Genomic DNA, 57,671 nt, shown 5'->3' on the forward strand with positions numbered 1-57,671 from the left:
TGTATGCCACAACTCGCTGGACGCCGTGTCCGATCGCGACTTCGCCATCGAATTCACCGCCGCCGCCAGCCTGGTGATGGTGCACCTGTCGCGCCTGTCCGAAGAACTGATCCTGTGGATGAGCCCGCGCGTCGGCTTCATCGACATCGCCGACCGCTTCTGCACCGGCAGCTCCATCATGCCGCAGAAGAAAAACCCGGACGTACCCGAGCTGGTGCGCGGCAAATCCGGTCGCGTGGTGGGCCACCTGATCGCCCTGGTCACCCTGATGAAGGCCCAGCCGCTGGCCTACAACAAGGACAATCAGGAAGACAAGGAGCCGCTGTTCGACACCGCGGACACCCTGATCGACACCCTGCGCATCTACGCCGACATGATGCGCGGCGTCACCGTCAAGCCGGCCGCCATGCGCGCCGCCGTGCTGCAGGGCTTCGCCACCGCCACCGATCTGGCCGACTATCTGGTGAAGAAGGGCCTGCCCTTCCGCGACAGCCATGAAGTGGTAGCGCTGGCGGTAAGGTTTGCCGAAGGCCGTCAGGTGGATCTGGCCGACCTGTCGCTGGCCGAGCTGCAACAGTTCAGCCCGCTGATCGCCGAGGACATCTATCAGGTGCTGACGCCGGAAGGCAGTCTGGCGCAGCGCGACCACGTCGGCGGCACCGCGCCCAAGCAGGTGCGCGCGCAGATCGCCCGCCACAAAGCGCGCCTTGGCTGACCACCGACCGATGCCGAACCTCCAGGCCCGCTGCTAGCGGGCCTTTTTCATGCTTGCGCCGAGCGGACAGCAAAGCGGCATGCCAGTCGTATATCATGTAATGTCGCCCAGCTCAGAGGCAGCCCATGCCAGCCACGCCCGCCATTCCTCCCCGACTACGCCACACGCGCTGGCTGCCCTGGCTAATGGCCTCTCTCGCCTTTCTGCTGGGCCTGTTTCTGGCTGCCGCCTTTTACCGCTCCATGCTGCTGGAAGACGCCGAGCACAATGTGCAGCAGCTGGTCGCCATGTCCGACGCCTTGCTGGACGAGGCCGACAACGTCAATCGCACCGTACTCAAGCTGGCGCCGCAGCCTTGCCACAAGCTGCGCCCCTTCCTGCTCAATCTGGCCATGACCTCGCCTTATGTACGCAGCATCAACCTGCGAGATCTGGACGGTCAGCTGTTGTGCTCTTCCTACCTGCAAGCCGACCTCCCCATCCGGCCTGACAACAGCCACCGCGCCGTCCGGCTGGAGATGCTGTCCGGCACCCGCCTCGCGCCCGATGTGCCTATCTTGGTGCTGCGCGAGCAGGCAGGGCCTTATCACGTATCGTCGGTGGTGGACCTGCGCTATCTGGCAGGCAGCATGCGGATGGCGGACAACTATCTGCCGGTTTACTTGCGCGTGGGCAAGCGCTGGGTGGGCATGGACTCACACGTTTACGAACAAGCCCCGGCGAAGCTCGGTCTTGTCCAGACCAGCGCGAACTCCGGTCGTTACGATGTCACCGTTGTCTCGGGTTTGCCGATGGGAGAAGGCCTGCGCCGGCTGCTGACCGATTACCCCCTCCTGCTGGCGCTGCTGGCCCTGATCGGCGCGCTGGCGGCGTACAGCAGCTACCAGATGCAGCGGCGGGCCGATCCAATGCAAAGCGAAATGCGCTTCGGGCTGGTGCACGCCGAGTTCGATCCCTGGCCGCAACCCTTGGTAGATGCGCAAACCGGCCACTGGATAGGCGCAGAGGTGCTGATGCGCTGGCGTCATCCGCAGCAGGGACTGGTGCCGCCCAATCTGTTCATCCCCGCGGCCGAAGACAACGGCCTTATCGTGCCGATGACCCGCATGCTGATGCAAAAAACCGCAGCGGCCTTGCGCCGCGCCGCACTGCCGCCAGCCTGTCACATCGGCTTCAATGTCTGCGCCCGCCATCTGGAAGAAGGAGACATCCTGCAGGACTGCCGTGATTTTCTCGAAGCTTTCCCGCCCGGCGCAGTGCGACTGGTGCTGGAGCTGACCGAGCGCCAACCGGTACCGGACACGCCCCGCATGGATGCCCTGTGGGACGAACTTCACCGTTTGGGCGTATGGATCGCCATCGACGACTTCGGCACCGGCCACTCCAGCCTCGCCTATCTGCAAACCCTGCATGTAGATGAGCTCAAGATCGACCAGAGCTTCGTCGCCGGCATCGGCACCGACAGCCTTACCCACAATATTCTCGACAGCGTGCTGGCGCTGGCGGTGAAGCTGGACATGACTATCGTCGCCGAAGGCGTGGAAACCGAAGCCCAGCAGCGCTACCTGAGCGATAATGGCGCCCATTTGCTGCAAGGCTATCTCTTCGCCAAACCCATGCCGCTGGCTGACTTTATCCAGCAGCTGCCGTCGCATGCCCCATCGGCCAAGCTGGCCGGCCACGCCACGGCCTGACGTTCAGGAGCGCTTCTTGTCCCATCCCACCGCCGTCATCGGCATCGCCGGCGTCACTGTGCCCGGCGCGCTCGACTGTCTGGCCCGCATGCATCGCCATGCCGGACAATGCTTCAACCACCACCACCATCCGCGTTTTGTACTGGATCAACCGGACTTCGGCATCGTGCATGCCGCACAAGTGGACAACCGCTGGGACATCGTCACGGACTCCATCGTTGGCTCGCTGCAACGGTTGGCCGAAGCCGGCGCGCAACTGGCGGTGATTCCGGCCAATACCGTGCACCGCTGCATCGACGACATCCGAGCCCGCTCGCCCTTGCCGGTATTGAGCATGCTGGACGTGGTGGCGGAGGCCTGCCGCCAGCGCGGCCTGGCCAAAGTAGGCATACTCGGCACCGCCTGGACCATGTCGGGCCATCTTTACCGCCAGCCGCTCTCGGCGCTGGGGCTGGAAGAAGCGATCCCCTCCCCGGCGGCGCAAGAGCGCATCCAGCGCGCCATTTTCGAGGAGCTGGTGCCCACCGGCGCTTGCAGCGCCCAGACGCTGGCCGATCTCTTGCGCATCGTACAAGACCTGCGCGATGCAGGTTGCGACGGCGTGGCGCTGGCGTGCACCGAGCTGCCGCTGGTGCTCGATGACGACAACTGCGGCCTGCCGGCCATCGACACCACCCGCCTGTTGGCCGAAGCGGCGGTGAATGCCGTCTGTGAGCGAAAATGAGCCGAAAGCGCACCGGTTTGTGTCGTATCAAGGCCGGCAGCCGTGTTGTATTTGCCCTATCTGCGGAAAATATGTTAGTAAACTAAACATGATTTTCGGAATCGAATCCCCATGAGCCGATCACCCCGACACGACAAAATCCTGCAGCTGGTTCGCGAAAACGGCTTCATGCCGATTGAAGAGCTGGCCCGCCTGCTGGACGTAACACCGCAAACTATCCGTCGCGACATCAACCAGCTCTGCGAAGAGAACCTGCTGCGTCGCTATCACGGCGGCGCCGCGCTGGGCAACAGCGTGGAAAACGAGGACTACTTCGCTCGCAAAGGCAAGTTCCAGAGCGAAAAGGCGCATATCGCCGACATGATTGCCGGCAGCATCCCCGACCACGCCTCGCTGTTCATGAGCATCGGCACCACCATTGAGGCGGTGGCGCAGGCGCTGACCAGCACCCACAAGGGTTTGCGCGTCATCACCAACAATATTCACGTGGCCTCCATCATGTCGGCCAATCCGGACTTCACCGTGATGATCACCTCGGGCGTGGTGCGCGCCTCCGACGGCGGCATCACCGGCGTGGCCACGCTGGACTTCATCAACCAGTTCAAGGTGGACTACGCCATCATTGGCGTCTCCGGCATAGAGACCGACGGCTCGCTGCTGGATTTCGACTACCGTGAAGTGCGCGTGGCGCAAGCCATGATGGCCAACGCCCGTCACCGCTATCTGGCTGCCGATCACAGCAAGTTCGGTCGCAATGCGCTGGTGCGCATGGGCCATATCAGCGAATTCCACACTGTGTTCACGGATGCGGAGCCGCCGGAATCGCTGGCCAAGCTGCTGGAAGAGCACAATGTGCGGCTGATTCTGGCCGACGCCGCCTGATCCGTCTCCCGCAATGAAAAAGCCCGCTTGCGCGGGCTTTTTCATTGCCTGCCGTCATCCTCAGGCATGGGCCAGGCCTCCACCCGATTGCGACCGTTCTTCTTCGCCTGATACAGCATGTCGTCCGACTGCTGTACCAGCGTGGCGGTATCTTCGGCCGATGCCAGCGAGCTGACGCCCACGCTGAAGGTTTGCCGAAAGGTCTGCCCGCCGCCGCGCTGATCGATGCGCGAAAAGGCCTGCCGCAGCGCTTCCATCACGCGCAAGGCGTCCTCTTGTCGAGTGCCCGGCAGCACAATGGCGAACTCCTCCCCGCCGTAGCGGCTGATGAGGTCGGAGCGGCGCAAACGCTCGCGCAGGAAGCGCGCGAGGTTCACCAGCACCTCGTCGCCGGCCGGGTGGCCGTAGGTATCGTTGATGGTTTTGAAGTGATCCAGATCCAGCATCACCAGCGACAGATGGCGACCGTCGCGGCGCGCTCGCAGCACTTCGTACTCCAGCTGGGCATACAGGTGAGAGTGGTTGAGCAGCCCGGTGAGACTGTCGTTGATCATGTAGGAGCGCAGCTTGCGATAGCGGCGTGCACGGTTGATGACCGTCACCGCCAGCTCATCCGGTGCCACCGGCTTGGTAAGAAAGCCGTCAATGCCCAGCGTCAGCGTATCCAGCTGGATGGACTGCCGTTTCTCCACCGACAGGAACAGGATGGGTATGCCGTCCATCAAGCGCTGCTGGCGGATGATGCGCGCCAGTTCCATGCCGTTGCAGTCCGGCATGTACATATCCATCAGGATCAGGTCTGGCCGGAACTGCACGATTGCTTCCAACACGCGCGCCGGCTCGGTGATCTGATAGGTGTCCACGCCGTGACTGCCCAGCACATTGGCGTACAGGCCGGCCAGAGAGGCCATGTCCTCCACCACCAGCACACGCAATGGGTCGCGCTTCTCGCCCAGATCTCCAAAGCTCAGGTTGTCGATGAGTTCGTGAGCCAACAACGGCCAGGACATGAAGCCGGAAGCGCCCGCGCGCACGGCGGTCAGCCGCGCTTCGAAGTCGTAACGGGTGGAGCACACCAGCAAAGGACACAGGGCGCAGATCGTGTCCGCCAGCGTAAGAATGGGATCGCCTTCGGCAAACTCGGTATAGGCCACCACCGCCGCCGGCGTGGCCGCCTGCAGCGCCTGCGCCAGTTTGGAGGCCTGATTCATGGTTTTCACCAGAAAACCATAGCAACTGAGTTGCTGCACCAGATTGGAAGTGTCCAGACTGTCCGGCACCCACAAGTACAACAGATGCGGGCCATCCCGACTGAGCGCCGATGCGTAGCTGTCGGACGGCAGCGGCTGTTCGGCCATCATGCCCAGCTGACTGACGATGCCCAGATGGTGGCGCAGCAGATCGTAGCGCTCGTTCTCGCTCGGGCTGTCGCTGTTTTGCAGCAACCATCCCTGCAACAGCGCAGACAGCGCCTGACACTCTCTTGCCAGCACTGCCTCCTGCCGCGCCGAGCTGTCTCGCTCAAGTTGCCCGATCAGGGACAGCAAGTGCGCGGCCAGCGAGCGGTCCCAGCGCGTTACCAGCATGTGGCCGAAGCGGTCGATCTCCCGCGCCATGTGTTCGCGGGCCTGAGAACTCTTTTCCATGTTTTGTGTACCCGTACCCATGAAGCCGTCATTCCCGCCTGCCCGGAAACGCGACTGATCCAGTTCAGGCGCAAACTGCGCTTGGGCCCGGATGCTCGATGTTATAATTGCAGATTAACGAATAATGCCCGGCGCGCAAATGAATGTTTTTTACGAAGAGAGCGGTTCTTTCAAGGTAGGCAGCATTGTCTCCCGCTCCGATGCCAGCTTGCAGGTGGACACCCAGCACGGCAAACGGGCGAAGATCAAATCCAGCAACGTATTCTTGGAATTTACTTCATCTCTGGCAGATTTTCTGCCGTCGGTTGAAAAACTGACGCAGGACATCGATCTGGACTTCCTCTGGGAATGTTCGCCCGACGATGAGTTCGGCCATGATGAGCTGGCAGCCGACTACTGGGGCCACACCCCGTCCTCGCTGGAGAGCGCCGCGATCATCATGCGTCTGTTCGGCGCGCCCATGTACTTCTACAAAAAGGGCAAGGGCCGCTACAAGAAAGCGCCGGAAGAGGCGCTGAAAGCCGCGCTGGCCGGCGTTGAGCGCAAAAAACGCGAGCAGGAGCAGATTGATGCCTGGGTGGCCGAGCTGAAAACCGGCGCGCTGCCGGAGGCCATCCGTTCCCAGCTGATGACGCTGCTGTGGAAGCCGGACAAGAACACACTGGAATTCAAAGCCTTCGACCAGGCCGCGCGCGAGCTGTCGCAGTCGCCGCTGAAGCTGGCGCAAGCAGTGGGCGGCATCCCCTCGGTGCCGGACTACCTGATGGCCGGCTTCCTGATGGAGTACTTCCCCAAAGGTACCGGCTTCGGCAAATACGCCGCGCCGGCCCTGCCTGACGACCTGCCGCTGTCCGCGGTGCGCGCCTTCTCCATCGACGACGCCAATACCACGGAAATCGACGATGCACTGTCGGTGGAAGTCCTGCCGGACGGCGGTCGCCGCGTGGGCATCCATATCGCCGCGCCGACGCTGGGCGCGGCATCCGGCTCCGATATCGAAAAACTGGTCTGGAGCCGTCTCTCCACCGTTTACTTCCCCGGCGACAAGATCACCATGCTGCCGGACGACGTGGTGGATGCCTTCACGCTGAAAGAAGGCCATGACTGCCCGGCCTTCAGCCTCTACGTGGACGTGAACGCCGACTTCGAACCGGTGGCTTACGAGAGCCGCATCGAACGCGTGCACGTGGCCGCCAACCTGCGTCACGCCGAACTCGAACAGCAGTTCAATGAAGACACCCTGCTCAACGACCCCGGCGTCGACTACCCGTTCAAGCAGGAACTGATCTGGCTGTGGCACTTCGCCAACGCGCTGGAGAAGCGCCGCGGCAAGTACGATCCCACCCGCCCGGTGCAGATGGACTACAACTTCAACGTGGTGGACGGCAAGGTGGCCATCACGCTGCGCAAGCGCGGCGCGCCGATGGACAAACTGGTGTCCGAGCTGATGATTCTCGCCAACAGCGAGTGGGGCCGCATGTTGGCCGAAGCCGACATCCCGGCCATGTACCGCGCCCAGAGCATGGGCAAGGTGCGCATGACCACCCGTCCCGAGCCGCACATCGGTCTGGGCGTGGCGCAGTACGCCTGGGCCACCTCGCCCCTGCGCCGCGCCACCGACTTCATCAACCAGCGTCAGCTGGAGGCGATGATTCGCGGCGAGAAGCCGGTGTTTACCCAAGGCGATGCGATGATGTTCGCCCTGCTGCGCGACTTTGACGCTACCTACTCGGCCTACTTGTCCTTCCAGGACCGCATGGAGCACTTCTGGTGCCTGCGCTGGTTCACGCAGGAAGGCGTTACCGACCCCACCGCCACCTACATCAAGGAAGATCTGGTTCGCATCGACGGCCTGCCCATGCGCGCGCGCATTCCGGGTCTGCCGGAGCTCAATCGCGGCGACCGCATCCAGCTGTCGGTGATCCGCATCGACGAACTGATGGCCGAAATCGAGTTCCGCTTTGTCGGCGTGGTGGGCCATGTCGAGGAAGCCTCCGAAGACGAAGGCAACTGACAACCCCGCCCTCTTCAACAGCAAAAAGCCCGCGCAAGCGGGCTTTTTCCATGCACATGAGCTTGGCCGAAAGCTCAGAACATCTCGTCCAGCTCGGTTGACGCCGTCTTCAACTCTCCAATGGCGGCTTTCATTTCCTCTTCGCCGATATTCAGGCGCTGCACCACTTTCCACGGCAGGGTGGCGATCATGTCGTCTTCGCTCATGCCGTGATTGAAACCGGCCACCAGATAGGCCGACAGGCCGATCAGCACGGCGAAGGCGGTCACGTCGCCCAGCAGGTCATGCTGGTCGCGAATGGCTTGCTGGATATCGTCGGGGAAGTTCCAGCGCCGCGCCAGCTCCGCGCCCACCTCGGTCAGATCAATACCCAGCAGCATACGCTCGGTGGCGACGCGATCCGCGCCGCCGGCGACGATCTTGTCGATCTGCACCGCCTGCTCCGGCATGGCCACATGCAGCACCAGCTCGCCGATATTGGACAGCAGCCCGCAGGTATAGCCCAGTTGGGCGTCCAGCTTGGCCAGCCGCGCCAGCCGCTTGGCGGTGTTGGCCATGGCGAAGCTGCGCTGCCAGAATCCTTTCATGTCGAAGCCGGGAATGCCCGCCGTGGCGCCGGTGATGCCGGAGGCGATCACCAGAATGCGCAGGTTATCAAAACCCAACAGGATTACCGCGTCATCCAGCGACCCCACCCGCCGACTGCCGCCGAAGCGGGCGGTATTGGCCAGCCGCAGCACGCGGGCCGTCAATACCTGATCGTGTCCCACCTTGTCGGTGATGTCGTCGATGCTGATGTCGGTTTTCTGGAAGCTTTCCACCAATTCCTGCACCACCTTGGGCACCATCGGCAGCCGCCCGGAAGCCCGCTCGAAAATTTCCGCTACTTGCATGTTTGTTGATCCCCTTTATTGTCGTTGTTCGGTCGACGTCTATTGAGCTTAGGCGAACGCCGACAGAAGGGAAGCGGAAAACCGCAGAGGTTTGATCTGACCGCCCGGCGGCGCAAAGCAACAGGGGTTTGTTAGCGGCGCTAAGCCACTTCCTGCCCGCGCGCGGCTTCCAGCAGGCGGAACCAGCTTTGCCGGTCCAGCCTGAGCGAAACGGCGGCATGCGCCTCGTCCAGCGATGCCAGGCGACGCGAGCCGATTACCGGCACCGGGCCGCAAGGCAAAGTCAGCAGCCAGGCCAGCGCCAGCGTGGAAACGGCCACGCCGCGCTCGACCGCCATCTCGCGCAGCAGGGCGGCCACGGGATGGCTAGCGGCCTGCAACAGACGGCCGCCGGCCAGCGGCGACCAGAACATGGGCCGGCAACGCTCTTGCTGGCACTGGTCCAGCGCACCGTCAAACAGCGGGGCGGTATGCAGCAGCGAGCACTCCAACTGGTTGGTGACCAGCGGGGTGCGCGCAGCCAGCAAGGCAAATTGCGCGGGCGTGAAATTGGACACGCCGAAGTGCAGCACCTTGCCCGCCTGCCGCAGTTGGCCGAAGGCTTCGGCCAACTCGTCCGCCTGCATCAGCGGGTCTGGGCGGTGAATCAGCAGCAGATCGAGATGATCGGTCCCCAACTCGGCCAGCGAGCGCTCCACCGAGGCGACGACATGGACCGCGCTGCTGTCGTAGTGCTTCACCTGCCAGCCGAACCCCGCATTGACGGGCTTGATGCCGCACTTGCTCACCAGCCGGATGGCGTCGCGTTGCGAAGGATGGGCTTTCAGCCAGCGGCCAAACAGCCCCTCGCAGGTAAAACCACCGTAGATGTCGGCATGATCGAATGTATTGATGCCCAGCGACAGCGCGTGCTCCACCCAGCCCTGCAGCTGCGCGGGCGTGAACGCCCACTCCGCCAGTCGCCACAGGCCGGCTGCCACCGGAGAGAAAGCCGGCCCCACCGGGGCCAGCGTCACGGGCGCGAGCGGCGTCATCAGGCGATGCGCTTTTCGCTGGCGGGATCGAACAGCACCGCCTTGGACACGTCGAACACCAGCTCCATGCTTTCGCCCGGGCGCTTGGCTTCGGTGGGGTGCGTACGGCAGCACACCTTGGTCTTGTTGAGCGAAACGAACACCAGCGTATCCGGGCCGGTGGGTTCGATCACGTCGATGTGGCAGCTCATCTCCGGCAAACCTTCGCGGTGCGCGGTGCGCGCGTCCGTGATCTGCTCCGGACGGATGCCGAAGATCACTTCCTTGCCCACCCAGGCCGCCAGCTTGTCGCGCTCATGCGGCAAAGGCAGCACTACGCAGCCGCGATCGTCGCAGATATTGACGCCCAGCTTGCCGCCGGACTCGACGATGGTGGCCGGAATGAAGTTCATCGACGGCGAGCCAATAAAGCTGGCCACGAACAGATTGGCCGGGTTGTCGTAGATGTCTTGCGGGCTGCCGAATTGCTGCACCACGCCGTCCTTCATCACCGCGATGCGGTCACCCAGCGTCATGGCTTCGATCTGGTCATGCGTCACATAGACGATGGTGGACTTCAGCCGCTGGTGCATCAGCTTGATTTCCGTGCGCATTTCCACCCGCAACTTGGCGTCCAGATTGGACAGCGGTTCGTCGAAGAGGAAGATGGAAGGGTTGCGCGCCAAGGCGCGCCCCATGGCCACGCGCTGACGCTGACCGCCGGACAGCTGGGAGGGTTTGCGATCCAGCAGGTGGGTGATTTGCAGCATGGTGGCCACCCGCTCCACCGTGGCGTCGATCTCGGCCTTGGGCAGCTTGCGGATTTCCAGCCCAAAGCTGATGTTCTGCCGCACGCTCATGGAGGGGTACAGCGCATAGCTCTGAAACACCATGGCGATGTCGCGATCCTTGGGTGACAGGTCGTTGACCCGTTCACCGCCAATGAGGATATCGCCGCTGCTGATGTCGTCCAGACCGGCGATCATGTTCAGCAGGGTGGATTTGCCGCAACCGGACGGCCCGACCAGAATCAGGAACTGGCCGTCTTCGATGGCGATATTGATGCCCTTGAGGACTTCCGTCCCGCCGGTGTAAGTCTTGCAGACGTTATTGATGGAAAGTGCAGCCATCGATCAACCTTTCACAGCGCCGGCCGTCAGACCGCGCACAAAGTAGCGGCCGGCAACCATATAAACGAACAGGGTGGGCAGGGCGGCGATGATGGCCGCGGCCATGTCCACGTTGTATTCCTTCACCCCGGTGGAGGTATTCACCAGATTGTTCAGCGCCACCGTGATGGGCTGCGACTCGCCGGCGGCGAACACCACGCCGAACAGGAAGTCGTTCCAGATCTGGGTGAACTGCCAGATCACGCACACCATGAAGATGGGGCCGGAGATCGGCATCAGGATGCGGAAGAAAATGGTCCAGAAACCGGCGCCGTCGATGCGCGCCGCCTTCACCAGTTCGTCCGGAATCGTCACGTAGAAATTACGGAAGAACAGCGTGGTGAAGGCCAGGCCGTACACCACGTGCACCACCACCAGACCGGTTGTGGTATTGGCGATGCCCAACTGGCCCAGCAGGGTGGCCATGGGCAGCAGCACCACCTGGAAGGGAATGAAGCAGCCCACCAGCACCATGGTGAACAGCGCGTCCGAACCCTTGAAGCGCCACATGGACACCACGTAGCCGTTGATCGCGCCAATCAGCGTGGACAGCAGCACCGAGGGCACCGCCATCTTCACCGAGTTCCAGAAAAACCCCTTCATGCCTTCGCACTGCACTCCGGTGCAGGCGCTGGACCAGGCCTTGCTCCAGGCGTCCAGCGTAATAGCGTGCGGCAGCGAGATGAGATTGCCGGCGCGGATGTCGTCCAGCGTTTTCACCGAGGTGGACAGCATCACGTACAGCGGCAGCAGATAGTAGGCGGCCATCAGCACCAGTGCGGCATAGAGCACGATGCGGCCGACGGACAAGTGTTTAGCCACGTTTGGCGCTCCTCGTTTCCATATACATCAGCGGCACCAGCACGGCGACGATGGTCATCAGCATCATCATGGCCGAGGCCGCGCCCAGGCCGAGCTGGCCGCGGGTAAAGGCGAACTGGTACATGAAGATGGCGGGCACGTCCGAAGAGGTGCCGGGGCCCCCGCCGGTCAGCGCCATCACCAGGTCGAAACTCTTGATGGCAATGTGCGACAGGATCAGCAGCACGCTGAAGAACACCGGACGCAAACTGGGAATGATGATGCGCCAGTAGATGACGGGCAGGCTGGCCCCGTCCACCTGGGCGGCCTTGATGATGGAGTCGTCAATGCCGCGCAAGCCGGCCAGGAACAGCGCCATCACGAAGCCGGACGACTGCCATACGCCGGCAATGGCCACGGTGTAGATGGCTTTGTCCGGGTCTACCAGCCAGTCGAAGGTGAAGTTGGGAAAGCCCCAGTCGTTTACCAGCTTCTGCAGGCCGAGATCGGGGTTGAGCATCCATTTCCAGGCGGTGCCGGTGACGATGAAGGACAAGGCCATCGGATACAGGTAAATGGTGCGCAAAGCTCCTTCGGCGCGGATTTTCTGGTCCAGCAACACGGCCAGCAAAAGGCCCACCGCCAGCGCGCAAAAGATGAAAAGCCCGCCGAAAATGCCGAGATTGGCCACGGCGGTCCACCAGCGGTCGTTATCGAACAGCTCGCGATACTGCACCAGACCGGAAAGGGTCATGTCCGGCAACAGGCGCGACTCGGTCAGCGACAGCCAGGCCGTCCAGGCGATGAAGCCGTAGACAAACAGCAAGCTGGCCGCCAGCGAGGGCGACAGCACCAGTTTGGGTAGCCAGCGGTCGGCCAGGGCCGACCAGCTGGAAGCTTTATTGGGAGAGGACATCACATCATCCTGGTTCCGCAGCCGGCGGCATCCGCGCAGGCGAAGCCCGTCCGGCGCGGGCCGGACGGCAGCTGAGAACGTATCAAACAGGGGAATGGAGCAGGCGGCGGCGCATGCCGCCGCCCATGCCGGCATCAGGCCCGCAAGGGCCGGATATCAGCCTCAGTGCACCTTGCCGGCCTTGGCCAGGCGCTCGGCGGCGGTCTTGGGCGTCATGCTGGAGTTCATGAACTGGGAGATCACGTCCACCATCGCGCCTTCGGTGGCCGAGGGCATGGCCATCTTGTGGGCAAAGCTCGGTACCAGGCCGCCGTTCTTGTTGGCGGTGGTCAGATCGGCCTTGGATTTCTTGGCGCAATCGTCGAACTTGTCCATCGGGGTGTCCAGACGAGCCGGGATGGAGCCCTTGTTCAGGTTGAACACTTCCTGGAAGTCCTTGCTCATTACGGTTTCAGCCAGATCGGACTGGGCCTTCTGAGCGGCAGGATTCTTCTGTTTGAACATCGCCAGGCTGTCGATGTTGAAGGTGAAGCTGTTGGCGGTGCCCGGAGCGGCTACGCAGAGGAAGTCCTTGCCCGGCTTCTTGCCGGCGGCAGTGAACTCGCCCTTGGCCCAGTCGCCCATGAACTGCATGCCGGCCTTGCCGTTGATCACCATGGCCGTGGCCAGGTTCCAGTCGCGACCCGCTGCGCCCTTGTCGATATAGCCCTTCACCTTCTGCAGGGTTTCAAACACCTTGACAGTGGTGGGGCCGGCCAGCGTGGCCTGATCCAGCTTCACGAAGGCCTTCTTGTAGTAATCCGCGCCGCCCACGCCGAGCGCGACGGATTCAAACAGGGTGGCGTCTTGCCACGGCTGACCGCCGTGCGCGATCGGCTGGATGCCGGCTTTTTGCAGCTTGTCGGCGGTTTCAAAGAATTCCGGCCAGGTGGTCGGCACCTTGGCGCCGGCCTTTTTCAACGCGTCCGGGTTGACCCACAGCCAGTTCACGCGGTGCACGTTGACCGGGGCGGCCACGTACTGGCCCTTGTATTTCATGACCTGGCTCACCACCGGCGGCAATTGCTTGTCCCAGCCTTCTGCCTTGGCTACTGCATCGATATTGGCCAGCACGCCTTCAGCGCCCCATTCCTGGATGGCCGGGCCCTTGATCTGGGCGGCGGTGGGCGGGTTGCCGGAAACGACGCGGGTCTTAAGCGCGGTCATGGCGTTGTCGCCGCCGCCGCCGGCCACGGCGAAGTCTTTCCAGGTATCGCCCTTGGCATTCATCATCTTCTTGAGTTCGGCCACGGATTTGGCCTCGCCGCCGGAAGTCCACCAATGCAGCACCTCCACTTCGCCGGCGAACACGGTGGCCGGCAGGATGGCGGTGGCGAGGAGTGCTGCGCTCAATTGCTTGAGTTTCATTGTCTAGTCTCCGTTCTCTGTAGCGTTGAATTTTTAGCTTTGTTATCGCCTGTGTCCGGGTTATAGCCCACGCGGATCAGCAGACGTGGGTGAACTATAACGACGAACTGTAAGTTTTGCGTAAGCTTTATGTTCGCGCACTGTAAGAAAACGACAAAAAGACAAAGCACCGCAACATGCCAAACAGATGAAATCTTTTGTTTTAAGCACTTGCCGCCATGCGGCAACGCAGCATTGCATTGCCGTGTAGTGTGTCAACTACGCTACGAAAACTACAACATCAGCCGCGCCGCACGGGCAGGCGCAGACTGGCGCACAAGCCTTGCGGGCTGTTGTCGGCCAGTTTCACGCTGCTGTGATGGCGGCGAGCAATCTCTTGCACGATGGCTAGCCCCAGCCCACAGCCTTTGCTGTTTTGCTGCGGATCCACCCGGTAAAAGCGCTGGAATACCTTGTCCCGCTCCGCCGGCGGAATGCCCGGCCCCGCGTCGCGCACCGCCAGCTCCGCCTCATCGCCGTCAAGCGCAAGCGTCACGGTGATTTCGCTGCCCGCCGGCGAATACTGGATAGCGTTGTCTACCAGATTGGCCAGCAATTCGCGCAGCAGGCCGGCGTGCCCGAGGATGGGTGCCGCGCCGTCCGGCCCTTCAAAACCCAGGTCTTGCTTGCGCGCCAGCGCGCGCGGTACGGCCTCGGCGGTGACTTCGCGCGCCAGCCGCGCCAGGTCCAGCGGCTCCAGCGAGAGTCCGGCCTCCGGTTCGGCGCGGGCCAGCGCCAGCAATTGGTTCACCAGATGGATGGTGCGCGCCACGCTGGCGTCCACCTGCCCCAACTGGCGCAAGGCGCGCGCCATGTCAGGCTGCTCGGCCTGCAATTCCGATCGCACCAGTTCGTTTTGCGATTTCAAGCCGGCCAGCGGCGTGCGCAACTGGTGGGCGGCGTCGGCGATGAAGCGCCGCTGCTGGGTGACCTGACCGTTCACTTCGGCCAACAGGGTGTTGATAGATGCCGCCAGCGCCCGCACCTCGGAGGGCGCATCGCTGGCCTCGATAGGCGCCATGTCTCGCGGGGAGCGGTTTTCCACCATGCGGCGCAAGCGCCGCAAGGGCGACAGCCCGCGCGTGATGCCGCCCCACACCAGCAAGCTGGTGAGCAGCATCAGACCCATCAGCGGCAGACCCATGTCCAGCATGATCTTGCGGGTGAGTTCGGCGCTCTGGGCGCGGCTTTTGGCCACTTGCACCAGCATCAGCTGCGGCGCGTCATGGGTGCCGGCTTGCAAGTACAAGGCTGCCACGCGCACGTCCACCCCTTTGATGGCGGCATTGTAGAAATAACTGTCTCCGGCGCGCGCCGGCAAGCCGGGCGGCACGGCCGGCATGGCCGGTTCGCCCAGAAGGAAAGCTTCCGGCGGCGAGCTGACGCGGTAGTAGACGCGGTCGGCGGGGTCTTCTTCCAGAATTTCGCGCGCCGCTTGTGGAAAATCCACATAAAAACCGTTGCCGAAGGGCTTCACCTGCCGCGCCAGCGCGCGGGTGGATTGCGCCAGCGTCTGGTCGATCACCTGGCTGGCGTAGCGCACCGCCATGGCGTGCGCCAGCAAGGCGGCCGCCAGCCACAGCACCAGCTGCGGCAGCAGCAGCCAGATGAGCAGCTGCCGCCGCAAAGAGAGTTTGCGTGCCTGCGACACTGCTCAATCGCCCTGTTCTTCGGCCAACAGGTAGCCCAGCCCGCGCACCGCGCGGATGCCCACGCCGCTGCCGTCCAGTTTCTTGCGCAGGCGGTGAACGTACACTTCCACCGCGTTGGCGCCCACCTCCTCGCCGTCGCTGGCCAGCTCACCGGCGATCTGCTCCTTGGTCAGCACTTTTTCGGCATGGCTCATCAGGATATACAGCAACTCCAGCTCGCGGGCGGACAGGTCCAGCGCCTGCGCGCCGCCCCAGGCGCGTTGAGCCGCGCGGTCCAGCCGCAGCGGGCCAAAGCGCAGTTCGTCCCGGCTGGGGTCGGCCGCGCGCTGACGACGCAGCAAGGCGCGGATGCGGGCTTCCAGCTCGGGGAATTCAAACGGCTTCACCAGATAATCGTCGGCGCCGGCGTCCAGACCAGCCACCCGGTCTTCCATGCTATCCAGCGCGGTGAGCAGCAGGATGGGCAAGGCCGGCTTGTGCACGCGCACATTGCGCAGCACCTTGAGGCCGTCCTGCCCGGGCAGGCCGATGTCCAGCACCACGGCATCGAAGGCTTCGGCCAACAGCCGGTCCTGCGCAGACAAACCGTCCGCGCAATGCGCGCAATCAAACCCCAACTGGGTGAAACGGGTCAGCAGGGCGTCGGCCAGCACTGCGTCGTCTTCGGCGAGCAGGATGCGCATATCGTCGGCTTTATCGGGAATGAGGAGCTGTGATGGTATGCCAAGTGCCCGCTTGCGCTCCAGCGGCACATCAAGCTTGGCCGAAGAAAAACCATGCCAGCGCCGACGGGAAGGCCGTCCAGCCAGGCTTGTGGCCGAAGACAGGCAACGCCCAAAGAAAAACCGCCCGGAGCGGGCGGTTTCGGCATAAGGGCGCAAGGCCTTGCGATCAGCGGGTCAGACCACTGGCCTGACGGGCCAGCTCGGTAATGCGCGCCCAATCACGATTGGCGATGGCGTCGTCCGGCGTCAGCCAGCTGCCGCCCACCGCCAGCACGTTGGGCAGGGCCAGGTAGTCGCTGGCCTTGACCAGATCAATACCGCCGGTAGGGCAGAAACGCAGATCCGGCAGCGGGCCGGCCAGCGATTTCAGCAGCTTGATGCCGCCCACGGCCTCGGCCGGGAACAGCTTGAGAATATCGAAGCCTTCGTCCTGCGCACGCATGGCTTCGGACGGCGTAGCCACACCCGGGATCAGCGTCATCTGGCTGTTGCGGGCGGCGGAGGCCAGTTCCGGGGTCAGGCCCGGGCTGACGCCGAACTGCGCGCCGGCGTCGATGGCGGCTTCCAGTTGGGCGCGATTGCGCAAGGTGCCCGCGCCGACGATGGCGTCCGGCACTTCGTCGCGCATGCGGCGCATGGCGGCCAGCGCGGCCTTGGTGCGCAGCGTCACTTCCAGCACGCGAATGCCGCCGTCCACCAGCGCGCGCGCCAGATCCACGGCAACAGCCGCGTCATTTACCACGATCACCGGCACCACCGGTCCTTGGCGCAACAGGGTCAATGCATCCATGGTCATTCTCTCCAAAGCGGGTGGTGGAAGCTCATGGCGCCGGCTTCCGCGGCGTTGGCCGACTCGCGGAAAACGGCGAAGAGCTCGCGGCCCACGCCAAACTGATTGTGTTCGAGGTTGGCGACGGCCTGGTCGCGTTGCGCCCATTCCTCCGCCGGTACTTTCACTTCCAGCGTGCCGGCCACGGCGTCCAGCCGCACGATATCACCATCGCGCACCTTGCCGATAGCGCCGCCGCTGACGGCTTCCGGGCTGACATGAATAGCGGCTGGCACCTTGCCGGACGCGCCGGACATGCGACCATCGGTCACCAGCGCCACGGCAAAGCCGCGCTCTTGCAGGATGCTCAGCGCCGGGGTCAGCTTGTGCAACTCCGGCATGCCGTTGGCGCGCGGGCCCTGGAAGCGGATCACCGCTACAAAGTCGCGCTCCAGCTCGCCGCGCTTGAAGGCGGCCAGCATGTCGTTCTGATCATGGAATACCACCGCCGGAGCTTCCACCACGCGGTGTTCCGGCTTGACCGCCGACACTTTGATGACGGCGCGACCCAGGTTGCCGCTCACCACGCGCAAGCCGCCGTCCGGCGAGAAAGCGTCGCTGGCCGGGCGCAGCACGTCGAGGTCGCCGCTGAGGGCCGGGGCCGGTCGCCACTTGAGCGCCGCGCCGTCCAGCCACGGCTCATTGGCATAGGCGGACAGCCCCTTGCCGACGATAGTGGCAACGTCCTCGTGCAACAGACCGGCGGACAGCAGTTCGCGAATCACGAAACCCATGCCGCCCGCGGCGTGGAAATGGTTCACATCGGCCTTGCCGTTGGGGTAGACGCGGGTCAGCAGCGGCACGGCGGCGGACAATTCATCAAAATCGTCCCAGTTGATGTCGATGCCGGCGGCGCGGGCAATGGCCACCAGATGCAGTGTGTGATTGGTGGAACCGCCAGTGGCCAAGAGGCCGACGATGGCGTTGACGATGGATTTTTCATCGATCATGCGCCCGACGGGAGTGAAATGCTCGCCCTGGGCGACAATCTTCACGGCTTGGCGCGCGGCCTCACGGGTGAGCGCCTGACGCAGCGGCGTGCCAGGGGTGACGAAGGCGGTGCCCGGCAGATGCAGGCCCATGATCTCCATCATCATCTGGTTGGAGTTGGCGGTACCGTAGAAGGTGCAGGTGCCGGGGCCGTGGTAAGACTGGCATTCCGATTCCAGCAAGGCGTCGCGGCCTACCTTGCCTTCGGCAAACAGTTGGCGCACCTTGGCTTTTTCATCATTGGCGATGCCGGTGGTCATCGGACCGGCCGGCACAAACACCGCCGGCAGATGGCCGAAGGTGAGCGCGCCGATCAGCAGGCCCGGCACGATCTTGTCGCACACGCCCAGATACAGGGCGGCGTCGAACATCTGGTGCGACAGCGCCACGGCGGTGCTCATGGCGATCACATCGCGGGAAAACAGCGACAGCTCCATGCCCGGCTGGCCTTGGGTCACGCCGTCGCACATGGCGGGCACGCCGCCTGCAAACTGGGCCGTGGCCCCAGCCGCCAGCGCGGCTTCCTTGATCCAGGCCGGATAGGCTTCCAGCGGCTGGTGGGCGGACAGCATGTCGTTGTAGGCCGAGACAATCGCCAGATTGGCGCGGCGATCTTCCTTGAGATGGATCTTGATGCTGTCGGGCATGGCCGCGAAAGCATGCGCCTGATTGGTACAGGACAGTTGCGAGCGCTCCACCCGGCCTTGCCGGATCTGCGCGTCCAGATGCGCCAGATACGCCGTGCGGCGCGCGCGGCTGCGGTCTATGATGCGCTCGGTGACACTGTGCAATACCGGATGCAAAGCCATGGTGAAATCCTGTGTTGAGTGTAGATAAATGGTAGTTTTACTACACATAAAATGCAAGGAAAGCGCCCTCCCTACAGTTGCTTCCACCTGACAATACCAGCCTGAAATCCACACCAGTTAAGCATATGGCCTGTTTTTTCCCATTTTTGTCACTGTTGCGTAATGCGGAATACACCGGTTTGACGCATGGACATGACAAAAGCGGGTGGTAATATAACTACATCTGCTACTGCATTGAGACGGAACATCATCATGGACAACCGTATCTCCTCCACCCCGGCCTTCGATATGGTGCTGTTTGGCGGCACCGGCGATCTGGTCATGCGCAAGCTGTTGCCTTCCCTGTACCAGGCGCACGCGGCGGGTCTGCTCAACACCGAAGGCCGCCTGCTGGCGCTGGGCCGCAAGGGCATCAGCCGCGACGATTACCTGCAACTGGTGGAGAAGCAGTCGCGCATCCACATCAAGGAACACTTCGACGACGCCGCCTGGCAAACCTTCTGCAACCGCATCCAGTATCTGAAGGTGGACGCCGGCGAGGCCGCCGACTACCCGGCGCTGGCTGAAGCCGTGGGCCAGCACCCGGAACGCGTGGTGGTATGCTACCTCGCCACCGCGCCCGACCTTTTCTCCGGCATCTGCGACAACCTCGCCGCCGTGGGCCTTAACCGCCCCAATGTGCGCGTGGTGCTGGAAAAACCGCTGGGCACCGATCTGGACTCCTCCAACGCCATCAACAACGACGTGGCGCGCTTCTTCCAGGAAGACCAGCTGTATCGCATCGACCACTATCTGGGCAAGGAATCGGTACAGAACCTGATGGCCATCCGCTTCGCCAACGCGCTGTTCGAACCGCTGTGGCGCCGCGAGTGGATTCACGATGTGCAGATCACCATCTCCGAAGACCTGGGTGTAGGCACGCGCGGCGACTTCTACGACGGCACCGGTGCGCTGCGCGACATGGTGCAGAACCACCTGCTGCAACTGCTCTGTATCGTGGCCATGGAGCCGCCGGCCAATATGGAAGCCGACGCCGTGCGCGATGAAAAGCTCAAGGTGCTCAAAGCGCTGCGCCCCTTCACCGAACACGATGTCGCCGCCAAGACCGTACGCGGCCAGTACAAGGCCGGCGCGGTGGCGGGCCAGCCGGTCACGGGCTATCTGCAAGAGCAAGGCATCCCGGCCGGCAGCCAGACGGAAACCTTCGTCGCCATCAAGGCCGAGATCGACAACTGGCGCTGGGCCGGCGTGCCCTTCTTCCTGCGCACCGGCAAACGCATGCAGGAGCGGGTGGCGGAAATCGTCATCAACTTCCGCGATGTGCCGCACCAACTGTTCTCCGGCCCGCTCAGCGGCAGCCACACCGCCAATCGGCTGGTGATCCGCCTGCAGCCGGAAGAGAGCATCCGCCTGTACTTCCTGGCCAAGGAACCGGGCGACACCATGCGCCTGCAACCGGCCTATCTCGACCTGGACTTCTACAAAGCCTTCAAGGTGCGCCGCGCCGATGCTTATGAGCGCCTGCTGCTGGATGTGATCCGCGGCAAACTGGCCTTGTTCATGCGTCGCGACGAGCTGGTGGAAGCCTGGCGCTGGGTGGAGCCCATCATGGATGTCTGGGCGCGCAGCAGCGGCAACCCGCCCAAGCAGTACACCGCCGGCACCTGGGGCCCGGCCGCGTCCAGTGCGCTGCTGTCCCGCGACGGCATCAGCTGGCACGAAGAAAGCTGAACCGGGCGCGCCCTGCCCAGATTATGACCAAGGCCCTCCCGCCTTCCCTTCAGGAAGCGGGAAGCCCTTCTTCAATGGAATTGGCAGGACAAGGGGATGGGGAATGAGAGCGGCTAACAGCGCCTCGCAAAGCCCCTGAACCAAGGCGCGCCGACGCTGGCGGTACATGGCGCAAGACTCGCAGGCGCAACGCTGGATCAGGGGTGTTGTTGGCGGGCCTGAACGAGAAGGCGACAGCATCAAGCAGTTACGTCGAAGAGCCGGGCTTTGCCGGGCTCCGCACTCGCACCCAATGATTTTCCGCCGGCCCCGCCCGTCGGCGCAGCAACAACAAGGTTGGCCGAAGCCAGCCGGAGGAGAAAACAAGATGCAGTGGTTTGAATTCCCCGATGCAGCCGCCAGCGCCGACGCCCTGGCCGCCAGTGTGGCGCAGCGCCTCGCCGCCGCCATCCGTCGCGATGGCAGCGCCGTGCTGGCGGTATCCGGCGGTAAATCGCCGGTACCCTTTTTCCACGCGCTGCGCAGCCAGCCGCTGGACTGGTCTGCCGTCACCGTCACCCTGGTGGATGAGCGCTTCGTGCCGGAAAGCCACCCGGACAGCAATGCCGCGCTGGTGCGCCAGCACCTGCTGCAAGGCGCCGCGGCCGAAGCCGCCTTCGCCCCGCTGGCCAGCAAGGCGGAGGACGCCGCCGCCGAACTGGCAGCGGCCAGCGCCGCCTTCCGCACCCCCACCGTCGCCATTCTCGGCATGGGCGAAGACGGCCACACAGCCTCGCTGTTTCCCGGCACCGAGGCGCTGGCCGCCGGGCTGGACCCGGCCAACCCCGCGCCGCTGCTGCTGGTGCAACCGGCCACCGCGCCGCACCTGCGCATCAGCATGAGCTACGCCGCGCTGGTGAAAAGCGGCTGCCTGATCCTGTCCATTCAGGGCGCTGGCAAGCGCGCCGTGTTCGACACCGCACTGACGGCGCGCGACGACGCCTTGCCGATCAGCCATTTCCTGCACCAGACGGAGTGCCCGCTCGATGTCTACTGGACTGCCTAAAGCCTGGCCGCGCCTGGTGGCCGACATCGGCGGCACCAATGCGCGCTTTGCGCTAGAAACCGCCCCCGGCGTGCTGGAAGACGTCGAAGTACTGCCTTGCGCCGGCTTCGCCACGCTGGAAGCGGCCATGCGCAGCTATCTGGCGCGCGTTGCAGCCCATGCCGTCTCGCACGCCGCCATCGGCATCGCCAACCCGGTCACTGGCGACTGGGTACAGATGACCAATCATCACTGGGCGTTTTCCATTGAAGCCACTCGCCAGGCGCTGGGCCTTGCCAGCCTGGTGGTGATCAACGATTTCACCGCGCTGGCCCTGTCGCTGCCGCATCTGCCGGCCGACGAGCTGGTGCAGGTGGGCGGCGGCGAACCGGTAGCCGGCGGCCCGCTGGCGCTGATCGGCCCGGGCACCGGGCTGGGCGTGTCGGCGCTGATTCCGCACGCCGGCGGCTACACGCCCTTGTCCGGCGAAGGCGGCCACGTCAGCTTTGCGCCCTTCGACGAGCGCGAAGCCGCCGTCTGGCGCTTTGCCCGCGACCGCTTCGGTCACGTCTCGGCCGAACGCCTGCTGTCCGGTCCCGGCCTGGTGCTGATTTACCAGGCGCTGGCCGCGCTGGCCGGCGAAGATGCGGCCGATTACAGCGCGGCCGACATCACCGAACGCGGCCTGACCGGGCAATGCCCGCGCTGCCGCGAAACCCTGGACGCCTTCTGCGCCATGCTGGGCACGGCTTCGGCCAACCTAGCGCTGACGCTGGGGGCACGTGGCGGGGTTTACCTTGGCGGTGGTATCGTTCCACGTTTGATCGATTACTTCAAAACGTCGCCCTTCCGGCCGCGCTTCGAGGACAAGGGCCGTTTTTCCGCCTACATGGCGGCCATTCCGGTTTATGTCATCGATAGCCGCTACCCGGCCCTCATCGGGGCCAGCGCAGCGCTGGCGGCGCATCTGGAGCACTGAGCATGCTGGAAAGAATCAAGTCGCAACTGGACACCCTGTCCTCGGCCGAACGCAAAGTAGCCGAGCTGGTGCTGGCCCAACCCTATACCATGATGCAGGCGGCGGTAGCCGACATCGCGCGCAACGCCAGCGTGAGCCAGCCCACCGTCATCCGCTTCTGCCGCTCCATGGGCTGTGCCGGCCTACCGGATTTCAAGCTCAAACTGGCCGGCAGCCTGGTCACCGGCGTGCCTTATGTGCACTCCAGCGTGCGACCTGAGGACCCCACCTCCGAAATCGTGGCCAAGGTGTTCGACAACACCGTGTCCGCGCTGCTCAAGAGCCGGCACGACGTCAACCCGCAGGCCATCGAGGCCGCCATCGACGCCATCTCCCGCGCGCGCCGCGTGGAGTTTTACGGCCTGGGCAACTCCGGCATCACCGCCGCCGACGCCCAGCACAAATTCTTCCGCTTCGGCATTTCCACCGTGGCCTACGCCGACACCCACATCCAGATGATGGCGGCGTCGGTGCTGGGCCCGGACGACGTGCTGGTGGCCATTTCCAGCTCCGGTCGCTCGCGCGAACTCCTGGACGCGGTGGAAGAAGCGCTGGCCTCCGGTGCCACGGTGGTGGCGCTGACCGCCAGCGGCTCGCCACTGGCCCGCGCCGCCAGCATCGCGCTGATGGCGGACACGCCGGAAGACAACGAAACCTACAGTCCGATGATCTCGCGCATCATCCACCTGGTGCTCATCGACGTACTGGCGGTGGGCGTAGCCCTGCGCCGCGGCCCCGATGTCATCGGACAGCTGGAAAAAACCAAGCACAGCCTCAAGCAAAAGAGGCTGGCCACCAACAGGACAAATGAGGACAACCCCGATGCCTAACCTGACCCAGCTGCCGGCCTGGCAGTCGCTGTGGGATCACTTCGCCGAAGCCAAGCAGCGCCACATGCGCGAACTGTTTGCCGAAGACCCCGACCGCGCCGATCGTTACTCGCTGGAAGTGGGCGGTCTGTTCCTCGATTACTCCAAGAACCGCATCACCGACGCCACCCTCAGCGGCCTGATGCAACTGGCGCGCGAATCCGGCCTGCCCGATCGCATCAAGGCCATGTTCAAGGGCGAGAAGATCAACAGCACGGAAAACCGCGCCGTGCTGCACGTGGCGCTGCGCAATCGCACCAACTCGCCCATCCATGTGGACGGCGAAGACGTGATGCCCAAGGTGAATTCGGTGCTGGAACGCATGGGCAAGTTCGCCCACGCCGTGCGCTCGGGCGAATGGCTGGGCTACACCAACCAGCCCATCACCGACATCGTCAACATCGGCATCGGCGGTTCCGATCTTGGCCCGCTGATGGTATGCAGCGCGCTCAAGCCCTTCGGCCATCCGCGCATGAACATGCACTTCGTCTCCAATGTGGACGGCGCGCAGCTGAAGGAAACGCTGAAGAAAGTCCACTCCGAAACCACCCTGTTCGTTGTGGAATCCAAAACCTTCACCACGCAGGAAACCCTCACCAACGCGCTCACCGCGCGCGACTGGTTCTTGCAGCGCGCCCGCGACGAAAAGGCCGTAGCCAAGCACTTCGTGGCTGTGTCCACCAACCAGAAGGCCGTGGCCGATTTCGGCATCGACCCATCCAACATGTTCGAATTCTGGGACTGGGTGGGCGGCCGTTACAGCCTGTGGTCGGCCATCGGCCTGCCCATCATGCTGTATCTGGGCGAGGAGAACTTCACCGAGCTGCTCAACGGCGCGCACATCATGGACCAGCATTTCCGCAATGCGCCGTTCGAACAAAACATGCCGGTGCTGCTGGCCATGATCGGCATCTGGTACATCAACTACTACGGCGGCGGCAGCCATGTGATCGCCCCCTACGACCAGTACCTGCACCGCCTGCCGGCCTTCATCCAGCAACTGGACATGGAGTCCAACGGCAAACAGGTGCAAGTGGACGGCACCCCGGTGAACTTTGAAACCGCCCCCATCATCTGGGGCGAAACCGGCATCAACGGCCAGCACGCCTTCTTCCAGCTCTTGCATCAGGGCACCCACATTTCGCCGATCGACCTGATCGCCTCGCTGGAGGGCCAGGGCAGCCTGCCGGGCCACCATGAAATCCTGCTGGCCAACGTATTTGCCCAGGCCGAAGCCTTCATGCGCGGCAAAACAGCCGACGAAGTGCGCGAAGAGCTGACCAAGCAAGGCATGAGCGGCGAGGCGCTGGAAGCGCTGGTGCCGCACAAGGTGTTTGGCGGCAACCGCCCCACCAACACCCTGCTGATGCACCGGCTGGACCCGCGCAACCTCGGCTCGCTGATTGCCCTCTACGAACACAAGATCTTCGTGCAAGGCGTTATCTGGGGTATCAACAGCTTTGACCAGTGGGGCGTGGAACTGGGCAAGCAACTGGCCAAGACCATTCATGCCGAGCTGACCGGCAAGCTGAAAAACGCCGAGCACGACAGCTCCACCCGGCGTCTGATCCAGCTGTATCGCCAGGCCAACAAGTAAGCCCGAACCGCGCCGGGCAAGGTTGGCCGATAGGCTGCCCGTCGGTAGCGGGCACAAAAAAACGCCGCTCATCCGAGCGGCGTTTTTCTTGATCATGCGCCGGCAACCCGGCGCAGACCCGGCATCAGAAGTTGTACTTGGCCGAGTAGATCATGGCGTTCTGGTACACGCTGGTGCCCAGCTTCTGGTCGGCGTAACGGTATTGCACGCCGGTGGTGAAGTGCTTGCTCACGTTCCACCACAGCGCGATGGCGCCGTTCTGGCCAGTGTGGCTGTTGTAGTTGGGGGTGAACTTGTCCTTGCGGGCGAATTCGGTTTCATGCCACTGGCTCACCAGGAAGGACTGACCGAAAGCGCTGAACGGGTACAGCAGCACGTAGCCGGCCATCCAGCCGTTGAAGCCGGAATTCACGCCGAAAGCGTCCAGCTCGTTATGCGCGCCGATGAAGGGCTTGATGGTCAGGTTGCCGAACTTCAGGTCGGTGCCCAGGCCCAGCACGCGGTTCTGGGTGAAGAACTCGTTGCCGCGGGTGTCGTACACGTGAGCGTACAGCTGTACCGGCACGTCGCCGATGCGGGTCATGTTGAAGCGGGCAATCGCCTTGGTGGTGTAACGCTGGTCATGGCCTTCCTGACCATTGCCGCTCTTGCCCGGGTTTTCCAGGTCGAAGAAGCCGTACAGTTCGCCCCACTGGCCGCCCATGCCGCCTTCCAGCTCCAGGTATGCGAAGTCTTTCTTGCCGCTCTGGCCGGTGGTGCGGCTGGACCAGTCGAGGTAGTTGGCGCTAACGTCGCCCCAGGACCAGTTGTCGGCGTGAGCGAATGCGGCGCTGCCCATCATGGACAGGGCCAGCAGCAGATTGCGAGCTTTCATTTGTAATTTTGCCTAAGTGTGAACTTTGTTTTCGTTGAGACCCGCGTATGCGCTACGGGGGGCGCGCAGAGTAACGCAAGTGCTTTGATATTGAAAAGTTTCACGCAGAGGCAATACGCATTGCACGTATGTTTACGTAGTATTTCCGCAACATTATGTAAATGTGCTGAAAGCGTGTCTGACAAATCGGCACAAAGCTTGAAACTGCCTGAATCGATTATGTTTTCACTTGAAGAAATATTCCGTCGGCCAACCGTAGCGCTTCAGGCTCACCCGTCCATTGTCGGACAATGCCACGCCCTCGTTCTCCAGCAACAGCTTTTGCAAATCGGCATGATGACTGCCCGGTCGCGACACGCGGCCCCCCGCGCCCAGCACCCGGTGCCAGGGTGCCCCGCATCCCTCAGGCAAACCACTCAGCAATTTGCCCACATGGCGGGCATGACGCGGATAGCCGGCCATGGCCGCCAGCGTGCCATAGGTGCAAACACAGCCGGGCGGGATATCGCCGATCAGGGCCAGCACGGCCTGTTCGAATCCGGGCGGCATGGCGTCAGCGATAGCGGGCGTTGCTGACGAAGGGATTGTGACGCTTCTCCTCGCCCAGCGTGGTGAGCGGGCCGTGGCCCGGGATCACCACCACCTCGTCGGGCAGGGCGAACAGCTTGTTCTCGATGGCGTCTATCAGCTGCTGATGATTGCCCATGGGAAAGTCCGTGCGCCCAATGGAGCCCTGAAACAACACATCGCCCGCCACCAGCAGCGCAGCCTCCGGGCTGTAAAACACCACATGGCCCGGCGTGTGGCCCGGGCAGTGGATCACTTGCAAGGTTTCCCGCCCCACGCTGACCGTATCGCCTTCGGCCAACCATCGCTGCGGCGTCAGCGCCGGCACGGAAGGAAAACCGAACATGCGCCCCTGATGTGGCAACTGGTCCAGCCAGAAGCTTTCCGCCTCTTGCGGGCCTTCAATCGCCACGCCCAAGCGCTCGGCCAGCTCGGCCGCGCCGCCGGCGTGATCGATATGGCCGTGGGTCAGCAACAGTTTGGTCACCGTCAGTTTGCGCTCGGACAGCCAGGCAAGGATGCGCTCCACATCGCCGCCGGCGTCCACCACCGCGGCTTCGCGGGTGGCGTCGCACCACAGCACGCTGCAATTCTGGGCAAACGGAGTAACAGGAATCAGGTGATAGCGCAGGGACATGGCAGGCTCGGCAAAATACGGAGAATGCCGCGATTGTGGCATGCAGGCCGCGCCCGGGCCAAGCTTGTCGAGGCAAGCGGCGGATTACAGGTAAAATGCCGCTTTTGCCGTTTGCCGAAAGCCCGCCATGAGCCTCATCCCTGAAATCCGTCCGCAACAATCCATCGAGCTGCTCAAGGAACTGCACATCCTCACCCGCGACGGCAAAATCAATCAGGACAGCCGGCGCAAGCTCAAGCAGGTGTACCACCTATACCAGTTCATCGAACCCCTGATGCAAGACGTACTGACGCAAAAGGGCGACGTCACGCTGGCCGACCATGGCGCGGGCAAATCCTATCTGGGCTTCATCCTCTACGACCTCTTCCTCAAGGACAAAGACCTCGGCCGCGTCTTCGGCATCGAAACCCGCCCGGAACTGGTCAGCCGCTCGGAAGAACTGGCCGCCCGCCTCGGCTTTGGCCGCATGGATTTCCTCAACCTCACGGTAGAAGAATCCATCACCTCCAGCCAACTGCCCCAGCAGGTGGACATCATTACCGCCCTGCATGCCTGCAACACCGCCACCGACGACGCCATCCGCTTCGCTCTGGCCAAGGACGCCCGCTACATCGTGCTGGTGCCCTGCTGCCAGGCCGAAGTAGCCACGGTGCTGCGCCAGAAAAAGAACGAAACCTTCGGCAAGACCCCGCTCTCCGAACTGTGGCGCCACCCCATCCACACCCGCGAATTCGGCAGCCAGCTCACCAATGTGCTGCGCTGCCTGCAGCTGGAAGCGCGCGGCTACCAACTCACCGTCACCGAACTGGTGGGCTGGGAACACTCGATGAAAAACGAGCTGATCATCGCCAAGAAAACCGGCAAGGGCAAAAAAAGTGCCCGCGAACGGCAAGAAGCCATTCTGGAAGAACTCAACCTCAACGAACTGCGCGAACGCTTCGTGTATTAACCCCGCTCGCCCGGCGTCGGGGGCATTGTCGGCGCCGCCCTCGCCCCGCACAGCGTGCGCCAAAGGCGCCCCTTCACCCGGCGCCGCTGAAAAGCCACGGGGCGGGAGGGGGCGGGATCACGGCCCCGGGGTACTGGCGCTGGATTGCGGGGCCAATCTGGGGGTGCATAAGGTGGAGTGGGCGCGCTTTCTCTATGGTTGGAGCCATGTAGTGGCCTTTGAAGCGCAGGAGAAAATCTATTACGCGCTGTGCGGCAATATCGCGCTCAACAATTGCCTTAACGTGAATGCGCTCAATTCGGCCGTGGGAAACCGCTGTGGCCAGATCGACATTCCCGAGCCTGACTACCTGACGCCAGGCTCCTTCGGCAGCCTGGAGCTGCAAGCCTCCGATCACAATGAATTCATCGGCCAGCCGCTGGACTACACGGCTCGTACCATCCGCATCGACATGGTGACGCTGGATTCACTGAATCTGCAGCGCATTGATCTGATCAAGCTGGATGTGGAAGGCATGGAGCAACAAGTGCTGGAGGGCGCCGCCGGCTCGCTGGAACGCTGCCGGCCCATGGTGTTTCTCGAGACGCTGAAGGCCGATATGAACGTCACCGGGCCCTGGCTGGCGTCGCGCTGCTACCGGCTGTTTCCCGCCGGCATCAATCTGTTGGCTGTACACGAAAGCGACCCGGCCCTGCCGCGTCTGAAAATGAAAACGGCAGGCTCAGTCTGATCTGAGCCTGCCGTTTTTCTGCCCGCCCAAGCGCGCGGCGCAAGGGAGGATCAACCGCTGTTGCGCAAGCCGGCGGAGGTGCCGTTGATGGTGAGGTGAATGGCGTACAGCGCCTCGGCGTCGTCGGGATTTTCACGCAGGCGTTGCAACAAATCGGCCTGCAGCAAATTGAGCGCGTCCAGATAAGGCAGGCGGGTTTCCAGGCTGCGGTACAGGGTGGGATTGTCCGCCAGCAAGCGGGTTTGACCGGTGATGGCGAAGAAGGCGTCGTGCGTTTTGCGCCATTCGCTTTCAATCTGGCCAAACAGTTTGTCGGCCAGCGCTCTATCCGACACCAGCGCGGCAAAGCGGCGGGCGATGCCCAGATCGGCCTTGGCCAGTACCTGCTCCATATTGGACAGGATGACCTGGAAGAACGGCGAGGTGCGGTACAAGCCTTGCAGACGCGCCAGCCCTTCGTCGCCGTGACGGGCGATATAGGCGGACACCGCCGAACCGAAGCCGAACCAGCCCGGCAGCATCACCCGCGATTGCGACCAGGAGAACACCCAGGGGATGGCGCGCAGGTCCTTGATGCTGGAGAGGCTCTTGCGCGAGGCCGGGCGGCTGCCGATGTTGAGCTTCGCGATGGCGTTGATGGGCGTGGCTTCGAGGAAGTACTGCATGAAGCCCTCGGTTTCCACCAGCGCGCGGTAGGCCGCGAAGGCGGTGTCGGACAGCTCGTCGAACACATCGCCGTCGGCCTCGCCGCTGGGGTGGCTGGTGAGGCTGGCTTCCAGCGTGGCGGCCACCAAGGCTTCCAGATTGCGCAGGCCGATGTCCGGATCGGAATACTTGGACGCGATGACTTCGCCCTGCTCGGTAATGCGGATGCGCCCGGCCACGCTGCCGGCTGGCTGGGCCATGATGGCCTCGTAGGACGGGCCGCCGCCGCGCCCCACCGAGCCGCCGCGACCATGGAACAGGCGCAGCTTGACGCCGGCCCGTTCAAAGCTGTTCACCAGCCGCTGTTCCGCCTTGTACAGCTCCCACTGGCTGGTGAGATATCCGCCATCCTTGTTGCTGTCGGAATACCCCAGCATCACTTCCTGCGTCAGGCCGCGGCTTTGCAGCAGCTGGCGATACCACGGCAGGGCGAACAACGCGTCCATGATGTCGGTGCAGCCGGCCAGGTCGGCGATGGTTTCAAACAAGGGCACCAGATTGAGGCTGGACACCGGCACGCCGTTCACCAGCCGGATCAGGCCGGTTTCCTTGAGGATGAGCGCCAGCGAGAGGATGTCGCTGACGGTGGCGCAGTTGGAGATGATGCTCTGGCTGATGGCTTCCTGCCCGAACTGGCGCTGGATCAGCGCCGCCTCACGGAAGATGGCCAGCTCTTTTTCGGTGTCGGCGCTGTAATCCTGATAGGGCGAATACAACATGCGCGGCGTGGACAGTTCGCGCAGCAACACGCGAATGCGCGCCGGCTCGTCCAGCGCGGTGAACTGCTCCAGCCCGGCGCTGGCGAACAATTCGCTCACCACCGCTTCATGCGTGCCGGCAAACTGGCGCAGATCCACCGGCATCAGGAAGAAGCCGAATACTTCCACGGCGCGGCGCAGACGCGAGAGCCGGCCTTCGGCCAACAACGAGCTGCCGTGCGCGGCCAGCGAATCAGCCACCGTGGCCAGATCGGCCTGCAACTCGTCTGCGCCGGCATAGGCTTCGCCGGCCGGCCAGCGGCCGCGCACCGGCAAACCCAGTTCGGCAGCCTTGCCCAGCAAGCGCGACTCCATCGCCGCCAAAGCGCGGCGATAGGGTTCTTGCTCGCGGCTTTCCTTGGTGTCCGGCGTGCGGTCCGCCAGCGCTTGCAAGGCCGGGCTCACCGACACATGGCGCGCGGACAGCGACAGCTCGCGGTACAGTGCGGCCAGTTCGTACAGATAATGTTCAAACGCCTGGGTGGCTTGCAGGGTGAAAGCGTGACGCAACACCGTGGCGTTGACGTTGGGGTTGCCGTCGCGATCGCCGCCGATCCAGCTGCCCACACGGATGAAGGGCGGCAGGGCCGGGGTCTGGCCCCAGGCGGCGCGCACTTCGTGCCCCAGCCGCTCATACAGCCGCGGCAGGGCGGAGAAGAAGGTCATCGGGTGGTAGGCCACGCCGTTCTTGATTTCGTCCTCCACCGACAGCTTGAAATGACGGATTTCCGAGGTTTGCCACAGGGACAGGATCACCCGCTTGAGCTTGCCGTCCAGCTCGTCTTCCTCTTCCGGCGTGATGTCCGGCGAACCGAGCTGACTGAGGAATTTGCGCACGGCGCGGTGGCCGTCCAGCACGCTCTGGCGCTGCACTTCGGTGGGGTGCGCGGTAAGGATGGCCCCCACATACGATTCCTTCAGCGTGTCGGCCAGCTTGTCGAAACCGATGCCATCCTGTTTCAAGCGAGCCAGCGCGCGATTGAGGCTGCCCTGCTGCGGGGCGGAGCCGGCAATCTGGTGCGCGCGACGGCGGCGGGTGTGGTGCAGGTCTTCCGCAATATTGAACAGCTGCGCATACAAGCCACAGGCGCGCACCAGCGCGGTAGTGGCTTTGGGCGACAGCCCGGCCGGCAGCGGCAGCGAGCGCTGCTCCGGCGTACGGGCGGCAATGGCGCGCACTTCTTCGCATACTTCGGCGCCTTCCTGCTCCTGCAGGATGTTGCCCAACAAGCGGTCAAGGCGCGCCAGGTCGGCGCGCAAAGGCAGATCCTTGTCCTGATCAGTCATCGTATTCCTGTCCTTCGATCGTTGTTGCCGGGTCGGCCTGTGGCTGCCCGATCTGTTTTCAAAACCCTGAACCGTTTCACCGGCGGGCAGTCCCGTGAGTCAAACGGCTCTCCCTGAAAATCACGCGTTGCCAAGCAGAGGCTTCTGTTTATCAAGCTGAAACAGAACCCCATCATAGGGGGCATCTTCCTTGTAGTGGGTCAATTACCCGATTTTTCTGTTGCAGCGTGTCATTCACGCCGCATAAGCCCTGTCTGGACTGGTTTTACCCTCCCCGCTCCGGCGGCGACACCAGCCCGCCTCTACTCGGCAGACGGGGTGGCTGCCGCGCTTCAGCGCGGCTTTGCCCTGCACCCTGTTTGCCACGCCATGCCGGCGGAATGGCTTTTCCTTGATCCGGGCCCAGGCGCAGCCTGCCGCTCATGCTAGAATCCTGCGCAATTCCGCTTCCGTCAGGACCCCGATTTCATGGACAAGATCGTCATCGCCAGCCGGGAAAGCCGTCTGGCCATGTGGCAGGCCGAACACATCCAGAGCCGCCTGCAAGCCCTCTACCCGCATCTCACCGTCGAGATCCTCGGCATGACCACCCAGGGCGACCAGATCCTGGACAAAACGCTGTCCAAGATCGGCGGCAAGGGCCTGTTCGTGAAAGAACTGGAAGTGGCCCTGGCCGAAGGCCGTGCCGACCTGGCCGTGCACTCCATCAAGGACGTGCCCATGGTGTTGCCCGAAGGCTTCGCCCTGGCCGCCATCTGCGAACGCGAAGACCCGCGCGACGCCTTTGTTTCCAATCAGTACGCCAGCCTGTCCGAGCTGCCCGCCGGCGCCGTAGTAGGCACCTCCAGCCTGCGCCGCGAATCGCAACTGCGCGCCCGCTTTCCGCATCTATCCATCAAACCGCTGCGCGGCAATGTGCAAACCCGCCTGCGCAAGCTGGACGACGGCGAGTACGACGCCATCATTCTGGCGGCCGCTGGCCTGAAGCGTTTGAACCTGCACGACCGCATCCGTAGCGAACTCGCCCCGTCCGAAAGCCTGCCGGCCGCCGGCCAAGGCGCGCTGGGCATTGAAATCCGCGCCGACCGCGCCGACATGCAGGCCCTGCTGCTGCCACTGAACCACCCGGACACTCACGCCTGCGTCAGCGCCGAACGCGCTCTGGCGCGCGAGCTTGGCGGCAGCTGCCAAGTGCCGTTGGGCGCCTTCGCCACGCTGAGCGACGACACCCTGACGCTGGGCGGCTTTGTCGCCCATCCGGACGGCTCCGTGATGCTGACCGCCGCCGCCAGCGCTCCGCGCGACTATGCCGACGCACTGGGCCGCGCCGTGGCCAAAAAGCTGCTGGACGACGGCGCCGCGCCGCTGATCGCCGCCGTCCTCAAGGACCAGTGATGAGCCTCGCCGGGCGCCGCATTCTGCTGACTCGCCCCGAGGAGCAAAGCGCCCGCCTGTTGTCGCTGCTGGTCGCCGAGGGTGCGGACGCCCGCCTGTTTCCGGTCATGCGCATCGCGCCCGAACCGGCCGCACAAGCCAGGTTGGCCGAAGCGGCCGTCTGCGCGGACTGGCTGGTTTTTGTCAGCCCCACCGCCATCGATCAGGCCTGGCCACACCTGCAAGGCCGCCTGCCGGTCTCGGCGCGCCTGGCCTGCGTGGGCGCATCCAGCGCACGCAAACTAGCGGCCTTGTCGGGCCGCGATGTGCTGCACCCGCAAGACGGCAACGACAGCGAAGCCCTGCTGGCCCTGCCCGAACTGGCAGCTATCGCCGGACAGCGTTTTCTGATTGTGCGCGGCTCGGGCGGACGCCCGCTACTGGCGGAAACCCTTGCCTCGCGCGGCGCGCGCGTCGACTTTGCCGAGATCTACCGGCGCGAGGACGGCGAGCCCGACTGGAGCCTGCTACAGCCCCCTCTGCCCGATGCCATTGTGGTCACCTCCAGCGAGATGGCCGCGCAATTGTTCCGTCTGGCTGGTTCGGCAAGGACGACAACGTTACAATGCTTGTTGTATTGCGTGCCGCACCCGCGCATCGCCGAGCAACTGGCCGGCCTGGGCGCGAGCCGCATCATGACAACCCGGGCCGACGACGCAGCGCTGGTCGCCGGTCTCAGAGAATGGTTCAGCCGTCACCCATGAGCGAAACCCAGACTGTCGACACCCCCTCCGTACCCCGCAAGAAGCCGCTGAATCTGGCGCTGCTGCTGTCCATCGCCGCGCTGGGCCTGACCGGCTGGCAGCTGTACAGCACCCAGCAAGAACTCCAGACCGTGCGTCAGGAGCTGGCCGGCAGGTTGGCCGAAGGCAACGGGGCCGCCAAGGAACTGCGCGGCATGACCGAGCAGGCGCTCACCGCCGCTCGCGCCACCGACGCCAAGCTGGCGGTGCTGGACGCCCGCGTGAGCGAATCCGCCGGTCAGTACGCCACCCTCAACGGCATGTACCAGGAGCTCACCAAGAACCGCTCCGACTGGCTGCTCTCCGAGGTGGAACACACACTCTCCATCGCCAGCCAGCAACTGCAACTGGCCGGCAACGTGCCGGCTGCCATCTCGGCGCTGGACATGGTGGATGCCCGGCTGTCCAAGTTTGACCGCCCGCAGCTGATCGGCGTGAAAAAAGCCGTAGCCACCGATCTGGAAAAACTCAAGGCGCTGCCTTATCTGGATACCGTGGGCCTGACCGTCAAGCTGGATCGCCTGATGCTGAGCGCCGACAACCTGCCGTTGGTGGTGGACGCGCATCACCTGCAGGACCAACCGGGCAAAAAGGCGGCCGCGCCGACCAATGCGCCAATCTGGGAACGCCTGCTGTCCGATATCAGCAAGAGTCTGGGCGAGCTGGTGCACATCCGTCGCATGGACAAACCCGAAGCGCTGCTACTGTCGCCCGAGCAATCCTTCTTCCTGCGCGAAAACCTCAAGATGCGCCTGCTGGATGCCCGCCTGGCGCTGATCCAGCGCGACGGCGTCACCTATGAAGCGGACATTGCCGCCGCGCAGAATTACGCCCAGCGCTACTTCGACAACGACGCCGCCGCCACTCGCCAGTGGCTGGCCACGCTGATCGAACTCAAGAGCGCCCCGTTGAGCGTCACGCTGCCGGACCTGAACGCCAGCCTGAAGGCCGTGCGCGATGCGCAGGGCAACAAAGGGGAATAAGCAGTGAAATTTGCCCTGTGGATCATCGGCCTGTTCGCGCTGGCCGTGGTGGTGGGACTCACCGCCACCCTCAATACCGGTTACGCCATCCTGTTTCTGCCGCCGTACCGGATGGAAATCTCCTTCAACCTGCTGCTAGTGGGCATTGTCGCGCTCATCATCCTGGCCCATGGCGCGCTGCGCCTGATCAGCGTCACCGCCGGGCTGCCGGCGGAAGTGCGCCGTTTTCAGCGCCAGAAAAAGTTGAAAGCCGCCCGTCACGCCCTGCGCGAATCCGGTATCGCCTTTTTTGAAGGCCGCTTCCAGAAAGCCGAGCGCGAAGCGCTCAAGGCCATGGACGACGAGTACGCACCGGAAAACCAGGCGCTGGCCCTGCTGTTGGCCGCCCGCTCCGCCGGCGCAACCGGTGATCTGGAAAAGCGCGACAGCTATCTGCAAAAGCTGGACACCCTGCCCGAGCGCCTGCAGCTGGCCCGCCACATGCTGGACGCCGAGCTCAAAGTGGAAGCCAAGGACGCGCTGGGCGCGCTGGCCGCCATCGAACGCGCCCGCGCCCTGTCGCCCAACCTCACCAACGCCCTGCGTCTGGAATTGAAAGTGCGCCTGCTGCAACGCCAGCCGGAAGCTGTGCTGGCGCTGACGGAAAAACTGCTCAAGTCCGAAGCGCTGGAGCCGGCGCAAGCACGCCGCTACCGTCTGGCTGCTTACAGCCAGCAACTGGCCGGCTTTGTCGGCGGCAAGGAAGTGCGCGACTGGCTGCGCCGCATTCCGGACGCCGAACGCACCAATCCCAAGCTGGTGACCGAAGTGGTAGAGCGCCTGATCGCGCTGGAGGACTACGACTACGCCGCCACCCTGTTGGCCGAAGCGCTGGCCGACGAAGACCAGGCCACGCCGGAACTGGCGCGCGAGCTGGGCAAGCTGGCGGAGCGCCTGTCGCCGGACAAGCGGCTGGAGCTGATGCGCGATGCGGAAGGCTGGCTCAAAACCCGCCCGCGCGATCACATGCTGCTGCTGGCGCTGGGCCGTCTGGCGATGGGCCAGCAGCTGTGGGGCAAGGCTCAAAGCTATCTGGAGGCCAGCACGTCCATTCAGGCCACGCTGTGCGCCCACGCCGAACTGGCCCGCTTGTTCGAGATTACCGGCAAGGAAGACAAAGCCGCGCTGCATTACCAGCGCAGTCTCGAGTTGGCGCTTGAGATGGGCGTCTGACCACTCATCCGCCAACAGTCAAAAGCCCGCGCATGCGGGCTTTTTGTTTGCCAAAGGAAAGACCCGTCCCACACTGATGACCAACTTCCTGCGGCCATGAAAAAGCCCGCCAATGCGGGCTCTTTCATTGGCATCGGGCCAAGACCGCCCGACAACCGGGCTTACTGACGCGCGAACAACACCGTGTCCTTGTCGCTCTTCAAGGCCAGCTGGCCGTTTTGCAGCGCCACTTCCGGCTGGGCGGACAACAAGGACTTCAGCGCGTTTTCGCGCTGATCCAGCGGCGGCACGCAAGCCATCATGGTGGAAATCATCATGCCGGTCTTGAGCTTGCCGGCCTCGATGCTCACCGGGCCGCTCAAGCGGTTGCAGCCGGCCCAGGCACCTACGCGGCCTTCGGCAAACTCCAGCGTGTAGGGCTTGCTGTCGCCAGCGTTTACCTGCTGCCACTTGCCTTGCAGACTGGCGATATCCGGCGGCGCGGGATGACTGGCGGGCGCGGTGGCGGCGCAAGCGCTGAGAGCCAACGCGGCAAGGGCGGGGAGAATCAGTTTTTTCATCGGTATTCCTTTCTGTCTGGCGTTCAAACGCGCCGGCAGGGCGCGACAGCGCGGGTCAGAACCCGCCACGATCAGCCGCCAACGGTTTCGCTGAAAACAACGCGATCTAGAATGGTGCGCATAGACGAACCGTCAGCCGGCGGATTGGCCACGGCCTGATAACGCACCTTCACGTAATAGCTGGTGCCCGGCTTGGGATCGAAGCCTTCGATTTCCCCGTAAAAGTTCTGCCAAGGGGCTTTGTCGTCACCGCGCACTTGCAGGCAAGACATTTGCCCTGCGCCGGCCGAGCACGGTTTGCGCTCCGCGCCCACGAACAGATACTGCGGTTGCTGCGCCAAGGACAAGGCCGGCGCAGCACGACGCGCCGGCACCGGCGGCGGCAGACGGTCGAAATGGTACTTGCCCTTGTCCGAGCTCAAGGTCAGCTTTTGCGCCATGTCGTCCACCTGGATGCGAAAAGGCGCAGACAAGAAGGCAACCAGTGCCTGCTCCTGCTTCATGACGGCGGGGGCGCACATCATGCGCGTCGTGGCCACCGCCAGCTTGCCCTGCTCGTCGCTGTTGGCGACAAAGCGGTTGCAACCGGCAAAGCCGGTGATGCCCTTGTCGCGGAAGGTCAGCGTGGGGGCCCGGCCTTCATGGCCGGGGGTCTGGCTGAGCTGCCATTCGGTGCCGATTAGATTGGGCTGAGCCAATGCGGCCAGCGGCGTCAGGGCCGCGATCAACGCGGCGCAAGCTTTGTTCATGCCACCTCCATTAACAAACTCTAATGTTATTCGAAACCTGTTCCTCGGAATAGTTCCAACGGTAACCCAGCACAAGCCTGCTTGTCGCTGTCAGGCAGCGGAAAAAAAATGCCCCGCTTGCGGGCGGGGCATTGCGGCGAGCGGGCACGATGGCCCGCACAGGCTAGATCAGTGAACGATGCCTTTCACCAGATCCTCCACCACCTTCTTGGCGTCGCCGAACACCATCATGGTCTTGTCCATGTAGAACAGCTCATTGTCCAGACCGGCGTAACCCACGCTCATCGAGCGCTTCACCACGATGACAGTGCGCGCCTTGTGCGCCTCCAGAATCGGCATGCCGTAGATGGGGCTGGCCTTGTCCTTCTGCGCCGCCGGGTTCACTACGTCATTGGCGCCGATCACCAGCACCACGTCGGTGTTGGAGAAGTCGGAATTGATCTCCTCCATTTCCAGCACTTGCTCGTACGGCACTTCGGCTTCGGCCAACAGTACGTTCATGTGGCCCGGCATGCGGCCCGCCACCGGGTGAATGGCGTAACGCACGGTGACGCCTTTCTCGTGCAGCAGTTCGGCAAATTCCTGCAAGGCATGCTGGGCGCGCGATACCGCCAGGCCGTAGCCCGGTACGATCACCACGCTGTCGGCATTGCCCATCAGGAAAGCCGCGTCTTCCGCCGAGCCCGATTTATAGTTCTTCGGGCCGGATGCGCCAGCCGGGCCGGCGGCGGCCGATTCCGCGCCAAAGCCGCCCAGCAGCACGGAGACGATGGAACGGTTCATGGCGCGACACATGATGTAGGACAGGATGGCCCCGGACGAACCCACGCACGCGCCGGCGATGATCAGCACCGGATTGTTGAGGGTAAAGCCGATGCCCGCCGCCGCCCAACCGGAGTAAGAGTTGAGCATGGACACCACCACCGGCATGTCCGCACCGCCGATGGGGATGATCAGCGTCACGCCCAGCGCCAGCGCGATGGCCAGCATGGCGAGGAAGGCCGCCTGACTGTCGGTGAAGAAATAAGCCATGCCAAAGCCCGCCATGGTCAGCGCCATCAGCAGGTTCAGCAAGTGCTGGCCGCTGAAACTGACCGCCTTGGAGCCGAACTTGCCGGACAATTTGCCATAAGCGATGACCGACGCGGTGAAGGTGATGGCGCCGATGAAGGCCCCGATGAACAGCTCCACCTTCTGCACCGGCGTGTGATGCACGCCGCTGTGGAAAATGGACGCCACCGCGATCAGCACGGCGGACAAGCCCACCAGCGAGTGCATGGCGGCTACCAGCTCCGGCATGCCGGTCATCTCCACCGTCTTGGCCTTCCATGCGCCGATGGCGCCGCCGGCCGCGATGGCGCCCACAATCAGCGCCACCACCGGTTTATCCATGATCAGGAAGGTGGTGCCGACGGCAATCACCATGCCGGCGATGCCGAACTTGTTGCCGCGCAAGGCGGTTACCGGGCTGGACAAGCCCTTGAGGGCCAGCACGAACAGCACGGCGGCCACGAGATACAACACTGCGGATACGTTTTCCATGGCCTCCCCTTACTTTTTCTTCTTCTTGAACATGTCCAGCATGCGCTGGGTCACCATGAAACCGCCGAAGATATTGATGCTGGCGAGAAAAATCCCCAGCGTGCCCAGTACCGACGTCAGCGTGATTTCGCTGCCGTTGATATCCACCACCTGCAGCATGGCGCCGACGATGATGATGCCGGAAATGGCGTTGGTCACCGCCATCAGCGGCGTGTGCAGGGCGGGCGTGACGTTCCACACCACGTGGTAGCCGACGAAAACGGCCAGCACGAAGATGGTGAGACTGGTAATGAACGGATCGACCATCTCGGTTCTCCTTTAGTTGGCCGAAGGGAAGCGCACCTGACCCTGATGGGTTACCAGCGTGGCCGCCAGCAGGTCGTCTTCCAGATTGAGGTTGAAGCCTTCCTTGCTCAGCATCAGCGAGAGGAAAGTCAGCAGGTTGCGCGCGTACAGGCTGGAGGCGTCGGCCGCCAGTTCGCCCGGCAGATTGAACTGGCCCACCACCGTCACGTGGTTGGCGGTTACCACCACCTCGCCCGGCTGCGTCAGTTCACAGTTGCCGCCGGCTTCCGCCGCGATGTCGATGATCACCGAGCCCGGCTTCATCGCCGCCACCACGTCGGCACCAATCAGCGTCGGCGCTTTCTTGCCCGGAATCAGGGCGGTGGTGATGATGATGTCGGCGGCGCGGGCATGCTTGGTCACCAGCTCGGCCTGACGACGCTTGTAGTCGTCGGACATTTCGCGGGCGTAGATGCCGTCGTTGGCCGCTTTCTCTTCATCCGTCATCGGCACTTCAATGAATTTGGCGCCCAGCGACTCCACCTGCTCCTTGGTGGACGGACGCACATCGGTGGCTTCCACTACCGCGCCCAGACGCTTGGCCGTGGCAATGGCCTGCAAACCGGCCACCCCTACCCCCATGATCAGCACCTTGGCCGGTTTCACCGTACCGGCGGCGGTCATCAGCATGGGCATGAAGCGCGGGTAGTAGTGCGTGGCCAGCAGCACGGCCTTGTAACCGGCAATGTTGTTCTGGCTGGACAGCACGTCCATGCTTTGCGCGCGCGTAGTGCGCGGCAGCAGCTCCATGGCGAAGGCCGATACGTTGCGGGCCGCCAATTGCGGGAAGGTGGCGTTCTGGTACGGAGCCAGCTGGCCGATCAGCACCGCGCCGGGCTTCAGCTCGGCAATGCCGGCCTCGTCCAGCGGGCGCACGCTCAGCACGATGTCGGCCGCGGCCAGCGCTTCGGCGCGGCTGGCGGCCAGGCTGGCGCCGGCTTCCTGATAAGCGGGGTCCAGCACGCCGGCGTACTGCCCTGCGCCCTGTTCCACCACCACGGTGTGGCCCATGGCGACCAGTTTTTTCACCGTTTCCGGTGTGGCCGCCACGCGCTTTTCACCTGCCAGCCTTTCGGCCGGGACAGCAATCTGCATGGTCAAGATCTCCTGCAATGGGTATGTCGAAAAAGAAAGCTCTGAGATAGCTAACGCCCGTGCGAGGCCGATTCGAACGAGCGTTTGAATTCTATTAAAAACACGACTGTTGATTTTGCGCAATACTTTTACGGAATTGCGACACTTGTCTATCGTATACCGTCGGACAATCCCGGCGGGAAAGGGCCAGATACTAGGCAGTCCTGCCGTGCAGGCTTGTGACCCAGATCAGACCGCAAGCAGGCTGCGCCTGCATGACAGCGACCCGTTCTTATGTTTTTTTGCCCGGCAGGGCAGAGGAGTCGGCTGTTGCGTCGCAGCAATAGTCTGATGACACTACCCCTTGGCCGCCGGCCTTGTAAAGCAGGGTTAACGATTAGTCGGCATGAATGGGGGGAAACCCCTGCAAGCCAAGCCTGGCAAGGGTTTGACGGGGTGAAAGCCGGCTTTCCGGCTGGTGGTCATTTGGAAAAGGCGCTTGGCGGATTCGCAACAGGCGCTTACGGGTTCAAGGACGACGCAAAGTCACGCCCAGCAAGCGATTGACGCTGCCATCCTTCACCATCGCGCGCAGGGCGGCGCAAACGCGGGCGCGTTCGGTTTGCCAGGGTGAACGGCGCGACAGGCCCAGTTGCCTTTCGTCCACACCATCCAGCAGCAAAGGTTGCTGCTTCAGCAGCCCCTGCCAGCCGCCGCGCGCCACCAGCGCCTCGCCGTGCTGGCGGTTGATGATGATGGCGTCTACCCGGCCGGCCAGCAGCTTGTTGAAATTGGAATGGATATTGGGCGCAGGCTCGCGCAACAGACGGGCGTCCGCGTCAAAGCGCGGCTGGTATTTCACCCCTTCCACCACCCCTAGCACCAGGCCGTAGAGATCCTCATAGCGCGTCACCTTGCGTGGGTCTGCGACGCGCGTATACACCACCAAGGGATTGGCCGGCGCGTAAGCCGGCGACAGGTAGTCGATGTAGGCGGCCCGGTCTGGCGAACTACGCACGCCGATCACCACGTCTGCCCGCCCCTGTTCCATGGCTTGCAGGCAGCGTTGGATGGGGCAATGCAGAAAGAGGAGCGGTGCGTTCAGTCGCTGCGCCAGCTCGCGGACAATGTCCACGTACGGACCGGCCGGCTCGCCGCGCGAGTCCAGCGTTTTCCAGGGCGGAAAGGTGTTGAAGGCCAGAATAAGCGGCCGCCCGGCAGCTTCGGCCAACAGGGGCGAAGCCAACAAGGCCAGCAATAGCAGCAAGCGTGGCAGGGTCACGGTCAGGGTGAAATTTTAAGTATTTTCACGAATCCTACCCGCTCTCGGCCCAACATGCTGAAGAATGTTCCTGGCGATGCTTGCAAGGGCTCTGCGGCGCGCAGCAGAGCGGGCTGCGCGGTCCCTGTCCGCCACAACTCGGCAGAACCAGCCAACTGGCTCTCACGACGCCGACAAGCAAAAACCCCGCGTTGCGGGGCTTTTGGTTAAGGTTGGCCGAAAGGCTCACTTTCCAATGCAAAAGCGGCTGAAGATCACGCCAAGCAGGTCGTCCGGGGTGAATTCACCCGTGATTTCCGACAGCGAGTTCTGCGCGGATCGCAGCTCTTCAGCGAAAATCTCCACTTGTTCCCATAAAATTTCCGCAGCTTCCATGTGCTCCGCCGCACGGCGGATGGCGTCCAGATGGCGTTCGCGCGCCAGGTACACGCCTTCGCTGTCGCCGCTGTAGCCAATCAGCTCCAAGAGACGGCCTTTGAGCAGATCCACCCCCTCATGGGTGCGGGCGGACAGGCGCACCACGGTATGGCCGGCCTCTTCCGTCAGGCTCGGCGCTTCGCCGGTAAGGTCGGTCTTGTTGTAGACGAACAGTCGCGGCAGACGCTCCGGCAGGCGGGACAGAATGGCCTCCACTCCGGCGGTGACGCCATCGCGGCTATCCACCAGCACCAGTGCCACATCGGCGCGCTCAATTGCTTGCCAGGTACGCTCGATGCCGATCTTTTCCACGACGTCTTCGGTTTCCCGCAGACCGGCGGTATCTATCACGTGCACCGGCACGCCGTCGATGACGATCTCCTCGCGCACCGTGTCGCGGGTGGTGCCGGCGATATCGGTGACGATGGCCACATCGTCGCCCGCCAGCGCATTCATCAATGAAGACTTGCCCACATTGGGCTGGCCCACCAGCACCACATGCATGCCTTCGCGCAGGATGGCGCCCTGCCGGGCGGTGGACTGCACCCGCACCAACTGGCCGCGCAGACGTTGCAGTTTGCCCAGCGCGTCGGCCTGCTGCAGGAAGTCGATTTCCTCATCGGGAAAGTCCAGCGTCGCCTCCACCAGCATGCGTAGGGTGATGAGGTCGTCCACCAGCTGGTGGATCTCATGCGAGAACGCGCCCTTGAGCGATTTGAGCGCGCTGCGGGCGGCGGTTTCGCTGCTGGCGTCGATCAGGTCGGCCACGCTTTCCGCTTGCGCCAGGTCCATCTTGTCGTTGAGAAAGGCGCGACGGGAGAACTCGCCCGGCTCCGCCAACCTGGCGCCCAGTGCCAGACAGCGCGCCAGCAGCATCTTCATCACCACCGGGCCGCCGTGACCCTGCAGCTCCAGCACGTCTTCGCCGGTAAAGCTGTTGGGGCCGGGAAAATACAACAGCAGGCCGTTGTCGATGGGCTGCCCCGCGGCATCAAGAAAATCGCTATACAGCGCATAGCGCGGGCGCGGGGTTTTGCCGCCGGTCAGCGCTTCGGCAAACGGCAGCAACTGGCGGCCGGAAACGCGGATGACGCCAACGCCGCCCCGGCCGGGGGCAGTGGCGATGGCGCAGATGGTGGCGGGGACGTAGGCGGTGCGCATGGCGGAATTCCTTGCAAGCCATCAGGTTGGCCGAAAGGGCCGGCAATCAGCCGTTTCGGTCAGCCTGCGGCGAATGTTTCACTCTATCAGGAAAAAAAGCCCGACCAGAGGCCGGGCTTTTTCTGGCGCTGCGGTCCGGATCAGGACTGCAGGGCGGCTTTCTTGCTGTGCTCGATGCTGCGGTTGATGTACCACTGCTGCGCGATGGACAGCACGTTGTTCACCACGTAGTACAGCACCAGACCGGACGGGAAGAAGAAGAACATGGCGGAGAAGGCCAGCGGCATGATCTTCATCATCTTCGCCTGCATCGGGTCGGTCGGCGGCGGGTTCAGGAAGGTTTGCAGGAACATGGTGGCAGCCATGATCACCGGCAGGATGTAGTACGGGTCCGGACGGGCCAGATCGTGGTACCACAAAATCCACGGCGCCTGACGCAGCTCCACCGACGCCAGCAGCGCCCAGTAAAGACCGATGAACACCGGAATCTGGATCAGCATGGGCAGACAGCCGCCCAGCGGATTCACCTTCTCGGTCTTGTACATCTCCATCACGGCTTGCTGGAACTTCATGCGATCGTCGCCGTGCTGCTCCTTCAGACGCTCCAGACGCGGCGCCAGCGCCTTCATCTTGGCCATGGAACGGTAGGAAGCGGCGGTCAGCGGATAGAACACGGCCTTCACGGTAAGCGTGAGCAGCACGATCGCCCAGCCCCAGTTCTGCACCAACGCATGCAGCTTGGTCAGCAGCCAGAACAACGGCGAGGCAAAGATGTGGAACATGCCGAAGTCCTTGGCGTATTCCATGCCGTCAGCCACCTTGCTGATCACGTCGTACTCTTCCGGGCCGGCAAACAACGGCACGGTGATGGACGCGGACTGACCCGGGTTGATGGTTTTCAGATCGACAGTGGCGGCGGCGGAGTAAAGACCGTTGTTGGCCTTCAGCTCGAAGCGGCAGGATTTGTCATCCTTGCACACGCTCTGACCGTTCAGCGGCTTCATGATCCAGGCAGTCATGAAGTAGTGCTGGATCATGGAAACCCATCCGTCGGTGGCGGTCTTGGCGTAATCGCCCTTGCCCTTGTCCAGATCGCCGAAATCGACCTTCTGGAACTTGTGCTCGGTGGTGTACACGGCCGGGCCGGTGAAGGTGTGCGCAAAGCGGCCTTCGCCTTCCGGCGCCTTGCCGTCGCGCAACAGACGATAGTAAGCGGTGGGCGCCAGCGGGGCGTTGCCGCCGTTGGTGATGTCGTAGCGCACGCCGATATCGTAGCTGCCCTTCTTGAAGATGTAAGTCTTGCTCACCTTCACGCCGTTGGCTTCAGGCGCGGTCAGTTTCACTTCCACCTTGTCGCCGTCCAGCGCATAGCTGGTTTTCTCGGCGGTGAACACGGTTTTGTGCGTCGGCAGCGCCGGGTTGCTGGCGGCCACCAGACCAGTTTGCGCCACATAGACGCGACCGTTCTTGTCGGTCAGCAGGGCAAACGGCTGCTTGCTGTCGGTAGCGGAATCGTGTTTCAGCAGTTCCAGCTGACGCAAATCACCACCGGTGGTGTCGATCTCGGCCTTTAGCACATCGGTGTTGACGGTGATGCGTTGACCGGCGCTCAGCTTGGCGGCGTCCGCCGGCTGGGCGGGGGCCGCATTGCCTGCAGCGGGCACACTCGTCTGGGCGGATTGGGTGTGCGCCGCCTGCGGAGCAGGCTTGGGCATGAAGTATTCCTGCCACAACAGCAGGATGCCCATGGACAGCACGATGAAGATTATGAGTCGCTTGGAATCCATCTCTCGATACCGGAAAGTTCAGGGAACCGGGTCATAACCGCTGCCGCCCCAAGGGTGGCAGCGCCCGATGCGTTTGATCGCCAGATAGCCGCCCTTGAGGGCGCCATGTTTCTTCACCGCCTCGATCGCGTAACTGGAGCAGGTTGGCGCAAAGCGGCAACGCGGCGCCAGCCATGGGCTGATGGCCAGTTGGTAAAAACGGATCAGGAGGATGAAGAGGCGTGACATCGTGCCAGTTTAACAAACAGAGCAGACAAAGCGGTGACAGCTTCAGCGCGGTTTGCCCTGGTGAAAGATTGTCGCGCCCGGACAACAAAATCCAGGGGCGGCAAGGTGGACTGGTTGAGGCGGAACCACTCGCGCACAGTGCGCTTGATGTAATTGCGGCGCACGGCGCGCTTGTGGACCTTCTTGCCTACCACCAGCCCTACTCGGGCATGAGCCAAGCCGTTTGGCCGGGCGTACACCTGAAACAGCGCGTTGCTGCGCGCCTGCCGCAAACTAAAAACGGATGAAAATTCATCCGTTTTTAACAGCCGGTGCGCACGGCGAAAGGGATAAGTCGGCAAGGACTTATACGGCCAGACGCTTGCGGCCCTTGGCGCGACGAGCGGCGATAACGGCGCGGCCACCGCGGGTCTTCATGCGAACGAGGAAGCCGTGAGTGCGCTTGCGACGGGTGGTGGAAGGCTGGTAAGTACGCTTCATGATAAAGAATTCCTGTTTCGAAACGGAAATAAACGCGTGATTTCACAGGAAACCATCGCTTTTGTCAATGCCAAATTTTTCCCCCACCTGTGGATAACTTTGGCGAAAACCGTTAGAATGTCGAAACTTATCGCACCCCACCCGCTGCGTAATAAATGAACGAAGGGCCTACCCCCACCAGGCCCGATGCGCGACAGCAGGGCGGTGCAACCCTTGCCAGCTGAACACACGCCTGCCGGCCGGCAGCGCCCGCCTCCCTGTATATCAAGGATGCGGCCACCGCGCCGACAGGCCCTTCCCGCCGCCAGCCACAACCCGCCGGCGGGCTTTTGCTTTTACTTGCGTGCACTTAATGACTGAACTGGATCAATTCTGGCCCGCCTGCCTCGCTCGTCTGGAGGCTGAACTGTCTTCACAGCAGTTCAACACCTGGATCAAGCCGCTGGCGGCCGAAGCCACCGACGAAGGCATCGCCCTGTTCGCGCCCAACCGCTTCATCATGCAGTTCATCAAGGATCGCTTCCTTGGCCGCATCGAAGAACTGGCGGTGGAGCTGGTGGGCGAAACCCCGGTGGAACTGCGCCTGGGCGCGCCGGCGAACAAACCCGTCGCCGTGGCCCCCGCCGCCGTGCCGGCTGGCCGCAAACCCGCGACCAACGCCAAACCGGCAGCCAGCGACGCGCCCAGCCCGGCCAAGCAAGCCGCGGTGAAAGCCATTGGCGGCAGTCACGAAAGCACGCGCCTCAACCCGTCCTTCACCTTTGAAACGCTGGTTACCGGCAAAGGCAACCAGCTGGCGCGCGCCGCCGCCATGCAGATTGCCGAAAACCCCGGCGATCAGGCCTACAACCCGCTGTTTGTGTATGGCGGCGTCGGCTTGGGTAAAACCCACTTGATCCAGGCCATCGGCAACCACGTATTTCAAAAGAACCCGCAAGCCAAGATTCGCTACATTCACGCCGAACGCTATGTGGCCGACATCATGCGCGCCTACCAGCACAAGGCGTTTGACGAATTCAAGCGCTACTACCACTCGCTGGACCTGCTGCTGATCGACGACATCCAGTTCTTCGCCGGCAAGAACCGCACGCAGGAAGAATTTTTCTACGCCTTCAACGCGCTGATAGAGGGCGGCAAGCAAGTCATCATGACCTGCGACACCTACCCCAAGCAGATTGAAGGCATGGAAGAGCGCCTGATCTCACGCTTCTCCTGGGGCCTGACCGTTGAAATCCAGCCGCCGGAGCTAGAAATGCGCGTGGCGATCCTGATGAAAAAGGCCGAGGCCGACAGCATCAAACTGGACCACACCGTAGCCTTCTTCATTGCCCAGAACGTGCGCTCCAACGTGCGCGAGCTGGAAGGCGCGCTCAAGCGCGTGGTGGCCTACGCCCGCTTCACCAACCAGAGCATCACGCTCGAACTGGTGAAAGAAGCGCTGAAAGACATCCTAGCCGCCGGCAACCGTCAGGTTACCGTGGACGCCATCCAGAAAACGGTGGCGGAGTACTACAAGATCAAGCTGTCGGACATGCACAGCAAAAAGCGCAGCCGCGACATCGCCCGACCGCGCCAGGTGGCCATGGCGCTGGCCAAGGAGCTTACCCAGCTTTCCTTGCCCAATATCGGCGACGCCTTTGGCGGCCGCGACCACACCACCGTGCTGCACGCCTGCAAAACCATTGCCGAGATGCGCGGCAGTGACGCCGACATGGCACACGATTACGATACGCTGCTATCCATGCTGCGTAACTGAAACACCAACACTGACTCTGGACACATTCGGGAGCCCGAAACATGCTGATCCTGCAAGCCGAACGCGACGCCCTTCTGAAGCCCCTGCTGGCTGTGACCGGCATCGTCGAACGACGCCACACCCTGCCCATTCTTTCCAATGTGCTTATTGAAAAGAAAGGCGGGCAGGTAGGCTTCCTGGCCACCGATCTGGAAATCCAGATCACCACCGCCAGCGCCGACGAACTGCCGGGCGAGGACTTCCGTCTGACCACCTCGGCCAAAAAGCTGCAAGACATCCTGCGCGCCATTCCGGACAAGGCCACCGTCACGCTGGAACAGCTGGACGGCCGCCTCACCCTCAAGGCCGGCAAGAGCCGCTTCAACCTGCAAACCCTGCCGGCGGAAGACTTCCCGCTGCTGTCCGTGGGCAACGCCTCCGACGCCAGCCTTACCCTGCCGCAGCGCGAACTCAAGCGCCTGATCTCCCAGGTGCAATACGCCATGGCCGTGCAGGACATCCGCTACTACCTCAACGGCTTGCTGATGCAAACCGACGGCAACCAGGTAAAACTGATCGCCACCGACGGCCACCGCCTGGCCTTCGCCAGCGCCGATGTGACGGACGCCCTGCCCAAGGCCGAAGTGATCCTGCCGCGCAAAACCATCCTGGAGCTGTACAAACTGCTGCAGGACAGCGATGACGAAATCCGCATCGAACTCCTGGCCAACCAGGTGCGTTTCAGCTTCGGCTCCACCGTCATCATCAGCAAAGTGGTGGACGGCAAGTTCCCGGACTACAACCGCGTCATCCCGCTGGACAACGACAAGATCTTCCTCATCGAACGCCTGAACTTCCTGCACGCCCTGCAGCGCGCAGCCATTCTGGCCAACGAAAAATTCCGCGGCGTGCGGCTGGTGCTGGCCCCGGGCAAAATGTCCATCCTCTGCACCAACAGCGAACAGGAAGAGGCGGAAGAAGAACTGGAAATCGCCTTCCAGGGCGGCACGCTGGAAATCGGCTTCAACATCAACTACCTGCTGGACGTGCTGACCAACCTGCCGGCCGACACCCTGCAGATGGCTTTTGGCGACGCCAACCGCAGCACCCTGATCACCATCCCCGATTACGGCAACTTCAAGTACATCGTGATGCCGATGCGCATCTGATCTGTTTCTTCGGCCAACATCCAGATGTTGGCCGAAGACGGGGGGAGCCCAGGCTCCCCGGTGACACCTGCCACACGACAAAGAAGGTTTTATGAGCGAACAGGAATACGGCGCGGACAGCATTAAAGTCCTCAAGGGTCTGGATGCGGTACGCAAGCGCCCCGGCATGTACATTGGCGACACCCAGGACGGCACCGGCTTGCACCACATGGTGTTTGAAGTGCTGGACAACGCCATTGACGAAGCGCTGGCCGGCCATGCCGACACCATCAAGGTCACCATCAACCCGGACAACTCCATCTCCGTGGAAGACAACGGTCGGGGCATCCCCACCGACATCCACCCGGAAGAAGGACGCTCCGCGGCGGAAGTGATCATGACCATCCTGCACGCCGGCGGCAAATTCGACAGCAACAGCTACAAGATTTCCGGCGGCCTGCACGGCGTGGGCGTCTCCGTGGTCAACGCGCTGTCCGACTGGCTCAAGCTCAAAATCTGGCGTGACGGCAAGGTGCACGAAATGGAATTCCGCCGCGGCGACGCCGTGGCCCCGCTCACCGTTACCGGCCACACCAACCACCGCGGCACCGAAGTCACCTTCTTTGCCAGCGTGGAAACCTTCGGCCACATCGAATACCACTTCGACATCCTCGCCAAACGCATCCGCGAACTGTCCTTCCTCAATCAGGGCGTAGCCATCACCCTGATCGACAAGCGCAACGGCAAGGAAGAAAACTTCGCCTTCTCCGGCGGCGTAGCCGGCTTTGTCCAATACATGAACCGCAACAAAACCGTACTGCACCCCAAAGTGTTTTACGGTATTGGCGAAAAAGACGGCATGAGCGTGGAAGTGGCCATGCAATGGAACGACTCCTACCAGGAAAGCGTCCAGTGCTTCACCAACAACATCCCCCAGCGCGACGGCGGCAGCCACATGACCGCCCTGCGCCAGGTCATGACCCGCACGCTCAACCACTTCATTGAAGAAAACGACGTCGCCAAAAAAGCCAAGGTGGACACCACCGGCGACGACATGCGCGAAGGCCTCACCTGCGTCCTGTCCGTCAAACTGCCGGACCCGAAATTCTCCAGCCAGACCAAAGACAAACTGGTTTCCAGCGAAATCGGCCCCGTGGTCAACGAAGTGGTCAGCGAAGCGCTGAAAACCTACCTGCTGGAAAACCCCAACGACGCCAAGATCATCTGCGGCAAGATCGTGGACGCCGCCCGCGCCCGCGAAGCCGCCCGCAAAGCGCGCGAAATTACCCGTCGCAAAGGCGTGATGGACGGCCTGGGCCTACCCGGCAAACTGGCCGACTGCCAGGAAAAAGACCCCACCCTGTGCGAACTCTACCTGGTGGAGGGCGACTCCGCCGGCGGTTCCGCCAAACAGGGCCGCGATCGCAAATTCCAGGCCATCCTCCCGCTGAAGGGCAAAATCCTCAACGTGGAACGCGCCCGCTTCGACAAAATGCTGCAAAGCCAGGAAGTGGCCACCCTCATCACCGCCATGGGCTGCGGCATCGGCAAGGAAGAGTACAACCCGGACAAACTGCGCTACCACCGCATCATCATCATGACCGATGCCGACGTGGACGGCGCCCACATCCGCACCCTGCTGCTCACCTTCTTCTACCGCCAGATGCACGAACTGGTAGAACGCGGCCACATCTACATCGCCCAGCCGCCGCTGTACAAGGCCAAGCACGGTAAGCAAGAGCGCTACCTCAAGGACGATTACGAACTCAACCAGTACCTGCTGCAACTGGCGCTGGAAAAGTCCGAACTCTCCCCGGCTGAAGGCGCCGCCCCGCTCTCCGGCGACACCCTGGCCGAAGTGGCCCGCCAGTTCCTGCTCTCCCGCGCCGTGATCGAACGCGAAAGCCGCGTCATCGACCCGCTGGTGCTGGAAGCCATGCTGCGCTCCGGCCGCCTCTCGCTGGAAACCCAGCAAGAAGCCGAATCCAGCCTGACGCGCCTCACCGCCCTGGTACCGGCCGAACTCATCAAGCTGGACCTCATCCGCGATGAAAAGAACGACGGCTACCTGATCAAGATCACCCGCAAACTGCACGGCAACGTGCTGGTTACCGTACTGGACCAGGACTTCCTCGAATCCGGCGACTACGCCGAACTGGCCAAAACCGGCGACCTGCTCAGCGGCCTCTTGCGCGAAGGCGCCACCGTGCGCCGCGGCGAAACCGTCAAGCCCATCGCCCAGTTTGGCGAAGCGCTGGACTGGCTGTTGGCCGAAGCCAAACGCGGCATGAGCATCCAGCGCTACAAAGGCCTGGGCGAGATGAACCCGGAACAACTGTGGGAAACCACCATGGACCCCAACGTGCGCCGCCTGCTCAAGGTACGCATCGAAGACGTGATGAGCGCTGACGACGTGTTCACCACCCTGATGGGCGACGAAGTGGAACCGCGCCGCCAGTTCATCGAAGGCAACGCCCTGATCGCGCGGAATATTGATGTGTGATGTTGTAGTGTTGGTTCGCACAGATAGTGAAAAACTTCGCACATCGGTGAAAAAAAATTCGCAGAGATGATGAAAAAAAGCGACAGGAAAATCCTGTCGCTTTTTTTGTCCTCCCATGTCGGAGAGGTCGAGTGCACAAGTATGCGAAATTGTGCTCCATTTGCCCAACTGCTTAGATCTGGTCTGGAGACTGATTGCATTCGACCCAAACAGCTTTAGCATGGACTTGTACTCTTCTAAGAACCTGTTCACGATCTTGCTGCGCATCCCTGATCGGGGCTCATGTGCTGCTCGGAATCCTCATGTACGCCAGTACATTCTGGTTCCTGTGCTGCTCTTCACCCCACTGAGGGCTGCTCGCGACAGATCGTGAACAGGTTCTAAGAGAAGCTGGATAGCTGCCATTAATGCTGAGGTCACCGGCGTTTCGCGGCTCTGTTGCATGGCGTCCAGTGGACCACTGATTAGCCATCACCGCCTACGTGGAAGGCGTCTGGGGTTTGGAATACGCCAACCGTTGTAGTTGGGATGATGGGTTAGATAGTACTCAATCGCGATTTCCGCAAACTCGCGGAACTGTCGATCATTCCACAGGGCGACAATATTCTTTTTGGGCTCTCTCCGTTTTTGCTCGGAGCCGTGATAAGTCCATCCTTGGTATGGGTCGAGTTTGGGCTGACTCTTCCCATTCCAGTGTCCGTGTGGGACCGAAGGAAAAAAGTCGTCGTCATACTGATGGAACTCCCAGGCTGACAGTCCTGTCGTCGTGCCAGGAAAGAAGCACAAGTAGGAATCTTCATCATCCTCGTCAGGGAGATAGTCGAGCGAGCTACCGAATGAGGATGCACTATGAGACCCTTGACTTAAATTTGATGGAGAGTCGCCTTCATAGGACCAGTTACTTTCCGAGTCCCATTCTTCTAGCCGCAGTATCCGATCTGCGAACAGCCAAGAGGGATCACCTGGTCTGCACATGTCTCTTAAGGCCACTAATCGATCCATCAATTGTGACCAACTGATTAGGCCCACCAGGTGTGCCGTTTTCGATGTGCTCAGAAAGACGCGAGAGGCGTTGCGAGTGAGATATTTCATGATAGCTAACGCTTGAGTTTAAGAGGCCTGGGTTGCATGCAGAACGAAACATTAGGACGATAGCATTGGCATCGGCCGTGAACAACAGTACTTCGGTGGGCCTCCTCATGCCGCTAAGCGATGCCGAATCGGTTGCTTTCCTCCTATAACGAACGGCTGCTATATAGCTCAAAGCAGCTGCTTGCTGTTCTTGGGGGGAAGGACTGCAAAGGGGCCGATCTCTGCCATCGGTCCAAAGGCGGGAGATACGGTAGTTTCAGTCGCAAGCAAACAGGCGTTCAGATGCGTGCAATTGCTCAAAGTATCGACTTTCTTGCTCTCGCGGTAGACTAAACATAGAGCTACGCCGTAGCTGCCGATGAAGTCGTTCCAGTAGGGAGCTGACAATGAGTATCGTTACTGATAGCGTTCGTCTTGTCCCAGTTGAAGGGCTGTCATGGGCAGGGGTGTCCATTCCAGTGTCTCTTCCCATCCGAGCCAATGGGACACACGTGTGTGGGGCCGTGGTGTATTGGTCTGATATGCCTGAAGACCTGCAGCTGCTGTTTCAGAAGTGGCTAGAAGCGAGGCAGCTCTCAATCGGTATGCCCCCAAGCGGTCTCCCAAGGCCTGGATGCAGGTACTTTCTGGAAGATGTGCGCTCAGCTCTTGAAGATCTTTAGAGCTCTGAACAAGCTGTATTAGGGTCTGACCGATTATTGCTGCAGCGGTTGGATCAGCATTTCCCAGAAATACTCAGCAACACCCTCATAATTGAGGAATGATTTTGTATTGCGTCCGAAATGAGACATGCCTAGTGGCTTGAAACCAAGGGAGTATCCATCGTCCTGTATGGTCATGCTCTCGTTGAAGCTGCCGGGAGTAACACCACTGTGGCTAAAGGTGATGTCGCCACCGAAACCCCTCCCCCCAACCCAGATGCCGCATGAGCATCTTCGCTTGCCTCCTGTGTAGATAGTAGCTTCGAAACTCTTTGCATCGACTTGGCGAAAATCTACCTCAATTCCTGGATTGCGTTGCTTCAATTCATCCAGGGAGTTGCTGAAATATTTGGCCACAAACTCGAAACATTCAATTCGTGCTTGATCACGTTCTCGGTCAGAGAACTCTTTTTTGATTCGCAGGTTGCTGGACCGGGCTGTTACTCCTGTTTCCGCTCGCGGCGTGGGTACCCTTGAGACCGGGTGAGCAAGGGGGGCTGGTATCGCATTCACTGCTTTCGGTAGAGTCTTCAGTGCACGCGTAATCGCGGCCACTACTTGGTAAAACCCATCGTCCAACGAAGGGTATTGGGTTACTGGTTTGCCGTCTGGCGTTGCAGCAAGGAGTTTGCCGAACGGTAGGTCGTGCCAGTGACAGGAGCGCAAAATCACGGGAATTACAACAGCTTTGCCTAGATCGTGACGCTCTACCGCACGCTTCATCTCGACGTCGTAACAGTAGTCAGAATTGATAAAGTCGGAGCTAACCAGTAGCAGGACGATGTCGGCCTCTTCGAAGTGCTGATTGATTTCGCCGTTAAACTCCTGACCGGCAACGATTCGGCGATCATGCCAAGACTCGATCATCCCCTGGCGCTTTAGGGGTGAGAGATGTTTTTCAAGTTCATTCCGCAGTGTCTCGTCCACATGCGAGTAAGAGAAAACAAGCTTGGCCAATCATATTCCCCTGATCAAGTTTTACTCGGACCGAGTATTTGTTTCATATGCGGGCGAAATCACATTTTTCGAGTCATCAGATGAGGTGACCCGAAAAAATATGAAAATTCCAAGAAAAGTTACAAATCTAGCTTAATGCGGACAGGTACCAAAGGTCGCGTCACCTGTATCACTGGCCATTCCTGTTCATACAGTTCATAGCAAACGTCCAACGATGCATGGGTCTGCCAATAAAACAGGCTTCCAAGTATGCAATTTTCTAGTCCAAGAACGACGTCATCTGGAATCCAGTGTTGCTCGCAGTAAACATCCATTTCCTGTTCAACGAGCTGTTTCAGATACAGCGCCAATTCGAGATCGCAAGCTAAGTGTGCTTCTTTAAACAGGGCAGCCCCAAGCGCCAGTCTATTTAATGAAACAGGTAGGCGTTGTAACAGTCGATCGAGGGTAACGGCATAGACCCAAAGCCGTTCTGGCAAACGGCTTCTATAGTATTTCCCATACAGTTCAACAGGCTCGGATGTAACCTCCACTCCTGCATGAGCGCCAAAGGGTGCCCGTGCCAGTCCACAGTTACCCAAGCACCGATCCAAAATCTCCCGTACAAGCACTACGTCATTGATGGGTTTTTCCACTAGCTGCCAGAATGGTGAGTGGAACAGCTCATACGTCCTCTCGTAGCCGGGGGCTTGCCCAACAACCTCAACCAGGTCAGCAGGCCGACGTGTATGCGGCCGTTTAGTAGGAACCGTGCCACGCCGGCGCAGGCTCTCGAATATCTTTGGTGGCGGACTTGTTTCGTCATAGAACAGGCCGAACTTGCGATCGAGAGCCGTATTGCCTAGCCCTTCTCGAGATTGAACATCCCAATACCACAGCTTTGCCCTTAACTTCTGGAGCTCCAGCTTCTTCGGACGACCAACAGGCTTTCTCTCTGACGCACGCATTGCTACAAAAATTCGAGGATTTTAGTTACCAGAAGGATCCCACGCTGCGTGGTAGAAAGAAAGCTAATCACGTGGAATCACGCCCATGAGCACGTCTGAACAAGTCGAGTTTGCTGAACAGATGTTGAAACAGTACGGCCCCCTGATGGGGGGATCGGAGCTTTGGTCGGCACTGGGCTTCAAGACCCACGCGGCCTTCGGTCGTGCCAGGCGAAATGGGTTGTTGGGTTTAAGGATCTTTGAGCTCCCCGGTCGGCGGGGACAGTTTGCGCTGACCACCGATGTGGTGCAGTGGTTGTGGCAGTCGCGAGAAAAAGGAGTACGCCTATGAGTTAAGCCATCTCTGAAGTTGGGTGGCCACAAAGACGCAAAAAGCCCGGAGCGGGAACTCCGAGCTTTCTGGAATGCAGTGTCAAATCTTGCGAACCTAACACTACCATTCTTAGCGTCCTCCTATCGGTTGTCAAGCCGAGGCCCCCTTTTTGCCTTCAACAGTGTTGCCAGTAACCGGCAGCCAATCTGTGCCAGCGTCTCATGACCAGCATGAGTGTAGGCCAGGAGGACACTATGCCTTTACGCCATACAAGGGCACGGGACCCAATCTCCCGTAGTAACGGGATCATGCGAGGAAAATTTCCATCACGGAAAAATGCTCGGATGATTCACTGGGAAAGTTTGCTGGAACGCGATGCAGTGTTCCTGTTTGAGTTTTCCAGCGGTGTACGCCAATTCCGTGAACAACCCTTGACCATCAACTATGCCCTCGAAGGCAAACCACGCCGTTACACGCCGGATTTCGAACTGATTTTGAGCGACGGTAGTGTAGAACTGGTCGAGGTTAAGCCCAAAGAGAAGCTGTTGTTGCCAGAAAACAGCCTCCGCTTTACTGCGATCACTCGCCACTTATCCCTTCAAGGCTGGCCCTTAATATTCCTCACCGAAGAGTCGGTTCGTCGGCCGGTTCTTCTGGATCAGTTGAGGCAATTGTTTCGCTATCGACAGCCAGTTTTCAGTGCAACGGAGCGCCGTCGGTGGCTTTTCAAGCTGGGTTCGCACATGCCCTGCACGTGGGGAGGCTTGTGCGCCTTGTTAGGTAGTACGTCCCTGTGTTGGTGTCTTTTGGAGCAACAGGTCATCTGTACCGATCTACGTGCACGTATTACCAGCGATACCGTCGTGACCTTGGGAAATGAGGAGAGTGGCGATGAAATGCTTTTTTAGTCTGGGCGCAAACTTACTTGTTAATGGGCAGAGCAAAACAGTTGTACGGCAACTTGAAAACAATCGTTTTCAACTGGAAGACCAAACGTCGCATGCCATCGAAACCCATACCCAACAACAACTGCATGAATGGTATGCAGAAGGCAAGCTACGCTTTCCGATCTCAACCGAAGTTGAAGGTCTTGACCCAGGTTTGATCCCTTCCGCAGGAAGGCCGCTCTCCGCATTCCCTGATAAGGTTCAACAACAGGCTCTGAGGAAAAAGCAATATCTCGATGCGCTTCAACCCTTCGGGCCCTTCATCTCATCCCCGGTGATCTTACAAGAACGCATTCACTGGATCGCGACCCAACTGGGCGACGCCGCCCCCCCAAGTCCCGCAACCATCTACCGTTGGCATAAAAAATGTAATCAGCAAGGGAGTGACCACCGACAATTGATTGATCGGTTCGATCTTCGGGGGGGCAGGGCTAGCCGATTGCATCCAGACGTCAAAACGATTCTTTCGACGAGCATTGAAACGGTTTACTTGGCAAAACAGCGTAACTCGGCACGAGCTGTTTTTGCTGATATGGGGAACGCAATCAGGCTAGCCAACGCCAAACGACTTCCACAGGAACAACTCAGTAGACCTTCCTATGCCACTGTCTGCCGGGCACTAAAAGCGTTGGATCGTTACCTGGTCGATTCTAATCGGTATGGTAAAGAGTATGCCCGAGCAGCTTACCGTACGAGTGGTAAAGGCATGGTTGTCGCGGGAATCTTGGTACGAGTGGAGATCGACCATACTCCGTTGGATCTGTTTGTAATCGATGAAAGAACGGGGCTGCCACTCGGTCGTCCCACGGTTACGGTGGCGACGGATTATTACTCAAAGATGCCGATCGGCTTCTACCTCGGATTTGATGGGCCTTCCCTCGAAGCAGTATATGCATGCTTGCGTCATGCCGTTCTGCCGAAGCACTACATTCGTACGGAATTCCCAGACATCGAGAACGAGTGGCCATGTTATGGCGTCATGGATGAGCTGGTCTGCGACAACGGGCTAGAGTTTCATGCTAAAGCGCTGGAGAGAACAGCTTTCGAACTGGATTTTATCCTAGCCTTCTGTCCCAAAAAGCAACCGTACTACAAAGGATCGATCGAGCGTTTTCTCAAAACGTTGAACTTTCAATTTGCCCATGCAATGCCGGGCACCAGTTTTGCGCGCTGGTTTCATCGAGAAGATTACGACCCTCTCAAGGATGCCGTTGTTAACTTTGATCAACTCAACTACTTGCTTCATCGTTGGATTGTGGATGTCTATGCGCACTCCCCCCACAGAGGAATCATGACAACCCCTTTCAAGCGTTGGCAAGAGGGAATGGCTGAGCGAGAGCCGGCTTTGCCGCCAGAGGTCGAGCGTCTTGATCTTGCTATTTCCTACTGCTGCGAACGCACGCTAACTCATGCTGGCATTGAGCTCAATAACCTCCGCTATAACAGCCCTGTTCTTCTCCCGATCCGTCACCACCTGGGGAAAAAGGTTAAGGTACAAGTCCGTTACAGCAAGCAGGACCTGACCTATATCCACGTACTTGACCCGGTGACGCAAGCTGCGATTCCGGTCCCAGCAGTTGATCAAGAATACGTCCACGGGCTGACACTCATTCAGCACAATTTGATCTGGAAACATCTCCGGAGGGTGATGGAGGAAGATCGTTCCA

Annotated in this window: 50 protein-coding genes (2 of these 50 only partly in view); 22 read left to right on the forward strand and 28 right to left on the reverse strand. The window is 61.7% G+C overall.

Going from position 1 to position 57,671, the window contains the following annotated elements; all coding sequences use genetic code 11:
* From argH to Q0P52_RS01465, 4 genes are all read left to right on the forward strand, one after another.
* Positions 1–715: the 3' portion of an argininosuccinate lyase gene (gene argH / locus Q0P52_RS01450; protein ID WP_293759597.1), read on the forward strand. Its footprint begins 665 nt before the window's first position; the window shows 715 of its 1,380 coding nt (coding positions 666–1,380); its start codon lies beyond the left edge, outside the window; it ends in the stop codon at positions 713–715.
* Positions 716–840: 125 nt separating this feature from the next.
* Positions 841–2,409 (forward strand): EAL domain-containing protein, encoded by a 1,569-nt coding sequence (locus tag Q0P52_RS01455; protein ID WP_293759595.1) that lies wholly within the window; start codon positions 841–843, stop codon positions 2,407–2,409.
* A 16-nt stretch (positions 2,410–2,425) separates the two neighbouring features.
* Positions 2,426–3,133 (forward strand): amino acid racemase, encoded by a 708-nt coding sequence (locus Q0P52_RS01460; protein WP_293759593.1) that lies wholly within the window; start codon positions 2,426–2,428, stop codon positions 3,131–3,133.
* A gap of 111 nt (positions 3,134–3,244) precedes the next feature.
* Positions 3,245–4,015 carry a DeoR family transcriptional regulator gene (locus Q0P52_RS01465; protein ID WP_293759591.1) on the forward strand — a complete coding sequence of 257 codons (771 nt, stop codon included), beginning with the start codon at positions 3,245–3,247 and terminating at the stop codon, positions 4,013–4,015.
* Between the two features lie 41 nt (positions 4,016–4,056).
* Here Q0P52_RS01465 and Q0P52_RS01470 read toward each other — a convergent pair whose 3' ends face one another.
* A complete protein-coding gene (locus tag Q0P52_RS01470; protein WP_293759589.1) occupies positions 4,057–5,661 on the reverse strand; it encodes a diguanylate cyclase in 1,605 nt (534 codons plus the stop codon).
* A gap of 139 nt (positions 5,662–5,800) precedes the next feature.
* On the opposite strand from Q0P52_RS01470, the gene Q0P52_RS01475 reads away from it, so the two are divergent.
* Positions 5,801–7,675 (forward strand): RNB domain-containing ribonuclease, encoded by a 1,875-nt coding sequence (locus Q0P52_RS01475; protein ID WP_293759587.1) that lies wholly within the window; start codon positions 5,801–5,803, stop codon positions 7,673–7,675.
* 74 nt (positions 7,676–7,749) lie between these two features.
* On the opposite strand, the gene Q0P52_RS01480 is transcribed toward Q0P52_RS01475, so the two are convergent.
* From Q0P52_RS01480 to edd, 10 genes are all read right to left on the reverse strand, one after another.
* Entirely contained in the window at positions 7,750–8,568 is an 819-nt protein-coding gene (locus tag Q0P52_RS01480; RefSeq protein WP_293759585.1) for an HDOD domain-containing protein, read from the reverse strand.
* Positions 8,569–8,708: 140 nt separating this feature from the next.
* On the reverse strand, positions 8,709–9,602 hold the full coding sequence (locus Q0P52_RS01485) for an aldo/keto reductase (RefSeq protein ID WP_293759583.1): 894 nt from the start codon (positions 9,600–9,602) through the stop codon (positions 8,709–8,711).
* A complete protein-coding gene (ugpC, locus tag Q0P52_RS01490) occupies positions 9,602–10,711 on the reverse strand; it encodes a sn-glycerol-3-phosphate ABC transporter ATP-binding protein UgpC (protein ID WP_293759581.1) in 1,110 nt (369 codons plus the stop codon). Before ugpC ends, Q0P52_RS01485 begins: the two co-directional genes overlap by 1 nt.
* Before the next feature lie 3 nt (positions 10,712–10,714).
* Entirely contained in the window at positions 10,715–11,572 is an 858-nt protein-coding gene (locus tag Q0P52_RS01495; RefSeq protein WP_293759579.1) for a carbohydrate ABC transporter permease, read from the reverse strand.
* Positions 11,565–12,467 carry a sugar ABC transporter permease gene (locus Q0P52_RS01500; RefSeq protein ID WP_293759577.1) on the reverse strand — a complete coding sequence of 301 codons (903 nt, stop codon included), beginning with the start codon at positions 12,465–12,467 and terminating at the stop codon, positions 11,565–11,567. Before Q0P52_RS01500 ends, Q0P52_RS01495 begins: the two co-directional genes overlap by 8 nt.
* Positions 12,468–12,629: 162 nt before the next feature.
* The gene (locus tag Q0P52_RS01505; RefSeq protein ID WP_293759575.1) at positions 12,630–13,874 is read right to left on the reverse strand and encodes an ABC transporter substrate-binding protein; all 1,245 of its coding nucleotides are present in this window, start codon (positions 13,872–13,874) and stop codon (positions 12,630–12,632) included.
* Between the two features lie 280 nt (positions 13,875–14,154).
* Positions 14,155–15,564 carry a sensor histidine kinase gene (locus Q0P52_RS01510; RefSeq protein ID WP_293759573.1) on the reverse strand — a complete coding sequence of 470 codons (1,410 nt, stop codon included), beginning with the start codon at positions 15,562–15,564 and terminating at the stop codon, positions 14,155–14,157.
* Between the two features lie 3 nt (positions 15,565–15,567).
* The gene (locus tag Q0P52_RS01515) at positions 15,568–16,248 is read right to left on the reverse strand and encodes a response regulator transcription factor (RefSeq protein ID WP_293759571.1); all 681 of its coding nucleotides are present in this window, start codon (positions 16,246–16,248) and stop codon (positions 15,568–15,570) included.
* 208 nt (positions 16,249–16,456) lie between these two features.
* The gene (locus Q0P52_RS01520) at positions 16,457–17,080 is read right to left on the reverse strand and encodes a bifunctional 4-hydroxy-2-oxoglutarate aldolase/2-dehydro-3-deoxy-phosphogluconate aldolase (protein WP_293759569.1); all 624 of its coding nucleotides are present in this window, start codon (positions 17,078–17,080) and stop codon (positions 16,457–16,459) included.
* Between the two features lie 2 nt (positions 17,081–17,082).
* The gene (edd, locus tag Q0P52_RS01525; protein ID WP_293759567.1) at positions 17,083–18,918 is read right to left on the reverse strand and encodes a phosphogluconate dehydratase; all 1,836 of its coding nucleotides are present in this window, start codon (positions 18,916–18,918) and stop codon (positions 17,083–17,085) included.
* 264 nt (positions 18,919–19,182) lie between these two features.
* On the opposite strand from edd, the gene zwf reads away from it, so the two are divergent.
* The 5 genes from zwf to pgi all read left to right on the forward strand — a co-directional run bounded on the left by zwf (position 19,183) and on the right by pgi (position 25,157).
* Complete coding sequence (gene zwf / locus Q0P52_RS01530) at positions 19,183–20,649, forward strand: glucose-6-phosphate dehydrogenase (RefSeq protein WP_293759911.1); 1,467 nt, start codon at positions 19,183–19,185, stop codon at positions 20,647–20,649.
* 367 nt (positions 20,650–21,016) lie between these two features.
* A complete protein-coding gene (pgl, locus tag Q0P52_RS01535; RefSeq protein ID WP_293759565.1) occupies positions 21,017–21,694 on the forward strand; it encodes a 6-phosphogluconolactonase in 678 nt (225 codons plus the stop codon).
* On the forward strand, positions 21,675–22,652 hold the full coding sequence (locus Q0P52_RS01540; RefSeq protein ID WP_293759564.1) for a glucokinase: 978 nt from the start codon (positions 21,675–21,677) through the stop codon (positions 22,650–22,652). The genes pgl and Q0P52_RS01540 overlap by 20 nt, the downstream gene beginning before the upstream one ends.
* A gap of 2 nt (positions 22,653–22,654) precedes the next feature.
* A complete protein-coding gene (hexR, locus tag Q0P52_RS01545; RefSeq protein WP_293759562.1) occupies positions 22,655–23,521 on the forward strand; it encodes a transcriptional regulator HexR in 867 nt (288 codons plus the stop codon).
* On the forward strand, positions 23,514–25,157 hold the full coding sequence (gene pgi / locus Q0P52_RS01550) for a glucose-6-phosphate isomerase (RefSeq protein WP_293759560.1): 1,644 nt from the start codon (positions 23,514–23,516) through the stop codon (positions 25,155–25,157). The genes hexR and pgi overlap by 8 nt, the downstream gene beginning before the upstream one ends.
* Positions 25,158–25,281: 124 nt before the next feature.
* Here the strand turns inward: pgi and Q0P52_RS01555 are convergent, their stop codons facing one another.
* The 3 genes from Q0P52_RS01555 to Q0P52_RS01565 form a co-directional block, all read right to left on the reverse strand.
* Positions 25,282–26,031 (reverse strand): outer membrane protein OmpK, encoded by a 750-nt coding sequence (locus tag Q0P52_RS01555; RefSeq protein WP_293759558.1) that lies wholly within the window; start codon positions 26,029–26,031, stop codon positions 25,282–25,284.
* Positions 26,032–26,256: 225 nt separating this feature from the next.
* On the reverse strand, positions 26,257–26,580 hold the full coding sequence (locus Q0P52_RS01560) for an MGMT family protein (RefSeq protein WP_293759556.1): 324 nt from the start codon (positions 26,578–26,580) through the stop codon (positions 26,257–26,259).
* A gap of 4 nt (positions 26,581–26,584) precedes the next feature.
* Positions 26,585–27,235: an MBL fold metallo-hydrolase gene (locus Q0P52_RS01565; protein ID WP_293759554.1), complete on the reverse strand. Its 651-nt coding sequence runs from the start codon at positions 27,233–27,235 to the stop codon at positions 26,585–26,587.
* Between the two features lie 127 nt (positions 27,236–27,362).
* On the opposite strand from Q0P52_RS01565, the gene Q0P52_RS01570 reads away from it, so the two are divergent.
* Positions 27,363–28,184, forward strand: coding sequence for an SAM-dependent methyltransferase (locus Q0P52_RS01570; RefSeq protein ID WP_293759552.1), 822 nt, complete (start codon positions 27,363–27,365; stop codon positions 28,182–28,184).
* Complete coding sequence (locus Q0P52_RS01575) at positions 28,111–28,914, forward strand: FkbM family methyltransferase (protein ID WP_293759550.1); 804 nt, start codon at positions 28,111–28,113, stop codon at positions 28,912–28,914. Before Q0P52_RS01570 ends, Q0P52_RS01575 begins: the two co-directional genes overlap by 74 nt.
* 50 nt (positions 28,915–28,964) lie before the next feature.
* Here Q0P52_RS01575 and ppc read toward each other — a convergent pair whose 3' ends face one another.
* Positions 28,965–31,664, reverse strand: a complete 2,700-nt coding sequence (gene ppc, locus Q0P52_RS01580) for a phosphoenolpyruvate carboxylase (protein ID WP_293759548.1) — start codon at positions 31,662–31,664, stop codon at positions 28,965–28,967.
* A gap of 468 nt (positions 31,665–32,132) precedes the next feature.
* On the opposite strand from ppc, the gene hemC reads away from it, so the two are divergent.
* From hemC to Q0P52_RS01600, 4 genes are read left to right on the forward strand one after another with little or no spacing between them, the layout of a single operon-like run.
* Complete coding sequence (gene hemC, locus Q0P52_RS01585) at positions 32,133–33,059, forward strand: hydroxymethylbilane synthase (protein WP_293759546.1); 927 nt, start codon at positions 32,133–32,135, stop codon at positions 33,057–33,059.
* A complete protein-coding gene (locus Q0P52_RS01590) occupies positions 33,059–33,802 on the forward strand; it encodes a uroporphyrinogen-III synthase (RefSeq protein WP_293759544.1) in 744 nt (247 codons plus the stop codon). Before hemC ends, Q0P52_RS01590 begins: the two co-directional genes overlap by 1 nt.
* Entirely contained in the window at positions 33,799–34,824 is a 1,026-nt protein-coding gene (locus tag Q0P52_RS01595; protein ID WP_293759542.1) for a uroporphyrinogen-III C-methyltransferase, read from the forward strand. The genes Q0P52_RS01590 and Q0P52_RS01595 overlap by 4 nt, the downstream gene beginning before the upstream one ends.
* Before the next feature lie 3 nt (positions 34,825–34,827).
* A complete protein-coding gene (locus tag Q0P52_RS01600) occupies positions 34,828–36,036 on the forward strand; it encodes a heme biosynthesis protein HemY (protein WP_293759540.1) in 1,209 nt (402 codons plus the stop codon).
* A gap of 161 nt (positions 36,037–36,197) precedes the next feature.
* On the opposite strand, the gene Q0P52_RS01605 is transcribed toward Q0P52_RS01600, so the two are convergent.
* The 11 genes from Q0P52_RS01605 to rpmH form a co-directional block, all read right to left on the reverse strand.
* Entirely contained in the window at positions 36,198–36,596 is a 399-nt protein-coding gene (locus Q0P52_RS01605; RefSeq protein ID WP_293759538.1) for an META domain-containing protein, read from the reverse strand.
* A 71-nt stretch (positions 36,597–36,667) separates the two neighbouring features.
* The gene (locus tag Q0P52_RS01610; RefSeq protein ID WP_293759536.1) at positions 36,668–37,345 is read right to left on the reverse strand and encodes an META and DUF4377 domain-containing protein; all 678 of its coding nucleotides are present in this window, start codon (positions 37,343–37,345) and stop codon (positions 36,668–36,670) included.
* 168 nt (positions 37,346–37,513) lie between these two features.
* Positions 37,514–38,887 carry an NAD(P)(+) transhydrogenase (Re/Si-specific) subunit beta gene (locus Q0P52_RS01615; RefSeq protein WP_293759534.1) on the reverse strand — a complete coding sequence of 458 codons (1,374 nt, stop codon included), beginning with the start codon at positions 38,885–38,887 and terminating at the stop codon, positions 37,514–37,516.
* Positions 38,888–38,896: 9 nt separating this feature from the next.
* Positions 38,897–39,193, reverse strand: coding sequence for a proton-translocating transhydrogenase family protein (locus tag Q0P52_RS01620; RefSeq protein WP_293759532.1), 297 nt, complete (start codon positions 39,191–39,193; stop codon positions 38,897–38,899).
* Between the two features lie 12 nt (positions 39,194–39,205).
* Positions 39,206–40,327, reverse strand: a complete 1,122-nt coding sequence (locus Q0P52_RS01625; RefSeq protein ID WP_293759530.1) for a Re/Si-specific NAD(P)(+) transhydrogenase subunit alpha — start codon at positions 40,325–40,327, stop codon at positions 39,206–39,208.
* Between the two features lie 508 nt (positions 40,328–40,835).
* The gene (locus Q0P52_RS01630; protein ID WP_293759528.1) at positions 40,836–41,588 is read right to left on the reverse strand and encodes a transporter substrate-binding domain-containing protein; all 753 of its coding nucleotides are present in this window, start codon (positions 41,586–41,588) and stop codon (positions 40,836–40,838) included.
* Positions 41,589–41,813: 225 nt separating this feature from the next.
* The gene (mnmE, locus tag Q0P52_RS01635) at positions 41,814–43,166 is read right to left on the reverse strand and encodes a tRNA uridine-5-carboxymethylaminomethyl(34) synthesis GTPase MnmE (protein ID WP_293759526.1); all 1,353 of its coding nucleotides are present in this window, start codon (positions 43,164–43,166) and stop codon (positions 41,814–41,816) included.
* 140 nt (positions 43,167–43,306) lie between these two features.
* Positions 43,307–44,953, reverse strand: a complete 1,647-nt coding sequence (gene yidC / locus Q0P52_RS01640; RefSeq protein WP_293759524.1) for a membrane protein insertase YidC — start codon at positions 44,951–44,953, stop codon at positions 43,307–43,309.
* Between the two features lie 18 nt (positions 44,954–44,971).
* Positions 44,972–45,181, reverse strand: a complete 210-nt coding sequence (gene yidD, locus Q0P52_RS01645; protein ID WP_293759522.1) for a membrane protein insertion efficiency factor YidD — start codon at positions 45,179–45,181, stop codon at positions 44,972–44,974.
* Complete coding sequence (rnpA, locus tag Q0P52_RS01650; protein WP_293759520.1) at positions 45,157–45,522, reverse strand: ribonuclease P protein component; 366 nt, start codon at positions 45,520–45,522, stop codon at positions 45,157–45,159. Before rnpA ends, yidD begins: the two co-directional genes overlap by 25 nt.
* A 4-nt stretch (positions 45,523–45,526) precedes the next feature.
* On the reverse strand, positions 45,527–45,661 hold the full coding sequence (gene rpmH, locus Q0P52_RS01655; RefSeq protein WP_011137953.1) for a 50S ribosomal protein L34: 135 nt from the start codon (positions 45,659–45,661) through the stop codon (positions 45,527–45,529).
* Positions 45,662–46,013: 352 nt separating this feature from the next.
* Here rpmH and dnaA point away from each other — a divergent pair, with 352 nt between their 5' ends.
* The 3 genes from dnaA (at position 46,014) to gyrB (ending at position 51,047) form a co-directional block, all read left to right on the forward strand.
* Positions 46,014–47,417 (forward strand): chromosomal replication initiator protein DnaA, encoded by a 1,404-nt coding sequence (gene dnaA, locus Q0P52_RS01660; RefSeq protein ID WP_293759505.1) that lies wholly within the window; start codon positions 46,014–46,016, stop codon positions 47,415–47,417.
* 41 nt (positions 47,418–47,458) lie between these two features.
* Complete coding sequence (dnaN, locus tag Q0P52_RS01665; protein WP_293759503.1) at positions 47,459–48,565, forward strand: DNA polymerase III subunit beta; 1,107 nt, start codon at positions 47,459–47,461, stop codon at positions 48,563–48,565.
* A 91-nt stretch (positions 48,566–48,656) separates the two neighbouring features.
* Positions 48,657–51,047 (forward strand): DNA topoisomerase (ATP-hydrolyzing) subunit B, encoded by a 2,391-nt coding sequence (gene gyrB / locus Q0P52_RS01670; protein WP_293759501.1) that lies wholly within the window; start codon positions 48,657–48,659, stop codon positions 51,045–51,047.
* 1,787 nt (positions 51,048–52,834) lie between these two features.
* On the opposite strand, the gene Q0P52_RS01675 is transcribed toward gyrB, so the two are convergent.
* Both Q0P52_RS01675 and Q0P52_RS01680 read right to left on the reverse strand, forming a co-directional pair.
* A complete protein-coding gene (locus Q0P52_RS01675; protein ID WP_293759499.1) occupies positions 52,835–53,797 on the reverse strand; it encodes a toll/interleukin-1 receptor domain-containing protein in 963 nt (320 codons plus the stop codon).
* Positions 53,798–53,916: 119 nt separating this feature from the next.
* Positions 53,917–54,744 carry a hypothetical protein gene (locus Q0P52_RS01680; RefSeq protein WP_293759497.1) on the reverse strand — a complete coding sequence of 276 codons (828 nt, stop codon included), beginning with the start codon at positions 54,742–54,744 and terminating at the stop codon, positions 53,917–53,919.
* Between the two features lie 85 nt (positions 54,745–54,829).
* Between Q0P52_RS01680 and Q0P52_RS01685 the strand changes: the two genes are divergently transcribed.
* The 3 genes from Q0P52_RS01685 to Q0P52_RS01695 form a co-directional block, all read left to right on the forward strand.
* Positions 54,830–55,075: a hypothetical protein gene (locus Q0P52_RS01685; RefSeq protein WP_293759496.1), complete on the forward strand. Its 246-nt coding sequence runs from the start codon at positions 54,830–54,832 to the stop codon at positions 55,073–55,075.
* 326 nt (positions 55,076–55,401) lie between these two features.
* The gene (locus Q0P52_RS01690) at positions 55,402–55,965 is read left to right on the forward strand and encodes a Tn7 transposase TnsA N-terminal domain-containing protein (protein ID WP_293759494.1); all 564 of its coding nucleotides are present in this window, start codon (positions 55,402–55,404) and stop codon (positions 55,963–55,965) included.
* Positions 55,949–57,671, forward strand: partial view of a Mu transposase C-terminal domain-containing protein gene (locus tag Q0P52_RS01695; protein ID WP_293759492.1) — the 5' portion only. Its footprint extends 275 nt past the window's final position; 1,723 of the gene's 1,998 nt are visible here — the first part of the coding sequence; it begins with the start codon at positions 55,949–55,951; its stop codon lies beyond the right edge, outside the window. The genes Q0P52_RS01690 and Q0P52_RS01695 overlap by 17 nt, the downstream gene beginning before the upstream one ends.

Source organism: uncultured Aquitalea sp. (assembly GCF_945957525.1).
Classification (GTDB): Bacteria; Pseudomonadota; Gammaproteobacteria; order Burkholderiales; family Chromobacteriaceae; genus Aquitalea.

Bases quoted from the DNA above. Each gene is read 5' to 3' on its own strand.
- Q0P52_RS01470 (WP_293759589.1), bottom strand. From the start codon at position 5,661: ATGGAAAAGAGTTCTCAGGCCCGCGAACACATGGCGCGGGAGATCGAC.
- Q0P52_RS01610 (WP_293759536.1), bottom strand. From the start codon at position 37,345: ATGAACAAAGCTTGCGCCGCGTTGATCGCGGCCCTGACGCCGCTGGCC.
- ppc (WP_293759548.1), bottom strand. From the start codon at position 31,664: ATGACTGATCAGGACAAGGATCTGCCTTTGCGCGCCGACCTGGCGCGC.
- Q0P52_RS01555 (WP_293759558.1), bottom strand. From the start codon at position 26,031: ATGAAAGCTCGCAATCTGCTGCTGGCCCTGTCCATGATGGGCAGCGCC.
- dnaA (WP_293759505.1), top strand. From the start codon at position 46,014: ATGACTGAACTGGATCAATTCTGGCCCGCCTGCCTCGCTCGTCTGGAG.
- Q0P52_RS01560 (WP_293759556.1), bottom strand. From the start codon at position 26,580: ATGCCGCCCGGATTCGAACAGGCCGTGCTGGCCCTGATCGGCGATATC.
- Q0P52_RS01505 (WP_293759575.1), bottom strand. From the start codon at position 13,874: ATGAAACTCAAGCAATTGAGCGCAGCACTCCTCGCCACCGCCATCCTG.
- yidD (WP_293759522.1), bottom strand. From the start codon at position 45,181: ATGTCACGCCTCTTCATCCTCCTGATCCGTTTTTACCAACTGGCCATC.
- Q0P52_RS01475 (WP_293759587.1), top strand. From the start codon at position 5,801: ATGAATGTTTTTTACGAAGAGAGCGGTTCTTTCAAGGTAGGCAGCATT.
- Q0P52_RS01690 (WP_293759494.1), top strand. From the start codon at position 55,402: ATGATTCACTGGGAAAGTTTGCTGGAACGCGATGCAGTGTTCCTGTTT.
- Q0P52_RS01615 (WP_293759534.1), bottom strand. From the start codon at position 38,887: ATGGAAAACGTATCCGCAGTGTTGTATCTCGTGGCCGCCGTGCTGTTC.
- Q0P52_RS01455 (WP_293759595.1), top strand. From the start codon at position 841: ATGCCAGCCACGCCCGCCATTCCTCCCCGACTACGCCACACGCGCTGG.
- Q0P52_RS01620 (WP_293759532.1), bottom strand. From the start codon at position 39,193: ATGGTCGATCCGTTCATTACCAGTCTCACCATCTTCGTGCTGGCCGTT.
- Q0P52_RS01485 (WP_293759583.1), bottom strand. From the start codon at position 9,602: ATGACGCCGCTCGCGCCCGTGACGCTGGCCCCGGTGGGGCCGGCTTTC.
- dnaN (WP_293759503.1), top strand. From the start codon at position 47,459: ATGCTGATCCTGCAAGCCGAACGCGACGCCCTTCTGAAGCCCCTGCTG.
- hexR (WP_293759562.1), top strand. From the start codon at position 22,655: ATGCTGGAAAGAATCAAGTCGCAACTGGACACCCTGTCCTCGGCCGAA.
- edd (WP_293759567.1), bottom strand. From the start codon at position 18,918: ATGGCTTTGCATCCGGTATTGCACAGTGTCACCGAGCGCATCATAGAC.
- Q0P52_RS01590 (WP_293759544.1), top strand. From the start codon at position 33,059: ATGAGCCTCGCCGGGCGCCGCATTCTGCTGACTCGCCCCGAGGAGCAA.
- Q0P52_RS01565 (WP_293759554.1), bottom strand. From the start codon at position 27,235: ATGTCCCTGCGCTATCACCTGATTCCTGTTACTCCGTTTGCCCAGAAT.
- pgi (WP_293759560.1), top strand. From the start codon at position 23,514: ATGCCTAACCTGACCCAGCTGCCGGCCTGGCAGTCGCTGTGGGATCAC.
- Q0P52_RS01595 (WP_293759542.1), top strand. From the start codon at position 33,799: ATGAGCGAAACCCAGACTGTCGACACCCCCTCCGTACCCCGCAAGAAG.
- Q0P52_RS01605 (WP_293759538.1), bottom strand. From the start codon at position 36,596: ATGAAAAAACTGATTCTCCCCGCCCTTGCCGCGTTGGCTCTCAGCGCT.
- hemC (WP_293759546.1), top strand. From the start codon at position 32,133: ATGGACAAGATCGTCATCGCCAGCCGGGAAAGCCGTCTGGCCATGTGG.
- Q0P52_RS01680 (WP_293759497.1), bottom strand. From the start codon at position 54,744: ATGCGTGCGTCAGAGAGAAAGCCTGTTGGTCGTCCGAAGAAGCTGGAG.
- Q0P52_RS01515 (WP_293759571.1), bottom strand. From the start codon at position 16,248: ATGCGCATCCTGCTCGCCGAAGACGACGCAGTGCTGGCCGACGCCCTG.
- ugpC (WP_293759581.1), bottom strand. From the start codon at position 10,711: ATGGCTGCACTTTCCATCAATAACGTCTGCAAGACTTACACCGGCGGG.
- Q0P52_RS01465 (WP_293759591.1), top strand. From the start codon at position 3,245: ATGAGCCGATCACCCCGACACGACAAAATCCTGCAGCTGGTTCGCGAA.
- Q0P52_RS01625 (WP_293759530.1), bottom strand. From the start codon at position 40,327: ATGCAGATTGCTGTCCCGGCCGAAAGGCTGGCAGGTGAAAAGCGCGTG.
- Q0P52_RS01540 (WP_293759564.1), top strand. From the start codon at position 21,675: ATGTCTACTGGACTGCCTAAAGCCTGGCCGCGCCTGGTGGCCGACATC.
- yidC (WP_293759524.1), bottom strand. From the start codon at position 44,953: ATGGATTCCAAGCGACTCATAATCTTCATCGTGCTGTCCATGGGCATC.
- Q0P52_RS01520 (WP_293759569.1), bottom strand. From the start codon at position 17,080: ATGGATGCATTGACCCTGTTGCGCCAAGGACCGGTGGTGCCGGTGATC.
- mnmE (WP_293759526.1), bottom strand. From the start codon at position 43,166: ATGCGCACCGCCTACGTCCCCGCCACCATCTGCGCCATCGCCACTGCC.
- Q0P52_RS01500 (WP_293759577.1), bottom strand. From the start codon at position 12,467: ATGTCCTCTCCCAATAAAGCTTCCAGCTGGTCGGCCCTGGCCGACCGC.
- Q0P52_RS01480 (WP_293759585.1), bottom strand. From the start codon at position 8,568: ATGCAAGTAGCGGAAATTTTCGAGCGGGCTTCCGGGCGGCTGCCGATG.
- rpmH (WP_011137953.1), bottom strand. From the start codon at position 45,661: ATGAAGCGTACTTACCAGCCTTCCACCACCCGTCGCAAGCGCACTCAC.
- pgl (WP_293759565.1), top strand. From the start codon at position 21,017: ATGCAGTGGTTTGAATTCCCCGATGCAGCCGCCAGCGCCGACGCCCTG.
- gyrB (WP_293759501.1), top strand. From the start codon at position 48,657: ATGAGCGAACAGGAATACGGCGCGGACAGCATTAAAGTCCTCAAGGGT.
- Q0P52_RS01685 (WP_293759496.1), top strand. From the start codon at position 54,830: ATGAGCACGTCTGAACAAGTCGAGTTTGCTGAACAGATGTTGAAACAG.
- Q0P52_RS01570 (WP_293759552.1), top strand. From the start codon at position 27,363: ATGAGCCTCATCCCTGAAATCCGTCCGCAACAATCCATCGAGCTGCTC.